We start from the raw sequence: 44,211 nt of genomic DNA, 5'->3' as shown, positions 1-44,211 counted from the left end.
TCTGTTATGCTCTAAGAGCTTTTTATTTTTTTTCACAACTAAATTTTAAAGCAAAAAGCCGGAGCTGCCAATACCTTTTCGTATGGTTGCTCCGACTTTTTTTTCGTGCCGTTTTGCAACGGCCCCTCTTCTTTTTTATCTTCTGACTGCCGTGACCGGCGTTTCCAAACTTGCCGGAAAGAAAAAGTTGAATAAATGCTTTCGGAATGCTAAAATAATCAGATATGGGGCAGGTGTGGCGATTGAGTGTGAAAAAATGGCGGATTCGTCGCTGCGACGAGTCCGCCGCTTCCCAAATTGCAGAAGAGATGAAAATACCGCGTTCCGTCGCCGCACTTCTGGCGGCGCGGGGCATGACGAATGAATTCCGGAAGCCTTCCGGCGTATCCTTTTCCGACCCCTTTTTGCTGCCGGATATGGAGAAGGCGGCGGAACGGATCACCAGCGCTTTGGACGGCTTTCAGAAGATCGCCGTTTACGGCGATTACGACGCGGACGGCGTTACCGCCACTGCGATGCTGTACTCTTACCTGGAATCCTGCGGGGGGAATGTGATCTATTACATTCCGGAGCGGGAAGGAGAGGGCTACGGACTGAATATGGGGGCGGTCGACACGCTGCACGAGCAGGGAGTCGATCTGATTGTCACCGTGGACAACGGCATTTCCAGTGTGGATGAAATCGCCTATGCGAACAGTCTTGGAATCGATACGGTTGTTACGGACCACCATCACCCGCGGGAGGTTTTACCTCCCGCCTGCGCGGTGGTGGATGCCTGCCGCGCGGACAGCGGCGCGCCTTACCACGCTTTTGCGGGAGTCGGCGTCGCGTTTAAACTGATTCAGGCCTTGGAGGGTCCGGATGGCGATCTGGAATCGCTGCTTGAAAATTACGGCGATCTTATCGCGATCGGAACCATCGGGGACATTGTTCCGCTGACGGGGGAAAACAGGGCGCTTGTCTCAACGGGGCTGAGTTACCTGCCCAGAACGGATCGCCCCGGCCTCAGGGCTTTGCTGGAGCAGACCGGCTTGGAAAACAGGGAGCTTTCCGCCGGACAGGTTGCTTTTATTCTGGTTCCGCGCATTAACGCGGCGGGGCGGATGGAGTCTCCGGATCAGGCCGTCCGTCTTCTGATTTCGGAATCTCAGGAGGAGGCGGCGTTCCTTGCCGGCAAAATCAGTGAAGACAACAATTATCGGCGCGACGTTGAAAACGAAATTCTGGAAAAAGTAGAGGAATGCTTCCGCCGGGAACCGGCTCTGCTTTACGACCGCGTTCTCGTGGTGGACGGGGAAGACTGGCACCATGGCGTGATCGGAATCGTAGCGGCAAGGATTGTGGACCGTTTCGGGAAACCGTGCATTGTTATTTCGCGTTCGAAAAACGAGGCGCGCGGCTCCGGCAGAAGCGTGGAAGGCTTTTCCCTGTTTGACGCCGTGTATTCCTGCCGCGATCTTCTGACACGGTTCGGCGGCCATCCGATGGCTGCGGGGCTTTCCCTGCCGCCGGGTCAAATCGGCGAATTCCGCGCCCGTATCAACGCATTCGCGGCAGGACTCGGGCAGCCGATGCCGGCGCCGGTACTCTCCATCGACTGCCTGCTGACGCCGAGGGAGCTGTCGCTGGAAATCACGCAGGCCATGCGGTATCTTGAACCGTTCGGAACCGGGAACCCGGAACCGGTATTCGGACTGAAAGGTGTGACAATCACCGATATTACACCGGTCGGCGGAGGCAAGCATCTGCGAGTCAGTGTCAGCGGGGATTCCCGCACGGTTCGCTGTATGAGATTCCGAACGACTCTGGAGGAATTCAGTTATCGCTGCGGCGACAGGGTCGATCTGGCTGTTACCCTTCAGGAACGGGAATACGCGGGCAGAACTCTCTTGTCGATTGTCATCCGCGACATGAAGCTTTCGGGCATGGACATGGACGGAGTGATTTTGGGCCGGAGCCTTTACGATCAGTTCCGCCGGGGCGAGCCGCTTTCCTCGAAGGAAGCCGCCCGGATGAAACCGAAACGCGAGGAGTTTGCGAGCATTTACCGGGCGCTGAGGGGAGAAAACGGGTATTCCGGTACGCCGGAGCTTTTGCTTCCCCGCATTCCCGGGTCGGCGCCGGGCATGGAAAAGCTGTTGACGGCGCTGGATGTTTTTGCGGAACGGGGATTAATTCGTCTGGAAAGAGACGCCGATACATACCGGGTTAAGCTGATCCCGCAGAACGGAAAAATCAATCTGAAGGATTCTGAAATCATTCGTTCTCTGGAGTTATTTGAAAAGGCAGGTGAGCAGGATGGCATGGCCGCTGAAGACCTTTGACGATTTGTTGTCTCTGATTCGTGCGAGCGAGCGCGAGTATAATCTGGATGTCATTACCCGCGCGTATTGGCTGGCGGAAAGCTCACACAGGGACCAGAAGCGTCTCTCCGGATCACCGTATATTTCCCACCCGGTCGCGGTGGCCTGCATCCTGGTTGAACTTGGCATGGATTCGGAATCCGTCGCGGCGGGACTGCTTCACGATGTTGTGGAAGACACTCCCATCAGCCTGGACCAGATCAAAAAGGATTTCGGAGCTGAAATTGCCGGGCTGACGGACGGCGTGACAAAGCTGGGGCGCATTCCATATTCCTCCCGCGAAGTGCAGCAGGCCGAAAATCTGCGCAAGATGCTGATTGCGATGAGCGAGGATATCCGCGTCATCATCGTCAAGCTTGCGGACCGGCTGCACAATATGAGAACCATTGAGTTTATGCCGCCGCAGAAACAGCGGGACAAGGCTCTCGAAAATATGGAGGTCTACGCCCCGATCGCGCACCGTCTTGGAATCCGGGCAATGAAGGAAGAACTGGAAGACCTTTCGCTGCGGATTCTGGATCCGATGGCTTATCAGGAAATTGAAAGCGGATTGGAACTGCGCTCCGGCGAACGGACTAAGTTTATTGAATCGACAAAGAAAAAGATTTTCGAGCGCGTATCCACCATCATTCCGAATGTGTATCTGGAAGGCCGTGTAAAAAGCATCAACGGCATTTACCGCAAAATGTTTGTCCAGGGGAAAACCATGGATGAAATTTATGACATTTACGCGGTTCGGGTCATTGTCGACACGGTTAACGACTGCTATAACGTGCTTGGCGTTATTCACGATATGTTCCGCCCGATTCCGAACCGGTTTAAGGATTACATTTCGACGCCGAAACCAAATATGTACCAGTCCCTGCACACGACCGTCATCGGCTCGGAAGGAATTCCGTTTGAAGTGCAGATCCGCACCTGGGAAATGCACCATACTGCGGAATACGGGATTGCGGCGCACTGGAAGTATAAGCTGGGGCTTTCCGCCAAAGGGCAGGATCAGTTTGAAAAGCGCCTTTCGTGGATTCGCCAGATGCTGGATAACGAAAAGGACAGCGAAGACGCGACCGATCTGGTGCGGATGATCAAATCCGACCTGGTTCCGGAGGAGGTGTTTGTCTTCACGCCGCGCGGCGACGTGATCAGCCTTCCGGCCGGCGCAACCGTCATTGATTTTGCCTATGCGATTCACAGCGCCGTCGGAAACCGCATGACGGGCGCCAAAGTCGACAAGAGGATCGTTCCGATTGATTACCGGGTAAAAACGGGTGAAATCATCGAGGTCCTGACCAGCAAGGAAGCGCACGGGCCGAGCCGAGACTGGCTGAAGATTGTTCAGACCAGCGAGGCGCGCAATAAAATCCGCACATGGTTCAAGCATGAAAGACGGGATGAAAATATTGCGGAAGGTAAATCAGAGCTGGACCGGGAACTGAGACGGAACAATATTGTTCTGTCCGAGGAAGAGCTTGCAAATGTTCTGGAAAAGATCGGTCCCCGGCACAACTGTCATTCAGTGGAGGATGTTTATGCCGCCATCGGTTACGGGGGAGTGCAGATCTGGAAGATCCTTCCAAAGCTGCGGGAGACCTCCCAGAAAGAACGGCAGGCTTCTGTGCCGGTCGCTCCTGTTGCCGAAAAGCCCCAAAGGCCCGTCAGCCATGCGAACGCGGGCATTATTGTGGAGGGAATGGACAACTGCCTGATTAAGATTTCCCGCTGCTGCAATCCCCTGCCCGGGGACGAAATCATCGGTTTTATCACCCGGGGGTTCGGGGTTTCCGTTCATAAGCGGAGCTGCTCCAATGTGCCGAGGGACCTGACCGAGGCGGTTGAGCCGGAACGGTGGGTTCGTGTCCACTGGGCGGGCGAGGTAAAGGAAGAATTCAAATCCACCCTTGAAATAACGGCGGAGGACCGCTCCGGGCTGCTGGTTGATATTACGCAGCAGCTGTTCAATATGCACCTTTTCATCCATTCGCTGAATTCCCGTGAATTAAAAGACAGCAAGGCCGTCATTTCCGCGACCATTACCATCAACGGGCTGGATCAGTTGAGGAATATCATCGACCGCCTTTCCAAAATAAAAGGAGTCTTAACCGTACGCCGTCCGTAGCCGGACCGTTTTCCCACAAGGAGGAATACAATGAAAGTAACCAGAATTACCGGTGGGCCTCTTCCGACAAACTGCTATTTGCTCACGGACAACCGAACGGGACTGACCGCCGTGATCGACCCCGGATTTGAAAGCGAGGACCTGACCGAAAGCGTTCTTGCGGCAGGACAGGACAAAGTTCAGGCCATTTTGCTGACGCATGCACACTTTGACCACATCACCGGTGTTGCAAAGGTAAAGGAATTAACCGGAGCGAAGGTGTATCTGCATTCGGATGAACTCATGTTTGTTTCCGATCCTTCGCTGAACGCATCGGGAATTTTTTACGGTGCGCAGGTTCAGCAGTTCCGAGTCGATTATCCGATGGGCGATGGGGACGAGATTGAACTTGGGGAACTGAAAATCCGAGTGATTCACACGCCCGGCCACACCACGGGCGGGTGCTGCTTCCTTGTGGAAGACGCTCTTTTTACCGGCGATACACTGATGAAGCTGAGCTGCGGCAGGACGGATTTTCCGACCGGCAGCTACCATCAGATGATGGATTCTCTCCGCAAGCTTGCCAAATTGCCGGGGGATTTTCATGTTTACCCCGGCCACGGTCCGGAAAGCACGCTGGAATATGAACGAAAAAACAATTCTTTTCTGGGGATGGACGCGCATGACCCTTTGTATTGACGGACACGAATTTCAATATGAGATGGAAAACCTGTGCCGCGTTTTTTTCCCGGATCAGAAGATTATCTCCGCAGTAAAACCGGGTGACGGAACGGATGTGTATACCGGCGCCGAGCCTTGCGCCGAAGGGCTGCGGATCAGGGTGCGGACGAAGCTGAACGGGTCCGAACGGGAAGCCGAGGAGATGCTTTCCGCAAAAGAAGCGTCCGATCCTCGTGAAGTGGGACGGTGCTTGGGAGTGCTGCTGTACCGACTGCTGTCGTCCGCCTGCGGTTTTCGCCCCCGGTGGGGAATCCTGACCGGAGTCAGGCCGGTCAAGCTTTTTGCCCGCCTTGCCGAAAGCGTGGGAGAAGAGAATGCCGTCGGGTATTTTGAGAGAAAACTGCTGGTTTCGCACGAGAAAGCGGAATTGTGCCGTATGACGAGCCAAAACCAGAAGGAAATCCTTTCCATCCCGAGCCCCCGCTCTTTCAGCCTGTATATTTCGGTTCCGTTTTGCCCCACACGATGCGCGTACTGTTCTTTTGTATCAACTACGGTGGAAAAGGCGTTCCGTCTTGTCCCGGATTATGTGAAGCTTTTATGCGAGGAGCTGCGACGCACGGCGGAATTGGCAGCTGAACTGGGACTGATTTGCCATTCCGTCTATGTGGGCGGGGGGACGCCGACAACCCTGTCCGCCGAACAGCTTCGGCTGGTGCTGGATACGGTCGGAGACAGTTTTGACCTTTCCCGTTGCAGGGAATTCACGGTGGAAGCCGGCCGGCCGGACACTGTGACGGAAGAAAAGCTCCGTGCGCTTCTGGAAAGCGGAACGACCCGGATCAGCATCAACCCTCAGACGCTGAACGACGAGGTGCTTCGGGCAATCGGCCGGGCGCACACGACGGAGCAAACGTATGATGCTTACGCGCTCGCCAGAAAATGCGGGTTCGGCAATATCAATATGGATTTGATCGCGGGGCTGCCGAAGGACAGCGCGGAAAGCTTTCGAAAAACTCTGGACGGCGTCGTGAAATTAGGCCCGGAGAATATTACAGTGCACACGCTTGCCCTGAAACGCGCGGCAAAGCTGTCGCTGGATCCGTCCGGGCCTTACAGCGGCGATGCAAAGACTGCCCAGAACATGCTGACTTATGCGGATTCGGCCCTGCTGAAAAGCGGCTATCTGCCGTATTATCTTTATCGGCAGAGCCGCATGGTGGGCAATCTTGAAAACACCGGCTGGTCAAAGACGGGGTTTGAAGGATACTACAACGTTTTCATCATGGAAGAGAAAGAAACGATTCTGGCCTGTGGAGCGGGCGCGGTTTCCAAACTGTTTGACCCGTTGTCGGATCGCCTGGAGAGAATCTTTAACTTCAAATATCCTTATGAATATATCAGCCGTTTTTCGGAAATGATGACAAGGAAAGATAGGGTGAAGGAATTTTATGACGGCCTTGCGGACTGATTTTATCGAGTATCAGAACAGCGTCCTGCAGATTAATCAGGCGGTTAGGCATGATCCTTCGGCGTTTGTAGCCGCGGCTGAAAAGGCGTATCAGGACAGCCTGATTAAAATCGCCGACAGTCTTGTGAACGAAGATCCGCCGTGCCGGCTGGTCATGCTGGCTGGACCGTCCGCGAGCGGCAAAACGACAACCGCGCACCGGCTGGCGGAAATACTCCGGGAAAAGGGCACGGGCGCGGAAATCATCTCCCTGGACGACTTTTACCGAGGGGAGCATCAGGCGCCGGTGCTGCCGGACGGAAGCCATGACTACGAAAGCGTGGAAGCGCTGAATGTTCCGGAAATTATGCAATGTCTTGGGGAACTGATTACAAACGGGCGCTGCAATATGCCGGTCTTTGATTTTTCCATTCATCTGCCGTACCCGCATCGTCGTCAGGTCGTGCTGGAAAACCGCGAAATCGCAATCGTGGAGGGAATACACGCGCTGAATCCCGTCCTGCTCGGCGGTCTGCCGTCCGAACATATCAGGAGAATTTATATCAGTGTGAAACAGGGTATCCGCGACGACGGAGGCGAGCTGCTCGGGCCGAATGAAATGCGCCTTGTGCGCAGGATCGTTCGGGACCGCAACTTCCGCAATGCACCGCCATGGATGACACTCGGCATGTGGGACAACGTAATGAACGGGGAGCGCAAATACATCAAACCGTTCCGTGCTTCCGCCGATTACACAATTAATTCCTACCATGCGCACGAACCGTGCGTGCTGAAAGACCAGGCCGTCGCCCTCCTACATACCGTACCGGGGGAGGACCCCGGCTGTCAGACCGCGCAAACGCTGCTGAACGCGCTGGAGCGGTTTGAACCGGTCGACAGCTGTCTTGTGCCCAAAGATTCGATCCTGCGGGAATTTATCGGCGGCGGTATTTATTAGTGTGCATGGTTGCATTTGCAATCCATCCGGTGGTATAATATAACAAATGAAAAAGAGGTGTGCTGTTATGGGACTGTTTGAAGATGTCGTAGTCAATGCCAGAACGGCAGTAAACGTCGTTGGGAAAAAGGCGAGTCAGATTGTCGATGTTTCCAAGCTGAGAATCAGCGCGGCAGATTTAAATAATGAGATTTCCAAAAGGTTTGAGGCAATCGGCCGCACGGTTTACGAAGCAAAGAAAACCGGCAATGATACGTCCGATTTAATTGCCGAGAGCGTCACGGCGATCGACGATCTTTACGAGCAGCTGGACGCAGTCAATGACCAACTGTCTGCGGCGCGTGCGAAACTGGTCTGTAAAAACTGCGGGCAGGAAAACACTCAGGGCTCGGTTTATTGCAGCAAATGCGGCCATAAGCTGTCAAACGATTAAACTTAGCAACAGAAGAGGGAAATATTTGAGCTGCCGCTGAATGAAAACGGCAGCTCCTTTCCCTGCGATGCTTTAAAGGACCCGGGTTCGGCTGCCTTTTGCGGCGGTTGGCCGACCAGTTCGGGCCGGAGGGTGCTAAACCCTCTTTTTTTATTTTCATAGGCTCTTGAAACCCGCAGTATAATATCTTATAGTTTATTTGTTTGTTAAGTAAGTGACCGATCTTGGAAACGGATGTGTTGCAATGGAACATAGGAGAGCCTCCGCTGTTAAGCGGCAGAGTTTTCTTCACGGAGCCCTGATCCTGATGGTGGCGATGGCCATCGAGCGGATCATCGGCGCGTTGTTTAAGCTCCCTTTGACCTGGATTCTCACCCCGACCGGAAACGGCTATTTTTCCAACGCCTATTCTCTTTACGCTCCGCTATACAGCCTGGCAACGGCGGGCTTCCCGATCGCGATTTCACGGCTTGTTTCGGAAAACACGGTGCGCGGGCGGTTCCGCGACGTGCGGCAGATTCATCGGGCGTCCATTCGCATTTTTCTGGTTCTCGGACTTTTGTCGTTTTCCATCATGTTCTTCGGCGCGAGACCCTACGCCAACTTTGTGCTCAGCGGAAATCCGGACAACGCACTGCCGGCGATCTATGTGCTGGCGCCCGCGGTTTTCTTTACCAGCATGATGTCGATTTACCGCGGGTACTACGAGGGTCTTCGCAACATGTACCCGACCGCCATTTCTGAGGTCATCGAGGCGCTGTGCAAGCTGATTTTCGGGCTTTCCGCCGCAGCCTTCATCGTCTGGAAAGGGATGCGGGAGTACGCCGCGGCCGGAACGGTGTTCGGCGCCGCGGTCAAATCGGAAGAATACGCGAAGCTCGCCACGCTGCCGTATGCCGCCGCGGGCGCGATTTTCGGCGTTACGCTCGGCGGAATGATCGGTTTTCTGTTTCTCTGGTCCTATCACCGCATCAACGGAGACGGCATTTCCCGCGAGATGCTGATGCACTCCCCAAGGCCAAGGCCGATGCGGGTGACTTCCTCTCAGCTGATCCGCACGGCGATTCCGGTTGCTCTCGGCTCTCTCGCGGTGAACCTCTCCACCTTGGTGGACAGCACGTTCCTGCAGATGAGAATCAAGGATATTATGGACAGCAGCCCGGATGTTCTGCTCAACATGTACCGGGGAATTATCCCTCAGTCGGATATCCAGCTGAATCTGGTTCCGTCTTTTTTGTTCGGCTGTTTCAGCAATGCGACGCTTCTGTTCATGCTGGTGCCCGGAATTACACAGGCGCTTGGAGTCAGCGCGCTGCCCAACGTAACGGCTGCCTGGACGCAGGGAGACCCGAAACGGATCAAACACAGCGTTGAATCCGTTCTGCGCATGGTGACGCTGATTGCGTTTCCGGCCGGCATCGGGCTCTCGATGCTCTCCACGCCGATTGCCCGACTGATGTTCCGGGCACAGAACGCGCCGGAGATTACGGGTAAAATTCTGATTGTCCTTGGACTCGCCGCGATTTTTGCTTCCATCAGCACCCCGATCAACAGTATGCTGCAGGCAATCGGCCGGGTTGATCTTCCGGTAAAACTGCTGGTTGTCGGGCTGGTGATTAAAATTGTCCTGAACTATACTCTGGTCGGAATTCCCGAAATCAATGTCATGGGCGCCGGTACCGGCACCCTGGTCTGCTATTTTCTGATCACCTTCCTTGCCCTGTATTTTCTGATTCGGGAAACAAAGGTAATGCCGAATCTGTTTGCGATTTTTGTCAAGCCGCTGCTGGCGTCCGCCATCAGCGTCGGGGCCGCCTGGGCACTTCAGAAATTCGCGGCGAAGATCATTTCCGCGGACTTCGCAACCATCCTTGCAATCCTGACCGCCGCGTTTCTTTATCTTTTCCTGATCCTTTGGTTCCGCGCGCTGAACCGGCAGGATATTATAATGCTGCCAAAGGGACAAAAAATTGTGAAAATACTTGAAAAACGTCATTGGATAAGGTAGAATAAAAGCGGGTTTCCAGAGTATGACAGAGCAGGAGATAGAAAGAATTGTATTTTCAACTTAAAGAAACATATACTATAGGCGACCTGTTGGATATTATGGAAATTCTTCGGTCCCCGGGGGGATGTCCGTGGGATCGTGAACAGACCCATCAAAGCATCCGGAACAATCTTCTGGAAGAAGCCTACGAAGCTGCGGAAGCGATCGACACGGATGATAAGGTACTTCTTCAGGAAGAATTGGGGGACGTGCTTCTTCAGGTTGTTTTTCATTCCAGAATGGAAGAGGAAAACGGCGGCTTCTCCTTTTCGGATGTTGTCGACGGAATTGTCAAGAAACTTATTCTCCGTCATCCCCACGTTTTCGGGAACGGAACCGCTCAAAACAGTGAAGAGGTTCTGTTAAACTGGGAGGCAATCAAGAAAGAAGAAAAAGGCCGCAGTACCGAGACGCAGGTGCTCAGGGGCGTTTCCAAGGCCCTTCCCGCACTGATGCGCGCTCAGAAGGTTTGCAGAAAGGCTGCGAAAGCGGAAGGCAAACCGCAAAGCCTTGCAAATGCGTTGGAGACCCTGCGGGAAAACGCGAAGCAGGCGGCTCTTTCCGCTGAAACCGGACAAAAAGAGGAGCAAATGGAAAAACTGGGCCGGCTTCTGCTCTCCATAGCAGAGTTTTCGGGTATTCTGGAGTTGGAAGCCGAACAGGCTTTATCAGAAGCCTGCGACCGGTTTATCGAGAAGTTTGAAGAACGGGAAAACAATCCGCCGACAGGAATTGATTGAAATTCTCAGCGATTGCTGTTGAATAATAAAAAACGGAGGTCAATAATATGAATAAAACTGAATTAATCTCTGCTGTTGCTGAAAAGGCCGGGCTTTCGAAAAAGGATGCCGACAATGCCGTAAATGTAATGCTCAGCACCATTGTTGATACGGTAGCCAAAGACGAAAAGGTCCAGATCGTGGGCTTTGGAACATTTGAGCTTCGCAGCCGCAGCGAGCGCCAGGGCCGCGACCCCAGAACAAATTCTCCCATCACGATTCCCGCGTCAAGAGTCCCGGCGTTTAAGGCGGGCAAGGCATTTAAGGATTCAACCTCCATCTAAAATAAATTAGTATTTCATTCGGGACTGTAGCAGAAGGTTTCTGTTACAGCCCCGTTGATTTATCGGAAGGGGAACAATGAGACTCGACAAATATTTAAAAGTGTCAAGACTAATCAAACGCCGGACCATTGCGAACGAAGCGTGTGACGCTGGCCGCGTCCTTGTTAATTCGAAACCGGCGCGCGCTTCTTATGAAGTCAAGGTCGGCGATCTGATCGAAATCGGGTTGGGATCCCGCAGCATCAGGGCAAAGGTCCTCAGTATCAGCGAGACCGTCGGAAAGGGACAGGCATCCGACCTGTACCAAATTCTTTCGGAGGGCCCCGCGGAGCATTAGTATATGTCCAACCGCTTTCGCATACAAATGAAACAGTACGAAGCGGGAGGGATAACTTTGGCCGAACAGAAAACGGTGAAAACGCCGCACAGCCTGATCCTGGAAAATCGTCGGACACTGACCGCGACGGGCGTGTCCAATGTCGACAGCTTTGACGAACAGACGGTGGTGGCCTACACCGATTTGGGAGAACTGGTCATCCACGGGGTGAACCTTCATATTGATAAACTGAATATTGATTCCGGAGAGCTGACGCTTGACGGAGAAATCACATCCATGTCTTATACGGACAACCGGGCGACGACGGGCGGCTTTTTCACCCGTTTGTTCAAATAGGGGCGTGAGTCGCGTTGGTAACACCTCTTTCCTTTCAGATGTTCGGCTTTTCAGCGTCCGTTGCCGCCGGCTTTCTCCTTGGCGCGATTTATGACGTGCTGAGAATCTGGCGGGACTTTTTTCATTCCCAAAAGCGCGCGGTCTTTTTTCAGGATTTTTTCTACATGGTATTTTGCGCGTTCTTCTCATTTTTGCTGGCACTTCCTCTTGGCGGCGGCGCGGTACGAATCTATCTTCTGGCGGGGGAAGCCGTCGGCTGGTTTGTTTATTATTTTACCGTCGGACAGGTTACGGCATATCTCTTCCGCGCGATTTCCGGATTTTTGTACCGCTGTTTTTTTGATCCGGTGGGCAGACTGCTGAAACGTGTTTCCGGGTGGTTTGGCAAAAAAGTAAAGATTGCAGTAAATCTCTTGAAAAAAAAGGGACGGGATTGGAAAAAACGCTTGAAACAGAGGGCGGGAATAGTGTATAATCGTCGTAACGGGTTGCGTCGCAGCAGGCAAAAACGTAAGGTCGTGCAGAGAAATGAAGGTACTCGAAAATCAAAAACAAAAAAAAAGTTTTCTGCTTAGGCTGGCTGTCTTTATTTTCGGGGCATATATGCTTGTTGCCCTGGTGAATCAGCAGATCGAAATACAAGGGAAGCGGCAGGAACTTACGGCGGCAAAACAACAGATTCAGATTCAGGAAATTAAAAATGATGATCTGAAACAGGCTTTCAGTACCGGGGCGGACGATGAGCGCGATTATATGGAGCGCAAAGCGAGAGAAGAGCTTAATTACGCCAAGCCGGGCGAGCGTGTTTTTGTTAATATAGCCGGACATTAAACAGCTCTGTTTAAGGAGGAAAACACTTACATATGCAGCTTGAGGTAGGAACGGTTCTGGAAGGGAAAGTTACGGGCATCACGAAATTCGGCGCGTTTGTGGAACTTCCGGGGGGCAAAACCGGGATGGTTCATATTTCGGAGGTCGCACCCACCTTTGTTAAGGAGATCCGCGACTTTGTGTCGGAAAATCAGATGGTCAAAGTTAAAATCCTGAATATTACTCCTGAAGGGAAAATCAGCCTTTCCATGAAAAAAGCCGTGGAGCAAGTCCGTCCCGGCGGCGGCGCGGCGAGGCCATCCAGACCAGGCAGCTACGAATGGCAGCCAAGCAGAAAAAATGAGCCCTCCAGTTTTGAAGACATGCTGTCTAAATTCAAACAGACCAGCGACGAAAAAATGCTGGATTTGAAACGGTGCATGGAATCCAAACGTGGCGGATTTTCCAGGCACGGCGGGTCCAATCAGGCAAAATAAGAATACGGAATTCTGCGGAGTGTTCGCACTCCGCTTTTTTATTGGAGGCTGTTATGCTTATTTACAATGCGAAAATCCATACCATGGCGGGGGCGGCAATTCCAGAAGGCTCTGTGAGAGTGCGGGAGGGTAAAATCAAAACGGTATCTTCCGGAAAGCTGCCGCAGCTGCCTGATGAAACAGTCCTCGACCTGCATGGGGCGGGGCTGTATCCCGGCTTCATCGACGCCCACACGCACCTTGGCATGTGGGAAGACGGCCTTACCTTCGAGGGCGACGACGGAAACGAGGAGACCGATCCGGTTTCTCCGCAGCTGCGGGCCGTTGATGCGATTAATCCGATGGACCGCTGCTTTTCAGAAGCACTGGCCGCGGGAGTTACGACGGTGGTGACCGGCCCCGGCAGCGCAGACCCGATCGGCGGTCAGCTGGCGGCAGTCAAAACATTCGGCACGAGAATCGACGATATGATTGTAAAGGCGCCGCTTGCAATCAAAATGGCGCTGGGTGAAAACCCGAAAACCGTTTATCATGGGAAAAACGAAACCCCGTCCACACGCATGGCGACGGCGTCGCTGATTCGTTCGGAGCTGTTCAAGGCCAGGCGGTATCTGGAAGACCTGGAACGGTCTGAAACGGACGAGGAAACCGATCCGCCGGATTTCGACATGAAATGCGAAGCTCTTCTGCCCGCCCTGCGTCGGGAGATTGAGGTTCATTTCCATGCGCACCGCGCCGACGATATCTATACGGCAATTCGAATCGGAAAAGAGTTCAACCTCAATTATGTGGTTGTTCACGGAACGGAAGGGTATTTGATCGCTGACGGTCTTCGCCAGGATCATGTGCGGGTTTTGTCCGGCCCGATTCTCTGCGATCGCAGCAAACCGGAGCTGAAAAATCTTACCCCGGCGTCTCCGGGCATGCTGGCAAAGAAAGGGATTTTAACCGCGATTATCACGGATCATCCGGTTACGCCGATCCAGTACCTTCCGCTCTGCGCCGCGCTGGCCGTCAGGGAGGGAATGGACCCATCGGAGGCGCTCTCGGCCATTACCGTGAATCCCGCGAGAATCTGCGGCATCGACAGCCGGGTCGGAACGATTGAAGAGGGCAAGGACGCTGACCTGACGGTGTTTGATACGGACCCGCTCCGTCTCGAATCCAAACCGCTTTGCGTGATTGCCGGCGGTCAAGTCGTTTTTGGGGGCGATGCTCTGTGCGCGAAATAGGGGTTCAAAGAATTTCGGAAGAAATCGCCCGGCTTTGTGTACAAGCCAACCGCGTTTTGCCGGAGGACCTGGAAAACTGCATCGCCTGCGCCGCAAAGGAGGAAACCTCCGGGACGGGAAAGCCGATTCTGGAGGACCTTTGCGCCAATCTGCAGGCCGCGCGTAAATTGAATCTGCCGATCTGCCAGGATACCGGAGCCGCCGTTGTCTTTGCGGAAATCGGCCAGGAGGTTCACCTGACCGGCGGCGCGTTTGAAGACGCGGTCAACGAGGGCGTTCGACGCGGTTATCTGGACGGGCTCCTTCGCTGCTCCATGGTTGCCGATCCGCTGCGGCGCGTCAATACGGGAGACAATACGCCGGCCATTTTGCATACGCGGATTGTTCCGGGTGACAAAATAAGGCTTTTGGTGGCGCCGAAGGGCTTCGGAAGCGAAAATATGAGCCGGATCCGGATGTTTACTCCGTCTGCTTCAGAGGACGATCTTGTGAATTATGTTGCCGAAACCGCAAGGACCGCGGGGAGCAACCCCTGCCCGCCGATGGTGCTAGGGGTTGGCATCGGCGGCGATTTTGAACAATGCGCGCTGTTGGCGAAAAAAGCGCTCTGCCGTCCGGTTTCTCAGCCTAACCCGGACCCGTTTTACGCCGGCCTGGAGCAGAAAATGCTGGAAAGGGTCAACGGGCTTGGAATCGGGCCGCAGGGCTTCGGCGGAAAAACGACCGCGCTTGCGGTGGCGATTGAATGGTACCCGACTCATATTGCGGGTCTGCCTGTGGCCGTCAACGTCGGCTGCCATGTCACGCGGCACGGCAGCGTGACGATTTAAGCGTCTCCTATTCCTTTTTTTTTCGGCGTATGTTATAGTATAAGCGGAGGATAAATCCTCCAAAGTACGCTTAAGGAGATGTTGTCATGAAGATCACGATTACCGGCAGAAAAGTAAACCTGCGGGATCATTTCAAAGAGCTGGCTGTGAAAAAGCTCTCTCGCTTCGACCGCATTTTCGATGAGGATGCTGAGGCGAAGGTCGTCGTAACGGTGCTGAAAAATCGCCAGACGGTGGAGATTACAGTGCATTCCAAGGGAATGATTTACCGTGCGGAAGCGACTGCCGAAGAAATGAACGATGCTCTGGATGATGTAATCGGCGCGCTTTCCAGCCAGATTCGCAGGAATAAGACCCGTCTTGAAAAGAGAATCCATTTTTCAGGCCTTGATGAAGATTTTCAGGTTCCGGATGATCTTGAGGAATCTGAGCAATATAAAATTGTCCGCACCAAGCGTTTTTGCGTTAAACCCATGAGTGTGGAAGAAGCCATCCTGCAGATGAATCTGCTGGAGCATCAGTTTTTTATGTTCCGCAATCAGGAAGACAATCAGATCAATGTTGTTTACAAACGCAGAGACGGCAATTACGGACTGCTTACGCCGGACGCGGAATAGCGCCGGGGAAAAAAAGAATACTATGAAAAAAGGGCTGCCGGGCGCGGCCCTTTCTTTCTGAGGAGAGATAATATCATGGAGGATTTTAAACTGGTATGCCCCTGCCTTCTCGGCGTGGAGGGCCTTGCCGCCGATGAAATCAGGCGGATGGGAGCGGAAAATGTGGAAGCGCAGAACGGCCGGGTGGTTTTTGCCGGTTCGGAGGAAATGCTTGCGCGGGCCAACCTTTGGGCCCGCTGCGGAGAGCGGATTCTGATTCTGATGGGCGAGTTTACCGCGCGGAGTTTTGAAGAATTGTTTCAGGGAGTTAAGGCCCTGCCATGGGAGCGCTGGATTGGAAGAAAGGACGCGTTTCCCGTGAAGGGTTCCAGCTTATCCTCTCAGCTGGCAAGCGTGCCGGATTGCCAGTCAATCGTCAAGAAGGCGGTTGTGGAACGTCTCAAGCAAAAGTATGCTGTTTCGTGGTTTGAAGAAACCGGAACAAAATACCAGATCCGTTTTCTCATTTTGAAGGACAGGGTCAGCCTGATGATCGATACGTCCGGAGAAGGCCTGCATAAAAGGGGCTACCGCGCGAATTCCGCGGTGGCTCCGATCAAGGAAACACTTGCCGCTGCCATGGTTTCCCTTTCCCGCGTCCGCAGGGACGCCCATCTGATCGATCCTTTCTGCGGATCCGGAACCATTCTGATTGAAGGAGCAATGTACGCGCTGAACATTGCCCCGGGGCTACGCCGTAGCTTTGTGGGGGAGGAATTTGCCGGCATTGACGGAAGAGTGTGGCAAACGGAACGAGAGCGTGCGCGCGAGCTGGAGCGGCATGACGTTTCATTTCAGGCGCTCGGGTTCGACGTGGACCCGGCAGCGCTCTCGCTCACTCTGGAAAACGCAAAAAAGGCGGGGGTCGGCGACCGTATTCGTACGGAAAAGCGGGATATTTCGCAGTTCCGCGCGGAAGGCGAGTCCGGCTGCGTGATCTGCAATCCTCCTTACGGGGAGCGCCTGCTTGATTTGAAGCAGGCGCAGGAAATTTACCGCGCGATGGGACGGGCCTTTGAACGGAGGCGCTTCTGGAGTTATTCCATCATCAGCCCGGACGACACGTTCGAGGATTGCTTTGGTAGAAAGGCGGATAAGCGGAGGAAGCTTTATAACGGAATGATTCGCTGCCAGTATTACATGTATTTTAAGGCATGATGTCACCAAAAAGCACGGAAATGAGGGAGTCAGTTGTTTCAGGAAGACTGGGTCATGCGGCAGATTGAGAGTATCGTTAATTTTCTTACGGAAGCCGTACTGGACAAGAAAACACCGGATTTTGAAATATCGGAAACCGAAAGGAATGATACGGATCGGCTGCATGAACGGCTGCTGAACCTGATCCGCGGGAAGCGGATCAATGAGGCGGAAGATCTTTTGTTCGAAAGGCTCGACACGGGCGATCGGCGATATCTGGAACTTGCCGTGGATTTTTATGCCAGGCTGAACAAGCTGGACGGCGAAACGCTGCGCGACAGTGATTTTTCGCGGTCGGAAATTGAAGACGGCCTGAAGGATATCGCGAGCCGGTTTGGAATCCCTTTGGCTGATTTATTTCAGTCCATGCACGGGGAGGAGAACTGATGCGGTATGTTATGATTGTCAATCCTGCGGCAGGCAGGCGGAATGCCGCCGAAACAATTCTGCCGGGAATCCGGAAGGTTTTCATCGAACGCGGCTTGAATCCCGCCTGTTACCTGACCCGGCGGCCCGGAGAGGCGGCCGAACTGGCGGCAAGGGAGGCGGAAAAGGGCGGTCCGGTCAGAATTTTTGCTTTCGGCGGAGACGGGACCCTTGGGGAAGTTGCCGAGGGCGCCGCGGGAAAAAATAATGCGGAGATAGGAATTTTTCCCTGCGGATCCGGCAATGATTATATCAAACTTTTCGGCTCTATGCGGGATTTTCTTTCACCGGAACAGCAGCTCGCGGGTGATTCGCGCCCCGTTGATCTAATCCGTACGGAACTTGGAATTTCAATCAATGTTTGCTCCGTGGGGCTGGACGCGATGGTTGCGCTGAATACGGAGCGCCTGAAGCGGGTTCCGCTCGTCAGCGGCTCCGCGGCGTATGATTTGGGGCTGATTCAGGCGCTCTTTGGGCAGATCGGGAGCAACCTCCGCATTCGGATTGACGATTCCGAAGAGTTTCAGGGGTGCTTTTTGTTCGCGCTCGCCGCCAGCGGCAGATATTACGGCGGCGGCTACTGCGGGGCTCCGCAGGCGATCCCCGACGACGGTCTGCTCGATTTTGTCATGATCCGAAAGCCTCCCTTTTACAAGATACCCATGCTGGTCGGCATGTATAAAGCTGGACGCCATATCGGCGCGAAAGAATTTGAAGAATTCCTGCTGTTTCGCCGCGGGATGAAGATGGAAGTTTTTTCCAAAAAGCCGGCTGCCTCCAATCGTGATGGGGAAGTCGCGCTGGTTGAAGCCGCAAGCTACCGGGTCCTTCCCCATGCAGTGCGCTTTATTATTCCCCAAAAAGATATGATGGAAGGAATTTGTAAATAAATTATTAAATCCTGCTTTTTCTTAAAAAACCTCTTGATTTTTATCAGGGAAGCAGATAAAATAATCTTAGCACTCAAGATGAATGAGTGCTAACAGAAAATAAACATTAAGGAGGATATATTATGACTGTAAAACCTTTACTGGACAGAGTGCTGATCAAAATGGAAGAGGCGGAGGAAACCACCAAGAGCGGTATCATTCTTGCCGGTTCCGCAAAAGAGAAGCCGCAGATCGCCGATGTTGTTGAAGTTGGCCCGGGCGGACTTGTTGACGGAAAAGAAGTCACCATGTATGTGAAAAAGGGCGACCGTGTCATCACAAGCAAATATTCCGGCACGGAAGTGAAGCTTGACGGCGTGGATTACACCCTGGTTCGCCAGAGCGATATTCTTGCAGTTGTGGAATAAGGACAGCTTTCATAATATTAAAATATTGGAGGAATCAGATCTATGGCAAAACAGATTATTTACGGCGAGGAAGCCAGAAAAGCACTGTTAAACGGCGTAAATCAGCTTGCCGATACGGTTAAGATCACTCTTGGGCCCAAGGGCCGCAATGTTGTTCTTGATAAAAAATTCGGCGCTCCGCTGATCACAAACGACGGCGTAACAATCGCGAAGGAAATTGAGCTGGACGACGCGTTTGAGAATATGGGTGCTCAGCTCGTTAAGGAAGTTTCCACCAAGACGAACGATGTCGCAGGCGACGGCACCACGACCGCAACTCTGCTGGCGCAGGCACTGATCCGCGAGGGTATGAAGAATGTTACCGCGGGCGCAAATCCGATGGCGGTTCGCAACGGCATTCAGGATGCCGTCGATGTTGCCGTTGAGGCGCTGAAAAAGAATTCCAAAAAGGTCTCCGGCCCCGACGACATTGCACGTGTTGCTGCAATTTCCGCATCGAGTGAGTTTATCGGCAAACTGATTTCCGAAGCGATGGCGAAAGTTACATCCGACGGAGTGATTACCGTTGAGGAGTCTAAAACGGCCGAAACCTATTCGGAAGTTGTGGAAGGCATGATGTTCGACCGCGGTTATGTCACTCCTTATATGGTAACCGACACCGAAAAAATGGAAGCGATCATTGACGACGCTTACATTCTGATTACAGACAAGAAAGTTTCCAATATTCAGGAAATTCTTCCGCTCCTCGAAAAGATTGTCCAGTCCGGCAAGAAGCTGGTGATCATCGCGGAAGATATCGAAGGCGAGGCACTTTCCACCCTGATCCTCAACAAACTGCGCGGCACCTTTACCTGCGTCGGCGTCAAGGCTCCGGGCTTCGGCGACAGAAGAAAAGAAATGCTGCAGGATATTGCCATTCTGACGGGCGGCCAGGTGATCTCCTCCGAACTGGGTCTTGAACTCAAGGACGCCACAATGGAACAGCTCGGCCGCGCACGCCAGGTGAAAGTGGACAAGGAAAACACGATTATTGTCGACGGTGCGGGCGAAAAGAAACAGATTTCCGACCGCGTCGGCCAGATCCGTGCTCAGATCGAAAAGACGACCTCCGATTATGACCGTGAAAAACTGCAGGAGCGTCTTGCGAAGCTGTCCGGTGGTGTAGCGGTCATTAAAGTCGGCGCCGCGACCGAAATCGAAATGAAAGAGAAGAAGATGCGCGTGGAAGACGCCCTTGCCGCAACCAAGGCTGCGGTGGAAGAGGGAATTGTCGCGGGCGGCGGCATTGCTCTTCTGAATACGATCTCCGAGGTCCAGACCTTTGTCGACAAGTCCGATGGCGATGAAAAGACAGGCGCCAAGATTGTTCTCCGCGCTCTGGAAGAGCCGTTGCGCCAAATTGCCGAAAACGCAGGTCTGGAAGGCTCCGTCATCATCAATAAAATCCAGAGTTCCGGAAAATCCGGTTACGGTTACAACTTTGAAAACGATCAGTACGGCGATATGATTACGTTCGGCGTTGTGGATCCGACCAAGGTGACACGTTCCGCTTTGCAGAACGCTGCTTCCGTCGCGGCGATGGTTCTGACAACCGAATCGCTTGTTGCGGATAAGAAAGAACCGACGCCTCCCGCTGCTCCGTCTCCCGATGCGGGCATGGGCGGCATGTATTAATCCTAAATCAGTTTAAGAACAGGAACGGACGCGATATCGCGTCCGTTCTTCTATGAAAAGGGCGGGAACGCTGAAAACGTTCCCGCCCTTTTCATGTTTATGTGGCTGAGCTTATGCGTGCCTGCGGAACCAGTCCATGATCGGCTCGCTCATGTGCTTGACGCAGCCTTGATCCATCGGGTACTCCAGCCCCGCGGCTTTGACAAGCTCCTCATAGGTTTTGCTTCCGCCTGCTTTGACGAATGTAAGGTAGCGTGAAAACGACTCATCCCAGTCTTTTTCAGAAGCGATCCAGAATTCCAGAGCCGCCGTCTGTGCCAGACAATAATCAATATAGTACAGGGGGAAAGAGTAAATGTGGTGCTGGCGCTGATATCCGCCGCCGTCTTCAAAGAAAGGAAGATGATCGAAATCAATCCAGGGACGGTATTTTGCTTCCAGCTCTTTCCATACATGTTTCCGCTCGTCCGGCGAAAGGTTTGGCTTTTCATACATCGTGGTTTGAAACTCGTCCACAAGGCACCCGTATGGAATAAAGTTGATTGCCTCTTCCAACTGATACAGATAAAACTTGTCGGTTTGCTCTTCGAAAAACAGCGGATCCCATTTGCGCGAGAATAGCTCCATCGACATGGAATGCGTTTCGGCGGCATCCATGGTCGGCGTCCGAAGTTCCAGGATGGGCATGCTTTGAGATAAATAGCTTGCAAAAGCGTGACCTGCTTCGTGAGTCAGAACTTCAACGTCTCCTGCCGTTCCGTTGAAATTGGAGAAAATGAACGGTGACCGGTAATCCGGAATTTCCGTGCAGTAGCCTCCGCCGGCTTTCCCTTTTTTGCTGTCCAGATCGAACAGCTCATTTTTTACCATGAAATCGAAAAATTCTCCGGTCAGCGGATTCATTTGCCGATACATTTTCTGCGCTTGATTTACCAGGGCCTGACGATCGCCTTTCGGGTTGGGGTTGCCGTCCGGAAACAGGGATTTATCGTCATAGAATTTCAGGTCGGGCAATCCAAGGCGTTTCGCCTGGCTCTTTTTGATTTCAGTAATCACAGGAACAAGGTCTTTTGCAACCTGATCCCGGAATTGCTTTACCTCATCCGGGCCGTAGCAGTTACGGCCCAGACGGTCGTATCCCAGCTGGACGTAGTTGTTGTAGCCCAGAATTTTTGCCTGGCTGGTCCGGTTCTGAACGAGTTCATCATAGATTTCATCCAGCCGTTTCGAATTCTCGATAAAAAAGCCGGCGGTTTTTTCCCATGCCGCTTTTCTGGTCGGTCTGTCGGAAGATATCTGATACTTTTGAATTTCTGAAAGGTTCAGCGTTTCTCCGCTAAACTCGATCTTTGCTGAGGCAAGCAGCTTTTCATACTCCGTAACCAGAGCGTTTTCTTTTTTCTTCAGATCGATAACCGCAGGCGAAAAAGACCGCATGGATATTTCCAGGTTTTTAAAAAACAGCTTTCCTGTTTTTTGCTCCAATTCCGGGCGGAATTTAGAGGCGACGATCACTTTGTAAAAATTCTGAACGGATTCTTCGAACACAGGATTGTTGGAATCGAAAAACGCTATTTCTTTTTCATAGAAAGGATCCACCGTGTTAATGCTGTTGCGAATATAGGCAATCGTTCCCATCGACTGAAAATTGCTCATCAGTTTTTCGTGTTGCAGGATCAGATCGTATTGTTCGGATGCAGTGGAACAGTCGGGGAATTGCCTGGTAATTTCGATGTATTGCCGCTTGATCGCGTCAAGTTCGGGACGCTCATACTTCATATCGGAGAATTTCATGATATTAGCTCCTTTATTTGATTTCGGACGAATCGGATTCCGATAGTTCTATTATAGTACAACGGTTTTTAAAAGGAAAGAGATGGAATTACAAATCGACAAAAAAGCATGATCATTAAATGCGGGCATATAATGGAAATAAAGGCTGGGTTCAGACTTTTGAACGAAAAACGGAGGGGGAAATCGGTATGAACGAATTTTTTGCATGGTCAACTCTGGTTACTTTTACCGGCTGTTCCGCGGCTACGGGGATCATCACGCAGTTCCTGAAAAATTCATTTCAGAAACTGCCTACGCAATGGTTAAGCTATTTTATTGCCGTCGTTATTCTTTATGCGGCTACATACTTTACAGGCGCGCTGACGCTGTCTGCGGCCGCGGCGATTCCGCTTAACGCAATTCTTGTCGCGCTTTCGTCAAACGGAGCGTACAGCGCCGTCCTGAGAGTGAAGACCGGTAAGCCGGTTGATAAAGCTTGAATCTATTGCTGTAATTCGCCCGCAGAAGATTGGGCGAAGTCGACAGGCTGACAGCACTTTGCTTGCAAGGTGCTGCTTTTTTGTTGCCGAAACCACCGGCGGTGCCGGTGAGACCAGTTCTGTTTTAAAGTAAGTGCAGACAATTCCCAAAGAGTATGCTTCCTCATTTGCATTTCAATTCTGTGGCTGCGCGGCTCTTGATCCTCGGCCTGCACCACCGATTTTCGGTGGCCCTCGCTTAAAGCGGATTTGGTAATTTAATCAAAAGATAAATAAATAAGGACCGGCTTTTTACAAAGAACTGGTATTGTATCAGTGTTCGTGCTGATGAAATCAAGGAGGCTCTCAATGGATAAAATTGAACTTCGCAATATTACCAAGGCGTATGCGAAAAATCCCCCTGTAATAGAAAACTTGAACCTGAAAATTTCCGAGGGCAGCTCCACGGTCCTTCTGGGGCCTTCCGGCTGCGGAAAATCCACAATTCTGAGAATGATTGCCGGACTGGAAAAGGAAACGGCCGGCGAGCTGCTGATTGACGGAAAAAATGTCAGCGGCGTTGAACCCGGAGACAGGCATGTTGCCATGGTATTTCAAAACTATGCTCTGTACCCGACCATGAACGTGAAGGAGAACATTGAGTTTGGTTTAAAAAATTTGAGAATACCAAAGGCGGAGCGGGAAAAACGCATTCAGGAAATTGCAAAGATGGTCGGGCTGGGGGAATACCTGTCCAGAAAACCTCAGCAACTGTCCGGCGGGCAGCGCCAGCGGGTGGCGCTTGCAAGGGCGATCGTAAAAAAGCCCGCCGTGTTTCTGATGGATGAACCGCTTTCCAACCTCGACGCCAAATTGCGGAATCAGATTCGTACGGATTTGATTGAGCTTTACCGGAAACTGAACGCTACCTTTGTGTATGTGACGCACGACCAGGTGGAGGCCATGTCGATGGGAACGGATATTGTCCTTCTGGAAAAGGGGGAGATTCGGCAGATCGGCAGTCCGCCGGAAATTTACGGAAAACCGGAAAACGTCTTTACGGCAAGATTTATCGGCTCGCCATCAATGAATATTCTGAGCGCCGAGGAACTGAAAAGAGCGGATCTCCCGGTTCCTCCGAAAGCCAAATATGTAGGCTTTCGCCCGGAAAAAGCTTCCATCGGCGGGCGGGAAAAAGCCCCCCGTGAAAACGAGGTCGCTTTGCAGGGGACAATCCTTGCACGGGAAATGCTAGGGGATCAAATCCTTTACAAAGTGCAGTCGCCGTTCGGCGTGTTCCATGTTAAGAGTTTTGACCTGCAAATGCTGGAATATGGAACAAATTCGGTTTTGATTAAAAACAGCGATCTGTTTTATTTTGATGAAGAAGAGAACAGAATGGTCTGTTAAGCGGAAGGATGGCGAACATTCATGGAGACAAATTATGCGCTGAACGGAAGAGTGAGAACAAGTGCGGCGGTGTCGAAGAAGTCCGGCGCCGGAAAGGCCGGGGCGAAATTGCTTCCCTATACGATGGTTGCCCCGTCCATAGCGGTATTTTGCGTATTTATTCTGTATCCGATCGGCTATATGATTTACCTCAGCTTTTTTCACTGGAACCTGATCGGGCCTAAAACGTTTATCGGTCTTGAAAATTATCTTGACCTGTTACACGACGCGGATTTCTGGCAGGTGATGGGGAATTCCTTTCTCTATATGTTTTTGATGGTCTCTTTCTCGCTGATGATTCCTCTTCTGCTGGCATTTACTCTCAAGCAGGACACAAGGCTGAACAAATTTCTGCAGGGTGTGCTCTTTACCCCTTACATCGTATCTCTCGTCTCTATTTCTTATGTGTGGATGTGGATGATGGATTCGGATTACGGCCTGATCAACTATCTTCTGCATTTGTTTGGAATGTCCCCGGTGGGCTGGCTGAGCGACCCAAGCGTCGCCTTGCCGTCTCTGATCTTTGTTTCGGTGTGGAAAGGAATCGGCTACAACACGATCATATTTATTTCCTCAATGGAAACAATTCCTCAGTATCTTTATGAAGCCGCAAACCTTGACCACGCGAAGAAACACACGGTCTTTTTCAGGATCACGCTTCCGATGATTTCACCGACGATTTTCTTTCTTACCCTGATGAATATTATTTCCGCGTTCAAAGTGTTTGAGACCGTGAATCTGATGACGCAGGGCGGCCCTATGAATTCGACAAATACGTTGGTCTACGACATTTATCAATACGGGTTTCAGTTTTATAAAATCGGTTACGCTTCCGCAATGGGCGTTGTGCTGATGGGAATCATCGGAATCTGCACCGTGCTTTATTTTCGCGCGCTCAGCCGGCGCATTCATTATCGATAATAAATGAGGAGGCAGAGATGAAAAGAAACGTTTTACGCCGTGCAGGCCGGGGCCTTGCCGGTCTGATTCTCGTTTTGATCTTTTTCGCGCCGTTTTACTGGATGGTGTTAACTTCCCTGAAAACGCTCGGCCAGACCTTGAAAATGCCGCCGGATTTTTGGGTGTCCGACCCGCAGTGGCGGAATTTTTCAGAGGTGATGAGAAGAATTCCCTTTTTTTCCATGCTGAAAAACAGCATCATCGTAACAATCGGAATCTTGGTTTGCCAGTGCCTCACGGTAATCCCAGCAGCGTATGCTTTTGCCCGGTTTCAGTTCAGAGGAAGCTCTTTTCTGTTCGGGCTGACTTTGACAACCATGATGATTCCGGCTCAGATGATTTTTCTGCCGCTTTTCCTGATGTTCAGCAAAATGCAGATGATCAACACCTATGCCAGCTTAATCCTTCCTTCGGCCAGCAGCGCATTTGCCATTTTTATGATGCGCCAGACCTTCAAGCAGGTTCCGGATGAAATTGTGGAGGCGGCGCGGCTGGACCACGCGGGCGAGTTTAAAATCATGTGCAGAGTCATGCTGCCCATTGCCAGACCTACGGTGGTAACTTTGGCGCTGATTACTTTTATCGCCACCTGGAACGATTATTTCTGGCCGCTGGTGCTCACGACCAAAGACACGGTGAGGACCCTTCCGGTTGGAATTACCGCTCTTCATCTGGATGAGGGAGGCATCGACTACAATGTTTTGATGGCGGGAAACGTTCTGCTTGTAATTCCGGTGATGATCGCTTTCTTTTTTGCCCAGAAACAAATCATTAAGGCGTTTACCTATATCGGCGATAAGTAAATAGCCGCTGCCGCCGATCGGCGTTTTGACGGCGTTTTTATAGAAAATGTACTTAAAATTCAGGAGGAAAACAATGAGGAAAATTATCTCGGCTTTACTTTGCGCGGCCATGATGGTGTCCGCAGCAGCCTGCTCTTCCGGCACCGCGGATACCGTTGGCAGCTCCGGTCAGGGTTCAGAGGATCCGTCGGGTGCAAGCCCGACTAAAATCACTTTCTGGTATGCCTGGACCGACAAAATCCAGGAAAACAATGTGAATTTGGCCAAGCAGTTTAACGAGACGGTTGGTAAGGAAAAAGGAATCGAAGTGGACGCACAATATCAGGGAAGTTATGACGACGTTCACCAAAAGCTTCAGGCAGCGTATGTGTCAGGTTCCACACCGGCCGTTTCCGTGATGGAAATTTCCTCCATCAAAAGATTTGCTCAGAACGGCGTGATTGAACCGTTAAGTCCCTACATACAGCAGGACGGGGTCGATATGAATGATTTTTATCAGGGACTTTTGCAAAACTGCAAGGTGGGTGACGCTTGGTACGGTTTGCCCTATCTGAGAAGCACTCCGATCCTTTATATGAATACCACTCTGCTGGAAAAAGCGGGGCTTGATCCCAGCGGTCCGAAAACCTGGGAGGAATTGGCCGATTACTGCAAAACGATCAAGGAAAAGACCGGGGCTTACGGCCTGTCGATGTATTCCTATATCTGGACGCTGGAAGCGTTTTTTCTGGAAAACGGCACCTCTGTTTTAAACAAGGACGAGTCGGCGACAAATCTTAATACGGATCAGGGAAAATACGTGCTGAAGTATTTCAGGGACCTGATTGACAAAGGAGATGTCCGCTGCGTGGCGGGCGCGGATTCCAGCAAGGTGGATGCGGATTACATGAATCAGAAGTGCGCGATGTGGTTCGCTTCCACGGCAAATCTCAGTAAAGCTCTCAGTGTCGCGAAGCAGAATCATTTTGAGGTGAACATCTGCTATATTCCCAAAAATGTTCAGTACGGCGTCCCCACGGGCGGATGCAATCTGGTCATGACGACGAAAATCTCTGAAAAAGAAAAGAAAGCTGCCTGGGAATTTATCAAATGGATGACGGACACGGAGCAGTCTGCCTATGCAAGTAAATACACCGGATATGTTACAAGCCGCAAAAGCGCGACCAAAACTTCCACCATTCAAGATCTTTACAAGACGACTCCGCAGTTTAAGGTCGCTCTGGATCAGTTAAACGATTGCAGCGTGGGACGCCCGATGAATCCCGGATATACGGAGGCCAGCAAGGAATTGGTCAACGTGATGGACGCGGTCTGGGTCAACGGGGCGGACATCGATTCCACAGTGGCAAAAGAGGAAACAAAGATCAATCAATGCCTGAAATAGGGTGATTTCTGCGCGCTTTGTGAGTCGGATGACCCGAAACAGAGGGAGCGGTTGAAGAGTTATAATAATTACCTTAAACGCCGGTAAAACGGCAGAAGTGGAGCCGGTCATGCCAAAAAAATTAGTTGTATTGTCTTTCGACGCCCTGCAGACGGGCGACTTGGAATTGCTTTCAGGTTTGCCCTGGTTTTCGCGGATTCTAAAAAAAGCCGCGGTCGTGAAAAATGTCCGGGAAATCTATCCCACGCTTACCTACCCGATTCACACCACTATGATTACCGGAGTGCATCCCGACCGCCATGGCATTACACACAACCAGAAAGCCCGGATCAATCCCGATGACCCCGATTTCAGCATCATGGGCTCGGACTGGTACTGGGAAAAGGAAAATATTAAGGTGAAGACGCTGACGGACGCCGTCTGGGAACAAGGCGGCAGTGTCGCCACAGTGCTTTGGCCCGTAACGGCGGGGGAGAAGAGGGGCTACAATCTTCCTGAAATCTGGCCCGTGAGGGGCGGGGGAGAGGACCCGAAATCGGTGTATGAGAAGGCTGCTTCCGATAACGTTATGAGCGATTACTACGGCCGTTTTGTCGGGCATTACAACTGGTCCGATAATGAGGATATGTGTTATTACGGCGTTGAGGTCGCTCTCGACCTGCTGAAAACCCAAAGGCCGGATCTCCTCCTGTGCCATGTTGTGATGCTGGACCACACGCGCCATTTGTACGGCGACCAGGGAAATGAAGTAAACGACTGCCTCCGCGAGCTTGACATCATAGCGGGACGCTTTGTCGAGGCCGTCCGGGAGGCGGGAGAATGGGACAACACGAATTTTGTGATTCTTGGGGACCACGGTCAGATTGATATTGAAACCGTCTTCAACATCAATTCCGTGTTCAAAGACATGGGACTGATCCGAACCGATGAAAAAGGAAAGGCGGTGGATTATGACGCTTACAGCTTTTCCGCCGGTTTCTCCGCACAGGTTTTTCTGAACGAACCGGGAGACCCTCAATGGATTCAAAAAGTATACCGCGTCCTTGAGGAAATCAGGAGAAAGTATCCGCGGTATCTGGAACGGATTTATACCGCGGAAGAGGCGGAGGCGGAAGAACAGCTGCGGGGCGGCTTTTCCTTTGTTTTGGAAGGAACGGAAGGGACGCTTTTCGGCAATGAGGTATCTGTTCCCGCCGTCATTTCGGCCGACTCACCTTTGTTTCAGTTCCACAGAGCGATGCATGGCCATCACCCAGATAAAGGGGATAAGCCGCCGTTTTTGGCGTTTGGACCCGATATTCTGCCGGGAGTTCGGCTTGACAGCGGGAATATGATCGATGTTTGTCCGACTTTTGCAAAACTGGCGCGGGTTGATCTGCCCGCAATGGAGGGGAAGCCTTTCCCAATTTTAAAGGCTTAACCTTCTAAGCTCCGCCGATGAGAAGCTGAAAGCCTGAGGTTTGCTTTTTTGCAGACCTCAGGCCTTTCTGCGTATTGTACCGAAACCGTCGGTGCTGCCGGTGAGACCGCCCCTTCCGTATTAAATTTCGTTCGCTTTTGCTCGTATTGTGTGGGAGAGGGCAGGGGATGAGTCTTGCGATCCCGATGAGCGCCATTATCCTGCGCAGTTTTTCGCATGCCTCTTTGTTAAGTTTCTGAAGCCGCTTGTCCTTAATAATTCTTAAGATTTTCCCTCTTACCGGATAATTTGTTTTCGATATCATTAAGAAATGGAAGATTGGTTCCCTCCGGCGTTAAAAAGTCGGCCCCCAGAGAGATATGCTGGAAGTTACATACCGGACGAGTTGCTCCGCTATCACCTCAGCGGAAAGGGAAAAGTTTTCATCGATCCACCAAAGAACGGCTCCGACAAAAATCGACACGACGATCTCCAAATAAAGCGTTTCGTCGATTGGAAGCATCTTGATGCGTGGGCGGATCGCGTCCCATTCCGCAAGGATCTTTTCCTTTACGGTTTTCTTGAGTTCCTTGAGAAAATTGTAATTTCCGTTGACACCGAGAAGAATTTGATAGAGCGTGCGGTCCTCCTCAACGGCGCGGAACAGCGAAAGCACCATGGTGTGATAGAAGGAAAGATTGATTTTTCCGTTGCCGTCGACAATTTCTTCCGGGTTGACGATGCGGACGATTTTTTGGATGGCTTTCTGCGTAATCCGGTCCAGCAGGTCATATTTGTCCTGATAGTGAGCGTAAAAGGTGGAACGGTTGATTCTCGCATAAAGGCACAGGCTTCTGACGGTGACGCCGTCGAACCCTTTTTCGCCGATCAGGCTCAGCAAGGCGCTTTCTATCGCTTCCTGCGTTTTTTGAACGCGGAGATCCGGTTCCTGCATGGTGCCGTGCCCCTTCCTTTCAAAGTTTTCCAACAGAAATGCCGCAGCTGTTGGTTAAACGGCATTTTTCACTGAATTAGCGGTTGCTAATTCTTGTGAAATCATTATAATGCAAACGGGTGAAAAAAGAAAGATAGTTTTAACGGTTTACTAATCTGGCTTTCAAGGAGATTTTTCATGGATTTTATCACATTGGAAGACGTGGAACGGGAGTACCGCGTCGGGGATAACATTATCAAAGCGGTGGACGGCGTCAGCTTCGCATTGGCACAGGGGACTTTCAACGTCATCCTCGGCCAGAGCGGAGCGGGGAAGACCACCATCCTCAACCTTCTGGGAGGGATGGATTCTCCGACCTCCGGAACCATTTCCGTGGGCGGTGAAGAAGTTTCCGGCATGGAGGAGCGGGAGCTCACAAATTACCGCAGAACAAAGATCGGCTTTGTGTTTCAGTTTTACAATTTGGTGCCGAACCTCACTGCGCTGGAAAACGTCCAGCTTGCGGAGGAGGTCTGCCGAGACCCTCTCGATGCTCAGGAGATGCTTGACCGGGTTGGTCTTTCGAAGCGCATGGACAACTTTCCGAGCCAGATGTCCGGCGGCGAGCAGCAAAGAGTCTCCATCGCCAGGGCCCTTGCGAAAAACCCGCAGATCGTTCTGTGCGACGAGCCGACCGGCGCGCTGGATTCCGTCACGGGCCGAAAGGTGCTGAAGCTGATCCGCGACGTTGCCATCGACCTTGGCAAAACCGTTGTTATCGTGACGCACAACGCGCCGATAGCCGAGATGGCGCAGACGGTCATTCATATGCGGGACGGAAAAATCGCGGAAACAGAGACTCACGAGCATCCGAAGGATGTGGAGGAAATCGTATGGTGAGGGGGGCTCTGTGGAAAAAGACAATCCGGGACATGAAACAGTCGAAGTCCCAGTTCGTCTCCATCCTTATCATGGCGACTCTGGCGGTCAGCATCGTGACGGGCCTCGACAGCATCTGGTTCACCATTCAGAACCACGCGGACGCCATGTACCGGTCGACCAGTTTGTCCGACCTTTGGGTGACCGTCGCCAACCCGTCGGAGCAGCAGCTGTGGGGAATCAAGCAGATCGACGGGGTCACGCGGGTGGAGCAGCGCTACTGCGCTGACGCGGACACGGACCTTCCGGGAAACCCCACGCTGCGGGTTTACGCGCTGGACGACCGCAGCACGCTCGACCAGCCGGACGTGCAGGAAGGCTCCTTTGAAAAATATGGAGGCGGAGCGGTCCTGGATGAAAATTTTGCCGAAAGCAACGGGCTTAAAATTGGGGACGTCGTTTCCATCAAGCTGAACGGCGCCTGGGTCCGGGTTCCTATCACCGGGCTGGGACTGAGCAGCGAACAGATCTTTGCGGTGAAAAACTCCGCGTCGCTGATGCCTGACTCGAAGAGCTTTGGTTTTCTGGTTGTTCACGCCGGAACGCTGGAGAGCGTCTACGGCAGGAAGGTCTACAATCAGATCAGCGTCCGGCTCGCGTCCGGAACGGATGTCCCGCAGGTGGAGCGGCAGGCCGACGCGGTGATCGGAAAGGAACTGATCGGGATTGTCTCGCAGAAAGACAGCGGCAGCGTTAACAGCGTCGATTCCAGAATTCAGCAGTTCAGGACGCTCGGCATCGTGTTCCCTCTCCTGTTTTTCATCGTGACGGCGCTGATCACGCAGAGCACAATGGTGCGCCTGGTGGAAAATCAGCGCAGCCAGATCGGAATCCTGAAGGCGCTGGGGTATTCCAGACGGAGTATTCTGTGGCACTATACCTCCTATGGCGTGGTCATCGGCTTATGCGGCTCTCTGCTGGGGCTGGCGATGGGGCCCAATGTATTCGGCAGGATTCTGGTCCCGAGGGTTAAGCTGACGTTCAGCGATTACCGGATCAGTGTTAATTTCTTGCATTTCTTTCTCGCCATGGCGCTGATTCTGATCTGCACGGGCGGGGTTTCCTTTTACGCCTGCCGCAAGCTTCAGGGGGACACTCCCGCAGTGCTGCTCCGGGACAGGCCGCCCAAAAAGGGGAACCACATTTTTCTTGAATCCCTCCCGTCTCTCTGGAGAAAATTGAAGTTCAGCAGCAAACTGATTGCCAGGAACACCATGAAAAATAAGGGCCGCCTGATGATGAGTACCGTCGGAGTCATGGGCTGTACCGGGGCGATCCTCGCGGCACTGACGATCCGGAGCATGATTTCGGGGATTACGGTGCAGATGTATGGAACGACGTTCAACTATGACCAGAAAATTCTTGTGGACCAAACCAAAACGGACACCCGATATCTTGCTAACCAGGAACTAAATGGAATTGTGCAGCAGACGGAGGAAAGCAATCTTGAACTGATTTGCCCGAACGGCCGGAGGAAAATGGAGCCGCTGACCATCACCTCGAAAAACAGTCCGCTGATTCATCTGCAGGATGTCTCCGGCAACCCGGTCTCTATTCCTGAAAACGGTATTGCCGTGAGCCGCAAGCTTACCGAAACGCTTGGCGTGAAGCCGGGCGACAGCATTCAGATCAAGCGCACGGATCAAAAATATGTTACGGTCCCGGTCACTCAGGTTTTTTACCTTGCCTCCGGACAGGGGATCTTTATGTCGGACGCCTATTGGAAATCCCTTGGAGAAACCTTCAAGCCGACCGCGCTGCTGGTCAAATGGAACGGCGTTCCGAATGAGAAATTCCTTTCCAGCGACGCGGTCGAGGAATCGGTGACCCGCGAAAGTCAGCGCTCCGGCCTTTCCGGCAGCACGCAGGTGGTCAACATCGCGGTAGCAATGATGATCGTGATGGGCGCGGCGTTGGCGTTCGTCGTTCTGTACAACACCAGCATCCTCAATTTCACCGAGCGGATTCGAGACCTCGCCACACTGCGGGTACTTGGGTTCTACCACGGCGAAATCCGAAATCTGGTGTTGATTGAAAATTATTTTTCCGTTTTTCCTGGGATGATTTTCGGCATTCCCGTCGGAAGGTCGATTTCCTGGATTGTTGCAAAAAATCTGGACAGCAGACTGGACCTTTTCGGAACGATCACGCCGCAGAACGTGTTGATCGCCGGAATCCTGACTCTGTTTTTCGCGTGGATCATCAACCGCGCGGTCGCAAAAAAAATGAAAAATCTCGATATACTCTCGGCACTGAAGAGCGTCGAATAGAATCAACCTTCAGGGGGTTTACAGATGAAAAACTGGATCACAAAGAGAAAAGAGTGGGCCGTAACCCATCGAAAAACGGTTTTGCTCGCGGCCGGAGCGCTGGCCGCTCTTCTGGTGGTTTTTGGCGTTTTCCATGCACGGGCGGGCATATCTTCCAAAGCGGAGGACGGCACGCCATCCGGCACGGCGGCACATAGCGGCGAAATCGACGCCTGGGGCGAAGTAAAGTACAGCCGGTCCGTGGATGTAATCGTCGATTTTCCCTCCATCGTGACAAAAGTCGATGTGAAGGAAGGGGACCGGGTGACTTTGGGCCAGCCCCTCGTTACACTGGACCTTTCGGAGTACCAGGCGGCGCTCACGAAGCTTCAGGGCGCGCTTTCAGCCAACCAGGCGGGGCTCTCCGCAGCCACGCAGGACACTGCGGCGCTTGAGGCGGACATCGCCGAAACGCAGAGCGTCCTGAGCCGAAAGTCAAGTGAGTACCATAAGGGAACCAGCCCGGACCTGCAGCTTCTGCAGAATTCGCTGGCGCTTACTCAGAAAGAGGTCACGAACGCCAAACAGGACGTTCAAAGCTACCAGGCCCTGTACAATTCGGGCGCCGTGGCAAAATCCGTGCTCGACCAGTACACGGACGCGCTGGACCAGAAACAGAAGGCATTGACGGATGTTCAGGACAACCTGACGAAAACTAAGAACGCTCTGAAGGATGAGATCAACCAGCTCAGTGTGTCGCTGAAATCCAAACAGGCGCAGCTTGCCGCACTGAACGACAGCAATACAGCGAATCAGGAAAAGCAGAAAAGCGGAATCTCTTCGGCGCAGGCGGACCTGGATGTCATGACGGCGAAAACGCAGAAGGACTACCTCAAAGGAAACCAGATCGTTTCCGACCTGAAAAACGGGATCGTGCAGAACATTGCCGTCAGCGACGCCGACCATCTTGGAACGCAGAATCAGCCGACCAAAGTGCTGCAGCTCATCGACGCGGATTCACTCACGGTGAGCGCCGAGGTGGATGAGGAATTTATCGGCAGGGTGCAGGTAGGCGAAACCGTTCAAATCGTACCGACCTCCGCGCCGGACGCTTCGCTTTCCGGCACCGTCACGCAGATCCCGAATCTCGCGGTTGAAAAGGACGGCAAACGCGTCGTCCGTGTACTGGTAAAGCCCAAGGACCCCAAAAACCTGCTCAAACCCGGGTACACGGCGGACGTGTATTTTCCGGTGAAATAAGGAGGAGTCTATGATGAAATTTCAAAAAGCGACGGCGATTTTGCTCTCAGCGCTGCTGCTCTGCGGCGCGGTCCCGGCTTTCGCCGCGGATACGTCGGACGGCACCGAACCGCAGGTGCTGACTGTAAGTTACTCGGATCTTGAAAATTACGTCCGTTCCAGCAACCAGACCATCCGTGCTAACAAACAGACGCTGGAAGCCCTGCAGGACAATGACCTCGCCGAACAGAAAATCGGCGATCTTCATTCCAGCGCCGCTTCGCTCTCCGGCGTGAGCAAAATGCTTCAGCAGGCGGATGCCGCCGTAAACGCGCTTCCCGCTTCGACACAAACGCAGTCGATCGACAAGTCGCTGCAGGGAAGCATCGCATCCATCAGCGCGATTTGTTCCATCCTTGACAGCGAGGCGGACCAACTGGAAACAGACGATGACCAGATTGACAAAACGGAGCTTCAAATGAAAGACGCGGCCGACCAGATTGTCGTCGCCGCGCAGAAGCTGTTTGTAACCTACCACATCCTGGATTCACAGCGCTCCGTGCTGACAGAACAGCAGCAGGTGCTGGCCGCCGCTTATCAGGCCGACCAGCTTCGGGCGCAGGTCGGGCTGATGTCGCAGACCGACCTTCTGAACGCGCAGCAGCAGCAAAACACGGCGGCCGACCAACTAGCCAAGCTGGTCAGCCAGATGAAAGCCGTCAGGGATAACCTGAGAATTTTGCTGGGCTATTCTGATGATTACAGTCTCAAGATTTCCTCAATGCCGCAGGCTGATTCCGACAAAATCGCCAAGATGAACTATGACGCCGACTACCGGACGGCACTGGACAGCAACTGGACTCTTCAGGAAAAACGGAAGGAAATTGACATCGCCGACGAGGATTACGACAGAGACCTGGATTCCACGGTCGAAACCCGCAAAGCGGCTCTGCTGAACCGCGATTTGGCTAAAAATCAGTTCGACGCGGCTTTTCGGCAGGCGTATGACGACGTGGCGCTGAAACGGTCCCTTGTAACCACGGCGCAGTCCGCTTACGACGCAAAGGAGAAGGCGCTGGAGGCCGTCAAGCAGAAAAATTCTCTCGGAATCGCCTCCGAGCTTGACGTAAAAAACGCGCAGATGGACTGTGACAGCGCGAAAGCTTCTCTCAGCCAGGCGCAGTACGGCCTGTTTTCTTCCCAGGAACAGTACCGTTGGGGCCTGCTCGGAGTTTTGGATCTATCTTCTTGCGGCGGCTAAATATATTTGAAACCGACAGAAAATATGGTAAGATGAGAAAAGTATAAGAGCCGGGAGGGGTAAGAATGGGGAAAATTCTGATTGCGGACGACGACCGCGAGATTGCTGAGCTGATTTCCGATTCTCTAAGCGACGAGGGATACGAATGCCTTCTTGCCTTTGACGGGGAAAGCGCTCTGACAAGCATCAAAAATGATTCGGAAATTGCGCTGATTATTCTCGATATCATGATGCCTGACGTCGACGGACTGGAGATTTGCCGCCGAATTCGGGAAACTGTTTCCTGCCCGATTCTGTTTGTCACTGCGAAAAGCCGCACGTTTGACGCCATGCTCGGCTTTGAGATGGGTGCGGACGACTATATCACAAAGCCGTTTGTCGTGGAAGAACTTGTCGCCCGGGTCAAAGCGCATCTGCGCAGGGAGCGGCGGAGCCGGCAGGCAAAGCCGGCGCTTCTGGAAGCGGGAGACGTTTGTCTGAACGTTGAAAGCTACGATGTTACCGTCCGTGGGGAACCGGTTAACCTCTCCCTGCGGGAATTCCAGCTTCTGCGCTTTCTCTGCGAGAACGCGGGAAAGGTGCTTTCGCGGGAGCAGATTTTCCAGTCGGTGTGGGGAATGGATTACGGCGATATCGGTACGGTGGCCGTCAACATCAAAAACCTGCGGGATAAAATCGACCGGGACGGCCGCCGCATTAAGACCGTCTGGGGCGTTGGGTATAAATTCGTAAAGAATGAGGGGAACGGCAGTGAGCATTAAAATCAAGCTCCCCTTCTTTATCCTGCTCGCCATGCTGTGCAACTTCCTGCTCATCGTCGGATATTACCACTTTTATCTTTCCACTCAGATCTCCGAAACGAGCAACGAGGTTCAGGAGGAACTGCAGAAAGAGACGGACCGCATTTCCGCCGAACTGAAGAACCGCGGCGACGCCGTCGCCCGACTTGAAAAAATCTCTGAAACGGAACACCTCCTGATCCTGGTTCAGGACGAAACGGGGAATATTCTGTTTCAAAGCGGAAACAAGATGGGCGTCAAATTTGAGCACCGTGCTTCCGCCCTTTTTCCCTTTCAAGGAAAAATCTGTATTCTTCAGATTATAAAAGGGGTTTCCATCACAAATCTTTCCGCGTTTCAAAACGCTCATGATTTGCTTACAACGGAGCTTGGCATCATTTTTATCGTTTTGGTGCTGAGCGGCGTCTATATTTATGTGCGGTATGCAAAGCAGGTCGTTTCCCTGCAGAAAAAAATGGAACGCTATCAGTCCGGGATCCGGCCCGAGCGAGTCAAACGCCGCGATGAAATCGGTCAGCTTCAGAACCGGTTTGCCGATCTGACAGACGCGCTTGAGGAGGAAAAGCAAAAACAGGACCGAATCATCGTTTCCATTTCCCATGACATCAAGACACCGCTTACCTCTGTAATGGGTTATGCGGAACGCCTGAAAAAGAAATCCCTGACCGAAGAAAAACGGGAGCAGTATGTCGATACCATCTACCGTAAATCAGTCGTCATTAAGTCCCTGATCGACGATTTTGACGAGTACCTCAGCTACCATGCCCCGTCCTCGCTCCGAAAGCAGCTGATCACGGTAGAACAACTTGGGCAGGTGCTGCAACTAGAATACGGCGAAGAACTCCGGGAGAGGGGCGTTCCGTTTTCCCTGAAAATCGGCTGCCCCCAGGTTAAGCTCGCCGTGGACCTTTCGAAGATTCGGCGCGTCTTCGGAAATCTGATTGACAACAGCCTCAATCACAGAAGCAAAACACCGCTGGAAATCTCCGTCGTCTGCAAAAGGGAGGACAGCAGCGTGATTTTCTCGGTGGAAGACAACGGGACCGGCGTAAAAAACGAAGAGGAACTCAGAAAGATCTTTGAACCGTTCTTTACCTCGGACAAGGCCCGTACCTTTGCGGGCCTCGGCCTTTCGATCTGTCAGGAAATCATCGAGGCGCACGGAGGCAGCATTTGTGCGGAAAACCGGAGGGAAGGCGGTCTGCGTGTCATCTTCTGTCTGCCGGAGGAATGCGGGACGGGCCGACATCTGATTAATAAGAAAAATTCCTGAAGTTACTATCAAGCCTTTATCTGAAACTTTTAAAAAAGAAGGGTAAGCTGATCCCGCCGGATAATGCTTTGAATTTCCGGCAATATCCGGTAGCTGATGTCTGCTCTCTTTTGCGGCTCAAAAAATGTGGCGGCATAATTTCTCAGACAGGTTCTTAGGCAAGTGGGTGAGACTTCCGCGGCGTCAAAGCGCGACATGCTCCCTGCGGGAGCTGTTGAAAAACAACATGAAAAAGAAGTCGAAGCAACCATATCGAAAGGGATAGGCTGCTCCGGCTTTGGTTTTAGAGCATAGTCATTATAAGACACTAAGACGCTTAGAACATAATGTGAGCGAAAATGTATCGTTAACACTCCGGTGAATATGGAAACTTTCTCAAACCCAAAGCCTAATCTTGTGAGGTAAGCTGGACGCCCCGATGCCACACGGCGCGAATGGACAGGGTGTCGGTAATGTTGACTAGCGGATTGCCGTCTACCAACAGCAAATCAGCGATTTTTCCGGAAATAATTCGTCCCCGGTCGGTAAGTCCAAATCTGCGGGCAGGCGTGGATGTAGCCGCTTGCAGCGCCTCGACAGGGTTTAGTCCTGCATCGACCAGCAACCGCAGCTCGTGGTGTAAGCTGGCTCCGTGAGCAAGCCCGCCAAGGATTGGTATAGGTTCCGACACATCAGAGCCAGCTAAAATGTCCACACCCGCATTGCGGAGAGCTTTGATTGCGGTATAAGCTTCTTCAAGCTTTCCTTGCGGATAGACGTTCATGCTGCGAGAGAGGGAGTCGAGCCACTTCTCGCTCAGTCTTGAACTGACTCGTTCGTCGGCGGCCAGCCAAGCCGCGTTGTTGCCGAAAGCCGTGGAGAGCGTCACCAAGGTAGGTATGATGAATACGCCGGACGATGAAATATCGGCAAGAAGCTTTGAAGTGGGTGCGCGGTCAAAAAACAAATGCCCTAAACAATCCACTCCGGCATTGACAGCCCGCTGTGTCGCTTCGACGGTCGTAGAATGGACAATGACAAGCTTGTGCTGTCGATGCGCTTCCTTCACGGCCGCCCTGAGCGTTTTATCATCCAGTACAGGAAGTCCGGGAAAACCGATACAACTGCCATCCTCAATAAAAATTTTGATATAGTCTGCGCCCTTGGCGATCTGATCGTCGACGAATTTGACTGCTTCATCAGGAGTCCCGACAGTCCGAAAAACAAACGGTAGACGGCAGAGCAAGCGTATCAGCTGATTTCCGCTTGAACTTATATATTCAGATGGGTGTCCGCCTTTAGGGGTAACTCCCATTCCGGGGGAACGTAAGTCAGCAATATCATTCCGTTCAGATATTTCTTTGCGCTGTTTGGCCGACCAACGGCCCTGCATCTCGAGTTCGGTGGTCACGCCGAATTTCAGCGCGTCGTGCAGGCCGTCCATGTCAGTATGCACATGGGAGTCGATCAGACCGGGAAGCAGGGTTTTACCATGTCCGTCAATAACAGTTGCCCCGGCAGGCGCTTCGCCGCCCACTGATTGAATTTGCGATCCGTTGATCGTCACGGTTCGTTCAGGGATTACACACTCCCCGTCAAAAATCCGCACATTGGTGATGGCGGCCATTTGATTTGCTATTCCTTTACTCATAAAATTCGCCTCCATTTTCTTTCATGAGCTTACACTACGGGATGAATATAAACGGAGGTTAAATACTGTATAAACAAATGTAAACGGTTGATTCCTGCATGTTTTGTTCGATGAGATGTTTCAGTTTATATTAAATTTATATTCATAGTGTAAAATAGATGTAATGGGAGATGAAGCCTAAAATGAATCGAATTCTGATTGTTGACGATGACGAATATATCCGTGAGCTTGTCAGCACTATACTCAAAAATGAGGGCTTTCTATCTTTTACAGCCGTGGACGGACGAGACGCACTACAAAAAATGACGGATGTAATTCCCGAGCTCTGTATTATCGATATCATGATGCCAAAGATGGACGGCTTTGAGCTGTGCCGTCAATTACGAAAGTATTACGAAGATATCCCGATCCTTATGCTGACGGCAAAGGATGATATTACCCAAAAGGTGAAGGGTTACGAGCTGGGGACAGATGATTACCTCACAAAGCCATTTGAGCCAGCTGAGCTAATTATAAGAGTAAAGGCACTGCTGCGACGCTATAAAATTTCTTCTTCAGACAGTATTCAGATTAATAAATTAACGATTGACAGAAGCAATCACACGATTTATTCAGGCAATGATCGAGTCGGCGATATTCCTCTAAAAGAATTTGAACTTCTCTGCAAACTCGCCCGTTCACAGGGAAAAATCATCTCCAGAGGCGATCTTATCGAAGAAATATGGGGCTATGATTTTGAAGGAAACGAACGTACACTGGATGTTCATATCAATCGCCTGCGAATGAAATTTCCTCCCGAAGTCTATCATTTTAAAATCACAGCCATTCGGGGTATTGGCTACCGTTTGGAGGTGATAAAGTGAAACCAACCGTGCGTCAAACTGCTCTCTTTGTACTGGTAATGGGTTTCTTCCTTGTCTTATGCTTTGCTGCCGGGTATGAACTGTCACGGTTACTTTTTCATGTCACCGGACATCCGCCTGAAATTTTGGAGCACATCATATCGTCCCTTCTCGGCGCAGCTGTTTTTGGAGAGGGCAATAAGTTGCTGGCGGTATTACGTGGTCCAAAGTATAACCGCGACCGCGGGTCCATAATGGAAACTACCATTCAGGCAATGAATCGGATTGCACACGGAGATTTTACGGTGTCTCTTATGGATGACAAAGATGATCCGTATAACGAATTGGCTGTTACGGTCAACAACATGGCAAAAGAACTCGGTTCGATGGAGACATTGCGGCAGGACTTCGTTTCAAATGTTTCTCATGAGATACAATCGCCTCTTACCTCTCTCAGTGGATATGCGGCGCTGTTGGAAGATGATATGTTGCCGCCCGAACAGCGAAGACACTATGTTGAAATTATCAAAGCGGAAAGTAAGCGTTTATCTAAGTTAAGCGCCAATTTGCTAAAGCTGTCTACATTGGAGGCCGGTATCGCCCCGTTGTCTGCAAAAGACTACCGTCTGGACAGGCAGATTCAAAACACTACCATTTTGCTTGAACCCCAGTGGTCTGAAAAAAAAATATCGGTTGAGGCCGATCTTAATAAGGTGGTTATTTCTGCCGACGAAGAGCTCCTCTCTCAGGTATGGATCAACTTGATACACAACGCAATTAAATTTACACCTGAAGGTGGCACAATCCATATTACGTTGTTCTCTGATAGGGAGAAAATAAGCTGCAAGGTTGCTGACAGCGGTATAGGCATTGCGCCGACGGATCAAATCCATGTTTTTGAACGCTTTTATAAAGTGGATAAGTCCCGTGACCGTTCCCTTGGGGGAAATGGCCTAGGGCTGTCGCTCGTTAAAAAAATAGTGGAGTTGCATGGTGGCAGTGTGACGCTTGAAAGTAAGCTTGGCAAGGGAACGACGTTTACGGTTATATTCCCACAGAAAACTTAGTTTATATTCGTTTATCTTTAATTTATCCTCCGTTTATTTTACGTCAGTATAATGACGTCAGAAATGAAACGGAGGTATTTTTTATGCCAGCAATTCTTACGGTTGAAAACCTGATAAAACAATACGACAAAGCGAAAGAACCTTCCGTCAACGGAATCAGTTTTACGGTGAACGAAGGAGAATTTTTTGCCTTTCTTGGCCCGAACGGGGCCGGAAAAACAACGACAATTTCAATTCTGACAACGACTCTGAGCAAAACATCGGGAACTGTTCGCATAGCGGGCTATGATCTTGAGAAAGAGGCGAAGGATGTCCGTAAACATATCGGCATCATTTTTCAAAAGCCGAGCCTTGACCTGAATCTGTCGGCCGAAGAAAACATACGGCTTCATGCCTGTATGTACGGCATGTATGTCTATCGCCCTTTTTTTAACTGGATGCCAAAGGACTATAAGGACCGGGTAGTGGAATTGTCGGAGATTATGGGCATTCAGGAAAAGCTGTGGAAACCGCTTAAAACTTTTTCTGGCGGTATGCAAAGAAAAATGGAGATCGTCAGAAGCCTGATACACAGTCCCAAAATTTTGTTTTTGGACGAACCTTCACAGGGCTTGGACGCGATCAGCCGTCGAGCACTGTGGGATTATATAAATCAAACGCGCAAGGAAAACGGCACGACCGTATTTTTAACCACTCATTATATTGACGAAGCGGAAAATGTAGATAATGTGTGTATGATTAAGCACGGAAAAATCATTTTATCCGGGACACCGGAAGAGATGAAAAACACATTGACGCAAAAATATTTAATTCTTGACGCAGATAACCGGGATACCCTCGAAAGGGAATTGAACGCACTGGGTCTGAATCCACAAAAAGATGTGCATTTTAAGGTTTCATACGAGGATGCTACGCCAATGAATATTCTAACCAAGCTACACACACCGCTCACCATGATGAAAGTGTATGAACCATCTTTAGAGGACGCATACATCAGTCTGGCTGAATAATGGAGGATTGCAAAATGAATACAACAACGGTTAACAATAGAAGAGAGATTCCCAAAACCGCACAGGAAATCAACGCCGTGCTTACCATCGCAATGAGAGAAATTATCACTACCATCAAGGTTCCCACGCGGATCGTCACTGCAATCATATGGCCGATTATGTTTTTATGGCTGATGGGCGGAAACCTCATGCAGAATATGGGGACACAGGTGGGATACAATTTTAATCAGTTTATGCTGACCGGAATGCTGATAAACGGCATGTTCATGATGATTGTTGTTGGGATTACCACACTTGTTGAGGATCGGGAAAATGACTTTACCCAGGAAATGTTTGTCGCACCGGTTTCGAGGTATTCGATCATCATCGGTAAAATCGTCGGAACGTCTTTTACCGGATTTATTGAATTTCTCGCGACCATTATCGTCGGTCTGTGCATGGGCATTTCTATAGAAGCCTCTCAATTACTGAAGCTTTTGGCGATTTCTCCATTGATATGTATCGCAGCAGGTTCGCTGGGGGTAATGATAATCGGATTTATTCACAACAGTTCAACAGCTGGTTTGATCGTAATGACAGGCTCTATGTTGCAAATGTTCCTGTCCGGGGCGCTTATTCCGATTAATAATACGGCCGGGGCCATAAGTGTCTTCAGTCACATTTTGCCCTTGACCTACTGCCTTGATTTCGCAAGAGGTATATTTTATGCTGGAACATCCGATTATTCAAAAATCGTCATGTACTCTCCGCCGGTCAATTTCGAGATCATACTTACCTTTACCGCGGTATTCTTTATACTGGGGACAATTTCTTTTGTCCGATCTGAAAAAAACAGATAGAGAACGATCAGTCTAAAATTGAATATTGTCAGCAGGCCTGTCGAAAGGCATGGGGCGCAAAACTGCGGGTTTACGAATGATAGAGGACATCAGAAGCGAAGATTAAAATTCTTTTATGCTGTATGATGATCGCAGGAAGGTGAAAAAATGGAATGGCTGAAGAAGAAGACAAATCCACGGAATCATCAAATGCTCCGGTAACTGAATTGATTTTCCATTAAAAGTCCACGTAGAACTGATATATGGTGGATTCATATACATCGTAGCCCACATAATTACCGGAATATCTTTATCTATATATTCAGGGCTGCCCGGTCGATCTGCCCCTTTTTCACAGGAATGCCAATGGGAACATGCGCTTCTTTTCCCTGACCCTTGGATCGGAAACGGTTAAGGGCTTTAAACTCGGCGTATTGGAGCGTGGTGTCACCCGCCAAAAGGCGGAACGGCATAAGGAAGTGTAAGAACACAATTTGCAACTGTCAAAAATCGAGAAGAAAAGCCTATTTATCTATGGCGATTTACCATCCCCATCATCATGCATTATGCAGATGACGGGAATTTTTTTATACTGAGTAGCACCATTAGTTTCACGCGTTCCTGCTCACGGAGGCAAAAGGTGATATTAGCCGACATGATTCGACTGTTGCAGAAATGGCTTTTTCGCTGTCTTTCTATATGGAAGCAAATATCGATTTATCATGGCACTAATCCAGCATCCAACGGTGTCTGAGTTTCAAACCAAAGAAATTTAATTCCTCACTTTGCCAACAGAGATGTGCGGAAGACGTGGTCTATGGATGCGTTTTCCGTCTTTTTTAAGCGGGTGCCCCAGAATGACGAAAAATTAATTAGAAGCGTTTACAAATATTGGAATCTCACCTCTTTATCAGTTGAAAGGTGGGATATCCAATGACTGCGGATTTGATTACTCAATCCCATAGCGGTAACGCTGACGCTACTATTGCGCTGATCAATCAATTCAACCCGTTGATAAAGGAATTTGCTTATCAGCTGCATGAGGATGACGCTTACAATGATCTCCTGGTCGATTTTGTTCAACTCATTCATGACATTGACCTTGACAAAATACATAATCGGTGCGATGGGTGCCTGGTGTCGTATATTGGCAGAGCAATGAAATGTGCCTTTATTAAGAAGTCCAAGCAAAAAAAGTCATTGCAAGAGATCGTTTTAGCCTCGGAACTAGAGGATGATCAAATTTACCATATTGAATCTTTATTGTCCCAAAGGGATAGCTATTTTGAACAAGAATTGCCCGGTATCGAATCCGTTTTGACAAAACCGGAGGCTTCAGTAATACGAATGATCTATATCAATGGTGATTCAGTTTGTGAAGGGGCCGTTGCAAAACGGCACGAAAAAAAAGTCGGAGCAACCATACGAAAAGGTATTGGCAGCTCCGGCTTTTTGCTTTAAAATTTAGTTGTGAAAGAAAATAAAAAGCTCTTAGAGCATAACAGATTTGAGCGAAAAAA

The 44,211-nt window shown here is 51.2% G+C and carries 42 protein-coding genes; 39 read left to right on the top strand and 3 right to left on the bottom strand.

Features of this window, described 5'->3' with window-relative positions:
- The first annotated feature begins 248 nt into the window (after positions 1–248).
- From recJ to groL, 22 genes are all read left to right on the top strand, one after another.
- Positions 249–2,324, top strand: a complete 2,076-nt coding sequence (gene recJ, locus CAFE_RS05210; RefSeq protein ID WP_330593860.1) for a single-stranded-DNA-specific exonuclease RecJ — start codon at positions 249–251, stop codon at positions 2,322–2,324.
- Positions 2,299–4,479, top strand: a complete 2,181-nt coding sequence (locus tag CAFE_RS05205; protein WP_066642425.1) for a RelA/SpoT family protein — start codon at positions 2,299–2,301, stop codon at positions 4,477–4,479. The genes recJ and CAFE_RS05205 overlap by 26 nt, the downstream gene beginning before the upstream one ends.
- Positions 4,480–4,509: 30 nt before the next feature.
- Positions 4,510–5,157, top strand: coding sequence for an MBL fold metallo-hydrolase (locus tag CAFE_RS05200; protein WP_066642422.1), 648 nt, complete (start codon positions 4,510–4,512; stop codon positions 5,155–5,157).
- Positions 5,102–6,610, top strand: a complete 1,509-nt coding sequence (gene hemZ / locus CAFE_RS05195; protein WP_233452716.1) for a coproporphyrinogen dehydrogenase HemZ — start codon at positions 5,102–5,104, stop codon at positions 6,608–6,610. Before CAFE_RS05200 ends, hemZ begins: the two co-directional genes overlap by 56 nt.
- Positions 6,591–7,547 carry a uridine kinase family protein gene (locus tag CAFE_RS05190; RefSeq protein WP_066642416.1) on the top strand — a complete coding sequence of 319 codons (957 nt, stop codon included), beginning with the start codon at positions 6,591–6,593 and terminating at the stop codon, positions 7,545–7,547. Before hemZ ends, CAFE_RS05190 begins: the two co-directional genes overlap by 20 nt.
- Before the next feature lie 67 nt (positions 7,548–7,614).
- Positions 7,615–7,980, top strand: a complete 366-nt coding sequence (locus CAFE_RS05185; RefSeq protein ID WP_066642413.1) for a zinc ribbon domain-containing protein — start codon at positions 7,615–7,617, stop codon at positions 7,978–7,980.
- A gap of 244 nt (positions 7,981–8,224) precedes the next feature.
- Positions 8,225–9,988 (top strand): putative polysaccharide biosynthesis protein, encoded by a 1,764-nt coding sequence (locus tag CAFE_RS05180; protein ID WP_066642410.1) that lies wholly within the window; start codon positions 8,225–8,227, stop codon positions 9,986–9,988.
- Between the two features lie 47 nt (positions 9,989–10,035).
- Positions 10,036–10,767, top strand: coding sequence for a nucleoside triphosphate pyrophosphohydrolase (gene mazG, locus CAFE_RS05175; protein ID WP_156990009.1), 732 nt, complete (start codon positions 10,036–10,038; stop codon positions 10,765–10,767).
- A 47-nt stretch (positions 10,768–10,814) separates the two neighbouring features.
- Entirely contained in the window at positions 10,815–11,090 is a 276-nt protein-coding gene (locus CAFE_RS05170; protein ID WP_066642400.1) for an HU family DNA-binding protein, read from the top strand.
- Positions 11,091–11,166: 76 nt separating this feature from the next.
- Positions 11,167–11,427 (top strand): RNA-binding S4 domain-containing protein, encoded by a 261-nt coding sequence (locus tag CAFE_RS05165; protein ID WP_066642398.1) that lies wholly within the window; start codon positions 11,167–11,169, stop codon positions 11,425–11,427.
- 57 nt (positions 11,428–11,484) lie between these two features.
- The gene (gene yabP / locus CAFE_RS05160; RefSeq protein WP_066642396.1) at positions 11,485–11,763 is read left to right on the top strand and encodes a sporulation protein YabP; all 279 of its coding nucleotides are present in this window, start codon (positions 11,485–11,487) and stop codon (positions 11,761–11,763) included.
- Between the two features lie 38 nt (positions 11,764–11,801).
- Positions 11,802–12,338 carry a spore cortex biosynthesis protein YabQ gene (yabQ, locus tag CAFE_RS05155; protein ID WP_233452718.1) on the top strand — a complete coding sequence of 179 codons (537 nt, stop codon included), beginning with the start codon at positions 11,802–11,804 and terminating at the stop codon, positions 12,336–12,338.
- Positions 12,292–12,594: an FtsB family cell division protein gene (locus tag CAFE_RS05150; RefSeq protein WP_066642392.1), complete on the top strand. Its 303-nt coding sequence runs from the start codon at positions 12,292–12,294 to the stop codon at positions 12,592–12,594. The genes yabQ and CAFE_RS05150 overlap by 47 nt, the downstream gene beginning before the upstream one ends.
- A 32-nt stretch (positions 12,595–12,626) precedes the next feature.
- Entirely contained in the window at positions 12,627–13,070 is a 444-nt protein-coding gene (locus tag CAFE_RS05145) for a S1 RNA-binding domain-containing protein (protein ID WP_066642390.1), read from the top strand.
- Positions 13,071–13,123: 53 nt separating this feature from the next.
- On the top strand, positions 13,124–14,302 hold the full coding sequence (locus CAFE_RS05140; protein WP_156990008.1) for an amidohydrolase: 1,179 nt from the start codon (positions 13,124–13,126) through the stop codon (positions 14,300–14,302).
- Positions 14,290–15,132, top strand: coding sequence for a fumarate hydratase (locus CAFE_RS05135; protein ID WP_066642387.1), 843 nt, complete (start codon positions 14,290–14,292; stop codon positions 15,130–15,132). The genes CAFE_RS05140 and CAFE_RS05135 overlap by 13 nt, the downstream gene beginning before the upstream one ends.
- Positions 15,133–15,218: 86 nt before the next feature.
- Positions 15,219–15,749 carry a ribosome hibernation-promoting factor, HPF/YfiA family gene (gene hpf / locus CAFE_RS05130; RefSeq protein WP_156990006.1) on the top strand — a complete coding sequence of 177 codons (531 nt, stop codon included), beginning with the start codon at positions 15,219–15,221 and terminating at the stop codon, positions 15,747–15,749.
- Between the two features lie 75 nt (positions 15,750–15,824).
- Positions 15,825–16,946, top strand: coding sequence for a THUMP domain-containing class I SAM-dependent RNA methyltransferase (locus tag CAFE_RS05125; RefSeq protein WP_156990005.1), 1,122 nt, complete (start codon positions 15,825–15,827; stop codon positions 16,944–16,946).
- 33 nt (positions 16,947–16,979) lie between these two features.
- Positions 16,980–17,372 carry a DUF6483 family protein gene (locus CAFE_RS05120; RefSeq protein WP_166525071.1) on the top strand — a complete coding sequence of 131 codons (393 nt, stop codon included), beginning with the start codon at positions 16,980–16,982 and terminating at the stop codon, positions 17,370–17,372.
- On the top strand, positions 17,372–18,301 hold the full coding sequence (locus CAFE_RS05115; protein ID WP_066642379.1) for a diacylglycerol/lipid kinase family protein: 930 nt from the start codon (positions 17,372–17,374) through the stop codon (positions 18,299–18,301). Before CAFE_RS05120 ends, CAFE_RS05115 begins: the two co-directional genes overlap by 1 nt.
- Positions 18,302–18,423: 122 nt before the next feature.
- Positions 18,424–18,708 carry a co-chaperone GroES gene (locus CAFE_RS05110; protein WP_066642377.1) on the top strand — a complete coding sequence of 95 codons (285 nt, stop codon included), beginning with the start codon at positions 18,424–18,426 and terminating at the stop codon, positions 18,706–18,708.
- A gap of 42 nt (positions 18,709–18,750) precedes the next feature.
- Entirely contained in the window at positions 18,751–20,382 is a 1,632-nt protein-coding gene (groL, locus tag CAFE_RS05105) for a chaperonin GroEL (protein ID WP_066642375.1), read from the top strand.
- Positions 20,383–20,493: 111 nt separating this feature from the next.
- Here the strand turns inward: groL and CAFE_RS05100 are convergent, their stop codons facing one another.
- The gene (locus CAFE_RS05100) at positions 20,494–22,176 is read right to left on the bottom strand and encodes a M3 family oligoendopeptidase (RefSeq protein ID WP_156990003.1); all 1,683 of its coding nucleotides are present in this window, start codon (positions 22,174–22,176) and stop codon (positions 20,494–20,496) included.
- Between the two features lie 188 nt (positions 22,177–22,364).
- On the opposite strand from CAFE_RS05100, the gene CAFE_RS05095 reads away from it, so the two are divergent.
- The 6 genes from CAFE_RS05095 to CAFE_RS05070 all read left to right on the top strand — a co-directional run bounded on the left by CAFE_RS05095 (position 22,365) and on the right by CAFE_RS05070 (position 28,650).
- The gene (locus CAFE_RS05095; RefSeq protein ID WP_139103991.1) at positions 22,365–22,655 is read left to right on the top strand and encodes a hypothetical protein; all 291 of its coding nucleotides are present in this window, start codon (positions 22,365–22,367) and stop codon (positions 22,653–22,655) included.
- Between the two features lie 348 nt (positions 22,656–23,003).
- Positions 23,004–24,044: an ABC transporter ATP-binding protein gene (locus tag CAFE_RS05090; protein WP_156990002.1), complete on the top strand. Its 1,041-nt coding sequence runs from the start codon at positions 23,004–23,006 to the stop codon at positions 24,042–24,044.
- 21 nt (positions 24,045–24,065) lie between these two features.
- Positions 24,066–25,004, top strand: a complete 939-nt coding sequence (locus CAFE_RS05085) for a carbohydrate ABC transporter permease (protein ID WP_156990001.1) — start codon at positions 24,066–24,068, stop codon at positions 25,002–25,004.
- Between the two features lie 17 nt (positions 25,005–25,021).
- Complete coding sequence (locus CAFE_RS05080) at positions 25,022–25,846, top strand: carbohydrate ABC transporter permease (RefSeq protein ID WP_156990000.1); 825 nt, start codon at positions 25,022–25,024, stop codon at positions 25,844–25,846.
- Between the two features lie 73 nt (positions 25,847–25,919).
- Positions 25,920–27,230, top strand: coding sequence for an ABC transporter substrate-binding protein (locus CAFE_RS05075; RefSeq protein ID WP_166525070.1), 1,311 nt, complete (start codon positions 25,920–25,922; stop codon positions 27,228–27,230).
- Between the two features lie 109 nt (positions 27,231–27,339).
- On the top strand, positions 27,340–28,650 hold the full coding sequence (locus tag CAFE_RS05070) for an alkaline phosphatase family protein (protein WP_156989998.1): 1,311 nt from the start codon (positions 27,340–27,342) through the stop codon (positions 28,648–28,650).
- A gap of 334 nt (positions 28,651–28,984) precedes the next feature.
- Here CAFE_RS05070 and CAFE_RS05065 read toward each other — a convergent pair whose 3' ends face one another.
- On the bottom strand, positions 28,985–29,584 hold the full coding sequence (locus CAFE_RS05065; protein WP_156989997.1) for a TetR/AcrR family transcriptional regulator: 600 nt from the start codon (positions 29,582–29,584) through the stop codon (positions 28,985–28,987).
- Positions 29,585–29,761: 177 nt separating this feature from the next.
- Between CAFE_RS05065 and CAFE_RS05060 the strand changes: the two genes are divergently transcribed.
- The 6 genes from CAFE_RS05060 (at position 29,762) to CAFE_RS20460 (ending at position 37,324) form a co-directional block, all read left to right on the top strand.
- A complete protein-coding gene (locus tag CAFE_RS05060) occupies positions 29,762–30,463 on the top strand; it encodes an ABC transporter ATP-binding protein (protein ID WP_066642350.1) in 702 nt (233 codons plus the stop codon).
- A complete protein-coding gene (locus tag CAFE_RS05055) occupies positions 30,457–32,772 on the top strand; it encodes an ABC transporter permease (protein ID WP_156989996.1) in 2,316 nt (771 codons plus the stop codon). The genes CAFE_RS05060 and CAFE_RS05055 overlap by 7 nt, the downstream gene beginning before the upstream one ends.
- Before the next feature lie 24 nt (positions 32,773–32,796).
- Positions 32,797–34,011 carry an HlyD family secretion protein gene (locus CAFE_RS05050; protein WP_156989995.1) on the top strand — a complete coding sequence of 405 codons (1,215 nt, stop codon included), beginning with the start codon at positions 32,797–32,799 and terminating at the stop codon, positions 34,009–34,011.
- A gap of 10 nt (positions 34,012–34,021) precedes the next feature.
- Complete coding sequence (locus tag CAFE_RS05045) at positions 34,022–35,251, top strand: TolC family protein (protein WP_156989994.1); 1,230 nt, start codon at positions 34,022–34,024, stop codon at positions 35,249–35,251.
- 65 nt (positions 35,252–35,316) lie between these two features.
- Entirely contained in the window at positions 35,317–36,012 is a 696-nt protein-coding gene (locus CAFE_RS05040; protein WP_066642330.1) for a response regulator transcription factor, read from the top strand.
- On the top strand, positions 36,002–37,324 hold the full coding sequence (locus tag CAFE_RS20460) for a sensor histidine kinase (protein WP_166525069.1): 1,323 nt from the start codon (positions 36,002–36,004) through the stop codon (positions 37,322–37,324). Before CAFE_RS05040 ends, CAFE_RS20460 begins: the two co-directional genes overlap by 11 nt.
- A 388-nt stretch (positions 37,325–37,712) precedes the next feature.
- On the opposite strand, the gene CAFE_RS05030 is transcribed toward CAFE_RS20460, so the two are convergent.
- On the bottom strand, positions 37,713–38,954 hold the full coding sequence (locus CAFE_RS05030; RefSeq protein ID WP_066642326.1) for an amidohydrolase family protein: 1,242 nt from the start codon (positions 38,952–38,954) through the stop codon (positions 37,713–37,715).
- Positions 38,955–39,136: 182 nt separating this feature from the next.
- On the opposite strand from CAFE_RS05030, the gene CAFE_RS05025 reads away from it, so the two are divergent.
- The 5 genes from CAFE_RS05025 (at position 39,137) to CAFE_RS05005 (ending at position 44,152) form a co-directional block, all read left to right on the top strand.
- Positions 39,137–39,817 carry a response regulator transcription factor gene (locus CAFE_RS05025; RefSeq protein ID WP_066642323.1) on the top strand — a complete coding sequence of 227 codons (681 nt, stop codon included), beginning with the start codon at positions 39,137–39,139 and terminating at the stop codon, positions 39,815–39,817.
- Positions 39,814–40,863, top strand: coding sequence for a sensor histidine kinase (locus CAFE_RS05020; protein WP_321172999.1), 1,050 nt, complete (start codon positions 39,814–39,816; stop codon positions 40,861–40,863). The genes CAFE_RS05025 and CAFE_RS05020 overlap by 4 nt, the downstream gene beginning before the upstream one ends.
- 83 nt (positions 40,864–40,946) lie before the next feature.
- Positions 40,947–41,873: an ATP-binding cassette domain-containing protein gene (locus CAFE_RS05015; RefSeq protein WP_066642319.1), complete on the top strand. Its 927-nt coding sequence runs from the start codon at positions 40,947–40,949 to the stop codon at positions 41,871–41,873.
- Between the two features lie 14 nt (positions 41,874–41,887).
- Complete coding sequence (locus CAFE_RS05010; RefSeq protein WP_066642317.1) at positions 41,888–42,712, top strand: ABC transporter permease; 825 nt, start codon at positions 41,888–41,890, stop codon at positions 42,710–42,712.
- 912 nt (positions 42,713–43,624) lie between these two features.
- The gene (locus tag CAFE_RS05005) at positions 43,625–44,152 is read left to right on the top strand and encodes a hypothetical protein (RefSeq protein WP_066642313.1); all 528 of its coding nucleotides are present in this window, start codon (positions 43,625–43,627) and stop codon (positions 44,150–44,152) included.
- Positions 44,153–44,211: the final 59 nt, after the last annotated feature.

Origin of the sequence: Caproicibacter fermentans (assembly GCF_009746625.1) — a bacterium.
Taxonomy (GTDB): domain Bacteria; phylum Bacillota; class Clostridia; order Oscillospirales; family Acutalibacteraceae; genus Caproicibacter; species Caproicibacter fermentans.
Note: the sequence above shows the minus strand (reverse complement) of the source record. Positions and strands in the feature narration are given on the sequence as shown.

Excerpts from the sequence above, each read along its gene's own strand:
- CAFE_RS05050 (WP_156989995.1), top strand. The coding sequence starts at position 32,797 with ATGAAAAACTGGATCACAAAGAGAAAAGAGTGGGCCGTAACCCATCGA.
- CAFE_RS05125 (WP_156990005.1), top strand. The coding sequence starts at position 15,825 with ATGGAGGATTTTAAACTGGTATGCCCCTGCCTTCTCGGCGTGGAGGGC.
- CAFE_RS05015 (WP_066642319.1), top strand. The coding sequence starts at position 40,947 with ATGCCAGCAATTCTTACGGTTGAAAACCTGATAAAACAATACGACAAA.
- CAFE_RS05080 (WP_156990000.1), top strand. The coding sequence starts at position 25,022 with ATGAAAAGAAACGTTTTACGCCGTGCAGGCCGGGGCCTTGCCGGTCTG.
- CAFE_RS05150 (WP_066642392.1), top strand. The coding sequence starts at position 12,292 with ATGAAGGTACTCGAAAATCAAAAACAAAAAAAAAGTTTTCTGCTTAGG.
- CAFE_RS05030 (WP_066642326.1), bottom strand. The coding sequence starts at position 38,954 with ATGAGTAAAGGAATAGCAAATCAAATGGCCGCCATCACCAATGTGCGG.
- hpf (WP_156990006.1), top strand. The coding sequence starts at position 15,219 with ATGAAGATCACGATTACCGGCAGAAAAGTAAACCTGCGGGATCATTTC.
- hemZ (WP_233452716.1), top strand. The coding sequence starts at position 5,102 with ATGAACGAAAAAACAATTCTTTTCTGGGGATGGACGCGCATGACCCTT.
- CAFE_RS05025 (WP_066642323.1), top strand. The coding sequence starts at position 39,137 with ATGAATCGAATTCTGATTGTTGACGATGACGAATATATCCGTGAGCTT.
- CAFE_RS05100 (WP_156990003.1), bottom strand. The coding sequence starts at position 22,176 with ATGAAATTCTCCGATATGAAGTATGAGCGTCCCGAACTTGACGCGATC.
- CAFE_RS05140 (WP_156990008.1), top strand. The coding sequence starts at position 13,124 with ATGCTTATTTACAATGCGAAAATCCATACCATGGCGGGGGCGGCAATT.
- CAFE_RS05070 (WP_156989998.1), top strand. The coding sequence starts at position 27,340 with ATGCCAAAAAAATTAGTTGTATTGTCTTTCGACGCCCTGCAGACGGGC.
- CAFE_RS05205 (WP_066642425.1), top strand. The coding sequence starts at position 2,299 with ATGGCATGGCCGCTGAAGACCTTTGACGATTTGTTGTCTCTGATTCGT.
- CAFE_RS05190 (WP_066642416.1), top strand. The coding sequence starts at position 6,591 with ATGACGGCCTTGCGGACTGATTTTATCGAGTATCAGAACAGCGTCCTG.
- CAFE_RS05170 (WP_066642400.1), top strand. The coding sequence starts at position 10,815 with ATGAATAAAACTGAATTAATCTCTGCTGTTGCTGAAAAGGCCGGGCTT.
- CAFE_RS05055 (WP_156989996.1), top strand. The coding sequence starts at position 30,457 with ATGGTGAGGGGGGCTCTGTGGAAAAAGACAATCCGGGACATGAAACAG.
- CAFE_RS05010 (WP_066642317.1), top strand. The coding sequence starts at position 41,888 with ATGAATACAACAACGGTTAACAATAGAAGAGAGATTCCCAAAACCGCA.
- CAFE_RS05040 (WP_066642330.1), top strand. The coding sequence starts at position 35,317 with ATGGGGAAAATTCTGATTGCGGACGACGACCGCGAGATTGCTGAGCTG.
- CAFE_RS05075 (WP_166525070.1), top strand. The coding sequence starts at position 25,920 with ATGAGGAAAATTATCTCGGCTTTACTTTGCGCGGCCATGATGGTGTCC.
- CAFE_RS05005 (WP_066642313.1), top strand. The coding sequence starts at position 43,625 with ATGACTGCGGATTTGATTACTCAATCCCATAGCGGTAACGCTGACGCT.
- CAFE_RS05065 (WP_156989997.1), bottom strand. The coding sequence starts at position 29,584 with ATGCAGGAACCGGATCTCCGCGTTCAAAAAACGCAGGAAGCGATAGAA.
- CAFE_RS05045 (WP_156989994.1), top strand. The coding sequence starts at position 34,022 with ATGATGAAATTTCAAAAAGCGACGGCGATTTTGCTCTCAGCGCTGCTG.
- CAFE_RS05110 (WP_066642377.1), top strand. The coding sequence starts at position 18,424 with ATGACTGTAAAACCTTTACTGGACAGAGTGCTGATCAAAATGGAAGAG.
- yabQ (WP_233452718.1), top strand. The coding sequence starts at position 11,802 with ATGTTCGGCTTTTCAGCGTCCGTTGCCGCCGGCTTTCTCCTTGGCGCG.
- CAFE_RS05090 (WP_156990002.1), top strand. The coding sequence starts at position 23,004 with ATGGATAAAATTGAACTTCGCAATATTACCAAGGCGTATGCGAAAAAT.
- CAFE_RS05095 (WP_139103991.1), top strand. The coding sequence starts at position 22,365 with ATGAACGAATTTTTTGCATGGTCAACTCTGGTTACTTTTACCGGCTGT.
- CAFE_RS05185 (WP_066642413.1), top strand. The coding sequence starts at position 7,615 with ATGGGACTGTTTGAAGATGTCGTAGTCAATGCCAGAACGGCAGTAAAC.
- CAFE_RS05145 (WP_066642390.1), top strand. The coding sequence starts at position 12,627 with ATGCAGCTTGAGGTAGGAACGGTTCTGGAAGGGAAAGTTACGGGCATC.
- CAFE_RS05115 (WP_066642379.1), top strand. The coding sequence starts at position 17,372 with ATGCGGTATGTTATGATTGTCAATCCTGCGGCAGGCAGGCGGAATGCC.
- CAFE_RS05180 (WP_066642410.1), top strand. The coding sequence starts at position 8,225 with ATGGAACATAGGAGAGCCTCCGCTGTTAAGCGGCAGAGTTTTCTTCAC.
- CAFE_RS05060 (WP_066642350.1), top strand. The coding sequence starts at position 29,762 with ATGGATTTTATCACATTGGAAGACGTGGAACGGGAGTACCGCGTCGGG.
- CAFE_RS05085 (WP_156990001.1), top strand. The coding sequence starts at position 24,066 with ATGGAGACAAATTATGCGCTGAACGGAAGAGTGAGAACAAGTGCGGCG.
- CAFE_RS05165 (WP_066642398.1), top strand. The coding sequence starts at position 11,167 with ATGAGACTCGACAAATATTTAAAAGTGTCAAGACTAATCAAACGCCGG.
- groL (WP_066642375.1), top strand. The coding sequence starts at position 18,751 with ATGGCAAAACAGATTATTTACGGCGAGGAAGCCAGAAAAGCACTGTTA.
- CAFE_RS05200 (WP_066642422.1), top strand. The coding sequence starts at position 4,510 with ATGAAAGTAACCAGAATTACCGGTGGGCCTCTTCCGACAAACTGCTAT.